The sequence below is a fragment of the Stenotrophomonas sp. TWI377 genome (assembly GCF_039674525.1).
Lineage (GTDB): Bacteria > Pseudomonadota > Gammaproteobacteria > Xanthomonadales > Xanthomonadaceae > Stenotrophomonas.
This window is the reverse complement of record NZ_JBDJNT010000007.1, coordinates 56,320-113,990: the sequence shown is the minus strand read 5'-3', so window position 1 is coordinate 113,990 and position 57,671 is coordinate 56,320. Positions and strand designations below refer to the sequence as shown.

Annotated in this window: 42 protein-coding genes and 2 pseudogenes (2 of these 44 only partly in view); 16 read left to right on the top strand and 28 right to left on the bottom strand. The window is 67.5% G+C overall.

Annotated elements, in window-relative coordinates:
• Positions 1-1,040 carry the 3' portion of an AsmA family protein gene (locus ABE546_RS08540; RefSeq protein ID WP_346463279.1) on the top strand. 943 nt of this gene lie to the left of the window's left edge, so the window shows 1,040 of its 1,983 coding nt (coding positions 944-1,983); the start codon falls outside the window, past its left edge; it ends in the stop codon at positions 1,038-1,040.
• 63 nt (positions 1,041-1,103) lie between these two features.
• Here the strand turns inward: ABE546_RS08540 and ABE546_RS08535 are convergent, their stop codons facing one another.
• Genes ABE546_RS08535 through mtgA form a run of 3 tightly spaced genes read right to left on the bottom strand, consistent with a single transcriptional unit; the run spans position 1,104 to position 3,303 of the window.
• Positions 1,104-1,535 (bottom strand): CBS domain-containing protein, encoded by a 432-nt coding sequence (locus ABE546_RS08535; RefSeq protein WP_313212927.1) that lies wholly within the window; start codon positions 1,533-1,535, stop codon positions 1,104-1,106.
• Positions 1,495-2,514 carry a glycosyltransferase family 2 protein gene (locus ABE546_RS08530; protein WP_313219749.1) on the bottom strand — a complete coding sequence of 340 codons (1,020 nt, stop codon included), beginning with the start codon at positions 2,512-2,514 and terminating at the stop codon, positions 1,495-1,497. Before ABE546_RS08530 ends, ABE546_RS08535 begins: the two co-directional genes overlap by 41 nt.
• Positions 2,515-2,553: 39 nt before the next feature.
• Positions 2,554-3,303, bottom strand: coding sequence for a monofunctional biosynthetic peptidoglycan transglycosylase (gene mtgA / locus ABE546_RS08525; RefSeq protein WP_313212924.1), 750 nt, complete (start codon positions 3,301-3,303; stop codon positions 2,554-2,556).
• Between the two features lie 79 nt (positions 3,304-3,382).
• On the opposite strand from mtgA, the gene ABE546_RS08520 reads away from it, so the two are divergent.
• The 3 genes from ABE546_RS08520 to ABE546_RS08510 all read left to right on the top strand — a co-directional run bounded on the left by ABE546_RS08520 (position 3,383) and on the right by ABE546_RS08510 (position 8,613).
• The gene (locus ABE546_RS08520; RefSeq protein WP_313219748.1) at positions 3,383-4,279 is read left to right on the top strand and encodes an Hsp33 family molecular chaperone HslO; all 897 of its coding nucleotides are present in this window, start codon (positions 3,383-3,385) and stop codon (positions 4,277-4,279) included.
• A 152-nt stretch (positions 4,280-4,431) separates the two neighbouring features.
• Complete coding sequence (locus ABE546_RS08515; RefSeq protein ID WP_183073752.1) at positions 4,432-5,256, top strand: hypothetical protein; 825 nt, start codon at positions 4,432-4,434, stop codon at positions 5,254-5,256.
• A 351-nt stretch (positions 5,257-5,607) separates the two neighbouring features.
• Positions 5,608-8,613: a TonB-dependent receptor gene (locus tag ABE546_RS08510; protein WP_313212920.1), complete on the top strand. Its 3,006-nt coding sequence runs from the start codon at positions 5,608-5,610 to the stop codon at positions 8,611-8,613.
• A gap of 141 nt (positions 8,614-8,754) precedes the next feature.
• Here ABE546_RS08510 and ABE546_RS08505 read toward each other — a convergent pair whose 3' ends face one another.
• Positions 8,755-9,357 carry a TetR/AcrR family transcriptional regulator gene (locus ABE546_RS08505; RefSeq protein WP_019185113.1) on the bottom strand — a complete coding sequence of 201 codons (603 nt, stop codon included), beginning with the start codon at positions 9,355-9,357 and terminating at the stop codon, positions 8,755-8,757.
• A gap of 139 nt (positions 9,358-9,496) precedes the next feature.
• On the opposite strand from ABE546_RS08505, the gene ABE546_RS08500 reads away from it, so the two are divergent.
• From ABE546_RS08500 to ABE546_RS08490, 3 genes are all read left to right on the top strand, one after another.
• Entirely contained in the window at positions 9,497-10,417 is a 921-nt protein-coding gene (locus ABE546_RS08500) for an alpha/beta hydrolase (protein ID WP_346463277.1), read from the top strand.
• Positions 10,414-12,891 carry an acyl-CoA dehydrogenase gene (locus tag ABE546_RS08495; protein ID WP_346463275.1) on the top strand — a complete coding sequence of 826 codons (2,478 nt, stop codon included), beginning with the start codon at positions 10,414-10,416 and terminating at the stop codon, positions 12,889-12,891. Before ABE546_RS08500 ends, ABE546_RS08495 begins: the two co-directional genes overlap by 4 nt.
• Before the next feature lie 64 nt (positions 12,892-12,955).
• Positions 12,956-13,426 carry a hotdog fold domain-containing protein gene (locus ABE546_RS08490; protein ID WP_346463274.1) on the top strand — a complete coding sequence of 157 codons (471 nt, stop codon included), beginning with the start codon at positions 12,956-12,958 and terminating at the stop codon, positions 13,424-13,426.
• Positions 13,427-13,513: 87 nt separating this feature from the next.
• Here ABE546_RS08490 and ABE546_RS08485 read toward each other — a convergent pair whose 3' ends face one another.
• On the bottom strand, positions 13,514-13,870 hold the full coding sequence (locus ABE546_RS08485) for a DUF1304 domain-containing protein (RefSeq protein WP_346463273.1): 357 nt from the start codon (positions 13,868-13,870) through the stop codon (positions 13,514-13,516).
• Between the two features lie 31 nt (positions 13,871-13,901).
• On the bottom strand, positions 13,902-15,236 hold the full coding sequence (locus tag ABE546_RS08480) for an MFS transporter (RefSeq protein ID WP_313219744.1): 1,335 nt from the start codon (positions 15,234-15,236) through the stop codon (positions 13,902-13,904).
• A 169-nt stretch (positions 15,237-15,405) separates the two neighbouring features.
• Here ABE546_RS08480 and ABE546_RS08475 point away from each other — a divergent pair.
• From ABE546_RS08475 to ABE546_RS08465, 3 genes and pseudogenes are all read left to right on the top strand, one after another.
• A pseudogene (locus ABE546_RS08475) lies at positions 15,406-17,029 on the top strand (choline dehydrogenase).
• 165 nt (positions 17,030-17,194) lie between these two features.
• Complete coding sequence (locus tag ABE546_RS08470; RefSeq protein WP_313210510.1) at positions 17,195-18,589, top strand: serine hydrolase domain-containing protein; 1,395 nt, start codon at positions 17,195-17,197, stop codon at positions 18,587-18,589.
• Positions 18,590-18,849: 260 nt separating this feature from the next.
• Positions 18,850-19,329 (top strand): annotated as a pseudogene (locus ABE546_RS08465) (hypothetical protein); the annotation flags it as partial.
• 924 nt (positions 19,330-20,253) lie between these two features.
• On the opposite strand, the gene gcvH reads toward ABE546_RS08465, so the two are convergent.
• From gcvH to nudE, 8 genes are all read right to left on the bottom strand, one after another.
• A complete protein-coding gene (gcvH, locus tag ABE546_RS08460; protein ID WP_123730439.1) occupies positions 20,254-20,649 on the bottom strand; it encodes a glycine cleavage system protein GcvH in 396 nt (131 codons plus the stop codon).
• Between the two features lie 98 nt (positions 20,650-20,747).
• Positions 20,748-21,860, bottom strand: coding sequence for a glycine cleavage system aminomethyltransferase GcvT (gene gcvT / locus ABE546_RS08455; RefSeq protein WP_313219742.1), 1,113 nt, complete (start codon positions 21,858-21,860; stop codon positions 20,748-20,750).
• Positions 21,861-21,945: 85 nt separating this feature from the next.
• A complete protein-coding gene (locus ABE546_RS08450; protein ID WP_313210505.1) occupies positions 21,946-22,377 on the bottom strand; it encodes an NfeD family protein in 432 nt (143 codons plus the stop codon).
• Between the two features lies 1 nt (position 22,378).
• Positions 22,379-23,341, bottom strand: a complete 963-nt coding sequence (locus ABE546_RS08445) for an SPFH domain-containing protein (RefSeq protein ID WP_346463272.1) — start codon at positions 23,339-23,341, stop codon at positions 22,379-22,381.
• A gap of 96 nt (positions 23,342-23,437) precedes the next feature.
• The gene (locus tag ABE546_RS08440; RefSeq protein WP_313210501.1) at positions 23,438-23,761 is read right to left on the bottom strand and encodes a YnfA family protein; all 324 of its coding nucleotides are present in this window, start codon (positions 23,759-23,761) and stop codon (positions 23,438-23,440) included.
• Positions 23,758-24,570: a nucleoside triphosphate pyrophosphohydrolase gene (mazG, locus tag ABE546_RS08435; RefSeq protein ID WP_313210499.1), complete on the bottom strand. Its 813-nt coding sequence runs from the start codon at positions 24,568-24,570 to the stop codon at positions 23,758-23,760. The genes ABE546_RS08440 and mazG overlap by 4 nt, the downstream gene beginning before the upstream one ends.
• A 16-nt stretch (positions 24,571-24,586) precedes the next feature.
• Positions 24,587-25,390: a 3'(2'),5'-bisphosphate nucleotidase CysQ gene (gene cysQ, locus ABE546_RS08430; protein ID WP_346463270.1), complete on the bottom strand. Its 804-nt coding sequence runs from the start codon at positions 25,388-25,390 to the stop codon at positions 24,587-24,589.
• The gene (gene nudE, locus ABE546_RS08425; protein ID WP_121039027.1) at positions 25,387-25,935 is read right to left on the bottom strand and encodes an ADP compounds hydrolase NudE; all 549 of its coding nucleotides are present in this window, start codon (positions 25,933-25,935) and stop codon (positions 25,387-25,389) included. Before nudE ends, cysQ begins: the two co-directional genes overlap by 4 nt.
• Before the next feature lie 50 nt (positions 25,936-25,985).
• On the opposite strand from nudE, the gene bioA reads away from it, so the two are divergent.
• Together bioA and ABE546_RS08415 are read left to right on the top strand one after the other, a co-directional pair.
• Positions 25,986-27,377 (top strand): adenosylmethionine--8-amino-7-oxononanoate transaminase, encoded by a 1,392-nt coding sequence (gene bioA / locus ABE546_RS08420; RefSeq protein ID WP_313219740.1) that lies wholly within the window; start codon positions 25,986-25,988, stop codon positions 27,375-27,377.
• Positions 27,368-28,102 (top strand): 16S rRNA (uracil(1498)-N(3))-methyltransferase, encoded by a 735-nt coding sequence (locus ABE546_RS08415; RefSeq protein ID WP_346463268.1) that lies wholly within the window; start codon positions 27,368-27,370, stop codon positions 28,100-28,102. Before bioA ends, ABE546_RS08415 begins: the two co-directional genes overlap by 10 nt.
• Before the next feature lie 159 nt (positions 28,103-28,261).
• Here ABE546_RS08415 and ABE546_RS08410 read toward each other — a convergent pair whose 3' ends face one another.
• From ABE546_RS08410 to pilG, 7 genes are all read right to left on the bottom strand, one after another.
• Positions 28,262-28,735 (bottom strand): chemotaxis protein CheW, encoded by a 474-nt coding sequence (locus ABE546_RS08410; RefSeq protein ID WP_121039036.1) that lies wholly within the window; start codon positions 28,733-28,735, stop codon positions 28,262-28,264.
• 31 nt (positions 28,736-28,766) lie between these two features.
• A complete protein-coding gene (locus ABE546_RS08405) occupies positions 28,767-30,110 on the bottom strand; it encodes a chemotaxis protein CheB (RefSeq protein WP_346463266.1) in 1,344 nt (447 codons plus the stop codon).
• On the bottom strand, positions 30,076-36,822 hold the full coding sequence (locus ABE546_RS08400; RefSeq protein WP_346463264.1) for an Hpt domain-containing protein: 6,747 nt from the start codon (positions 36,820-36,822) through the stop codon (positions 30,076-30,078). Before ABE546_RS08400 ends, ABE546_RS08405 begins: the two co-directional genes overlap by 35 nt.
• Before the next feature lie 94 nt (positions 36,823-36,916).
• The gene (locus ABE546_RS08395) at positions 36,917-38,953 is read right to left on the bottom strand and encodes a methyl-accepting chemotaxis protein (RefSeq protein WP_313210486.1); all 2,037 of its coding nucleotides are present in this window, start codon (positions 38,951-38,953) and stop codon (positions 36,917-36,919) included.
• A 43-nt stretch (positions 38,954-38,996) separates the two neighbouring features.
• Positions 38,997-39,527, bottom strand: a complete 531-nt coding sequence (locus tag ABE546_RS08390; protein ID WP_088432919.1) for a chemotaxis protein CheW — start codon at positions 39,525-39,527, stop codon at positions 38,997-38,999.
• Positions 39,527-39,889, bottom strand: coding sequence for a response regulator (locus ABE546_RS08385; RefSeq protein ID WP_123730426.1), 363 nt, complete (start codon positions 39,887-39,889; stop codon positions 39,527-39,529). Before ABE546_RS08385 ends, ABE546_RS08390 begins: the two co-directional genes overlap by 1 nt.
• Positions 39,890-39,907: 18 nt before the next feature.
• The gene (gene pilG, locus ABE546_RS08380; RefSeq protein ID WP_121039045.1) at positions 39,908-40,309 is read right to left on the bottom strand and encodes a twitching motility response regulator PilG; all 402 of its coding nucleotides are present in this window, start codon (positions 40,307-40,309) and stop codon (positions 39,908-39,910) included.
• 257 nt (positions 40,310-40,566) lie between these two features.
• On the opposite strand from pilG, the gene gshB reads away from it, so the two are divergent.
• Complete coding sequence (gene gshB / locus ABE546_RS08375) at positions 40,567-41,517, top strand: glutathione synthase (RefSeq protein WP_121039048.1); 951 nt, start codon at positions 40,567-40,569, stop codon at positions 41,515-41,517.
• Entirely contained in the window at positions 41,514-42,401 is an 888-nt protein-coding gene (locus ABE546_RS08370; protein WP_313219737.1) for an energy transducer TonB, read from the top strand. Before gshB ends, ABE546_RS08370 begins: the two co-directional genes overlap by 4 nt.
• A gap of 28 nt (positions 42,402-42,429) precedes the next feature.
• On the opposite strand, the gene tsaB is transcribed toward ABE546_RS08370, so the two are convergent.
• The 4 genes from tsaB to mrcB all read right to left on the bottom strand — a co-directional run bounded on the left by tsaB (position 42,430) and on the right by mrcB (position 48,252).
• Positions 42,430-43,137: a tRNA (adenosine(37)-N6)-threonylcarbamoyltransferase complex dimerization subunit type 1 TsaB gene (gene tsaB / locus ABE546_RS08365; protein WP_346463263.1), complete on the bottom strand. Its 708-nt coding sequence runs from the start codon at positions 43,135-43,137 to the stop codon at positions 42,430-42,432.
• Positions 43,138-43,142: 5 nt separating this feature from the next.
• Positions 43,143-45,200, bottom strand: coding sequence for an ATP-dependent DNA helicase (locus tag ABE546_RS08360; protein ID WP_346463262.1), 2,058 nt, complete (start codon positions 45,198-45,200; stop codon positions 43,143-43,145).
• Positions 45,201-45,270: 70 nt separating this feature from the next.
• Positions 45,271-45,798: a hypothetical protein gene (locus ABE546_RS08355; protein ID WP_123730421.1), complete on the bottom strand. Its 528-nt coding sequence runs from the start codon at positions 45,796-45,798 to the stop codon at positions 45,271-45,273.
• A gap of 15 nt (positions 45,799-45,813) precedes the next feature.
• A complete protein-coding gene (mrcB, locus tag ABE546_RS08350; protein ID WP_313219735.1) occupies positions 45,814-48,252 on the bottom strand; it encodes a penicillin-binding protein 1B in 2,439 nt (812 codons plus the stop codon).
• A 96-nt stretch (positions 48,253-48,348) separates the two neighbouring features.
• Here mrcB and ABE546_RS08345 point away from each other — a divergent pair, with 96 nt between their 5' ends.
• Positions 48,349-50,448 (top strand): glycosyltransferase, encoded by a 2,100-nt coding sequence (locus ABE546_RS08345; RefSeq protein ID WP_346463260.1) that lies wholly within the window; start codon positions 48,349-48,351, stop codon positions 50,446-50,448.
• Here the strand turns inward: ABE546_RS08345 and ABE546_RS08340 are convergent.
• Both ABE546_RS08340 and ABE546_RS08335 read right to left on the bottom strand, forming a co-directional pair.
• A complete protein-coding gene (locus ABE546_RS08340; RefSeq protein WP_346463259.1) occupies positions 50,445-52,007 on the bottom strand; it encodes a hypothetical protein in 1,563 nt (520 codons plus the stop codon). The genes ABE546_RS08345 and ABE546_RS08340 overlap by 4 nt on opposite strands.
• Before the next feature lie 29 nt (positions 52,008-52,036).
• Positions 52,037-54,190, bottom strand: coding sequence for a bifunctional (p)ppGpp synthetase/guanosine-3',5'-bis(diphosphate) 3'-pyrophosphohydrolase (locus ABE546_RS08335; RefSeq protein WP_346463258.1), 2,154 nt, complete (start codon positions 54,188-54,190; stop codon positions 52,037-52,039).
• Positions 54,191-54,322: 132 nt separating this feature from the next.
• Between ABE546_RS08335 and ABE546_RS08330 the strand changes: the two genes are divergently transcribed.
• A complete protein-coding gene (locus ABE546_RS08330; protein WP_313210466.1) occupies positions 54,323-54,835 on the top strand; it encodes a hypothetical protein in 513 nt (170 codons plus the stop codon).
• A gap of 55 nt (positions 54,836-54,890) precedes the next feature.
• Here ABE546_RS08330 and hrpA read toward each other — a convergent pair whose 3' ends face one another.
• Positions 54,891-57,671 carry the 3' portion of an ATP-dependent RNA helicase HrpA gene (gene hrpA / locus ABE546_RS08325; protein WP_346463256.1) on the bottom strand. 1,323 nt of this gene lie beyond the right edge of the window, so 2,781 of the gene's 4,104 nt are visible here — the last part of the coding sequence; its start codon lies beyond the right edge, outside the window; the stop codon is at positions 54,891-54,893.

Here is a 57,671-nt window from a genome sequence, read left to right as displayed (position 1 = left end):
ATCTGGGCGGGACCGCGCAGATCGATGTGAGCGGTGACCGGCCATTCCTGAAGGCGGATCTGGTGTCCAAGCGATTGGACTTCGACGACCTGGCCGGCTTCATCGGGGCGCCGCCGAAGACCGGCGCGGGGGAATCGGCCAATGCCGAGCAGAAGGCGAAGGCCGCCGCGCTGGCGGCCCGTGCCAAGGTACTGCCGGATACACCCTACAACCTGTCCAAGCTGCGCGCGATGGATGCCGATGTGCGCTGGAAAGCGCAACGGATCAACTCGCCGGCCCTGCCGCTGGATGACATGGATGCGCACCTGAAGCTCAACGACGGGCTGCTGCGCCTGGAACCGCTCAACTTTGGTGTGGCCGGCGGCGATATCCGCAGCACGATCCGGATGGATGCCCGCAAGCAGGCCATTTCCACGCAGTTGCAGGCCACCATCCGCAAGGTGCAGCTGGGCAAGCTGTTCCCCGATGCGAAGCTGGCCGAGCAGGCCTCCGGCGGTATCAGTGGCGACGTCAACCTGACCGGCCAGGGCAACTCCGTCGCGGCCATGCTTGGCAGTTCCGATGGCACCGTGGCGGTCGGCATCGGCCGCGGCCATGTCGGCAATCTGATCATGGAACTGGCCGGGCTGGATGTCGCCGAATCGGTGAAGTTCCTGTTCACCGGTGACAAGCAGATTCCACTGCGTTGCGCGTGGGGCGACTTCGGGGTGACCAACGGCGTGATGCAGTCGCGTTCGCTCGCCTTCGATACCACTGACACCCTGATCCTTGGCGAGGGCAAGGTGGATCTGAAACAGGAACAGCTGGATCTGCTGCTGCGACCGCGCCCGAAGGACATGAGCATCCTGGCGCTGCGCTCGCCGCTGCGCATCGGCGGAACCTTCAAGGATCCCTCGTTCCGGCCGGACTTCAAGGCGCTGGGCATCCGCGGGGCGATCGCCCTGGCGCTGGGCAGCATTGCCCCGCCCGCCGCGCTGCTGGCGACGATCGAAACCGGGCCGGGCGAGGACAGCAACTGCGGTGGCCGCTACGCCAAGTGATTCCGGCCCATTCTGGCCGGATGCCGACTCATGGCCGGCATGCCGGCCAGCAAGGATCCACGCTCAACCGGCGACGATGTACTGTTGGAGCTGATCGAGTTTCTGTGCCTGTTCGTCGATCACCGACTTGACCAGGTCGCCGATCGAGATCACGCCGAGGACCCCGTTGCCATCGACCACCGGAAGGTGGCGGATGCGGTAATCGGTCACCAGTTGCAGGCAGTGCTCGACCTGCTCGCCTGGCGCGACGGTCACCACCTTGGGGGTCATGATCTCGCGGACTTCGGTTGTGCGTGAGGAGCGTTCGTGCAGCACGATCTTCCGCGCGTAATCGCGCTCGGACAGAATGCCGACCAGGTGCCGGCCTTCCATCACCAGAACCGCGCCGATGCCCTTTTCAGCCATCAACCGGATGGCGTCGATCACCGCCGACGTCGGGGCGACTGCGAATACCTCAGGGGACTTGCCTTCCAACAGCTGTCGTACCGTGGTCATCTCGCTGCTCTCCACCGATGGGATGCAGGGCCGAGTCTGCCACGAACGGGGCCTGCCAGGTGTCAATCAGGTACAGCGGGCGCTGTTTGGATTCTTCGTACAGCCGGCCCAGGTATTCACCGATCAGGCCCAGCGCGATCAGCTGTATCCCGCCAAGGAACAGGATCACCGCCATCATCGTTGGCCACCCAGCGACACGGTCGCCGTACAGCGCGGCCTTCAGCACCACGACCAGCGCGAACAGGAACGCGAAACTCGCCGCTGCCAGGCCCAGATAGGTGGTCACCCGCAGCGGCGCGGTCGAAAAGCCGGTGATCCCTTCCAACGCGAAGTTCCACAGCCGCCAGAACCCGAACTTGCTCTCCCCGACCAGCCGCGCATGGCGGTGGTAAGGCAGGGCCTTGCGCCGGAAGCCCACCCAGCCGAACAGCCCCTTCATGAAGCGGTGGCGCTCACGCAGCTGACCCAGCGCCTGCAGCGCGCGCGGCGACAACAGGCGGAAGTCGCCGGTATCGGCCGGAATCGGTGTCTTGGACAGCCGCCCGATCACCCGGTAGAACGCCTTGGCTGTAGACCGTTTGAGCCAGCTTTCGCCATCGCGCACCAGGCGCGTGCCGTACACGTTGTCATAGCCCTGTTGCCACAGCGCGACGAACTCGGGAATCAGTTCCGGCGGATCCTGGCCATCGGCATCGAGGATCATCACCGCACCGTCGTCGACGAAATCCAGCCCGGCGGTGAGCGCCGCTTCCTTGCCGAAATTCCGCGAGAGCCGCAGCACGCCGACGCAGCCGTCGGCAGCGGCCAATCCCTGCATGACGTCCCATGTCGTATCGGTACTGCCGTCGTCCACATACAGCACGCGGCCGTCGATACCTTCCAGTCCATCGAGCACCGCACGCAGCCGTGGGTGCAGCATCGGCAAGGCAAGCGCTTCATTGTGGGCGGCGACGACGACGGTCAGGCGTGGGCTGTTCATGCGGCGATTGTAGCGTCAGCCAATCACGTTCATGAACGCTCAATCCTCGCTGAGGTAACCACTCCCGCCCAACTGCCGCGCCTGCCGCTGGATCCATGTCGCGCGGCGCTGGACGTAGGGTCCGGGCTGGGCCGCGTTGTAACGTCGCGGTGATGGCAGCACCGCTGCCAGCCGTGCGCTTTCGGCCGGGCTCAGCCGCGACGCGTCCTTGTTCCAGTACTGCCGGGACGCGGCCTGCGCGCCATAGATGCCGTCGCCGAACTCGGCGATGTTGGCGTACATCTCCAGGATCCGCGACTTCGGCCACAGCGCTTCGATCAACACGGTGTACCAGACCTCCAGGCCCTTGCGGATCCAGCTGCGGCCCTGCCAAAGGAACAGGTTCTTGGCGACCTGCTGGCTGATCGTGCTGGCCCCGCGCAGGCGGCCGCCGCGTGCGTTGTGGTCGCGCGCCTTCTCGATGGCCTGCAGGTCGAAGCCGTTGTGCTCCGGGAAGCGCTGGTCCTCGGCGGCCACCAGCGAAATCGGCAGGCTCGGCGCCATCTGGTCCAGGTCGCGCCACTGGTAGTGCAGCCGGTAGCTCCAGTCGCCCTCCCCCAACGCTTCGCCGTAGCGCCACAGCATCACGCTGGACACCGGCGGGTCGATGAAACGCAGGGCCAGCACCTGCAGCACACTGAAGCCGACAAACAGTACCGGCAGCCACAGCAGGCGCTTCCAGTGCCAGCGGCGCGGACGTGACGGTTCCAGGTCCGGCTCGACCTTGAGGTTGCTGCGCTCTGCCCCCATTACTGGTGCATCCTTTACTTGCACGGTTGTCGGCGCATTATCCGGCAACCGGCACTCCTTTCGCGCAGCCACCGAACCGATGACCGCCCAATCCGACTCCCTTGTCCGTTTCCTGCTCCCCGATGCCGGCGTCCGCGGCGTGCACGTGCACCTCGATGACACCTGGCGGGAGATCCTGTCCCACGCGGTCTATCCGCCGGGCGCCGCTGAACTGCTCGGCGAGGCCAGCGTGGCCTCGGCGCTGTTCACCGGCCACACCAAGGTCGATGGCCGCCTGTCGATCCAGCTGCGCAGCAACACCGCGATGCGTACCCTGTTCGCCGAGTGCACCGCGGCCGGCACGCTGCGCGGCATCGTCCAGCTGGCCGACGGCGGCGGCGACGCCCCGCGCGACCTGACCGCGCTGGGCGAGGACGCGCTGCTGGCGATCACCATCGAAAACCCCGGCCTGGACCCGCGCGAACCGCAGCGCTACCAGAGCCTGGTCGGCCTGACCGCAGCCGGTCTGGACGAAGCCTTCGAGGATTATTTCCGCCAGTCCGAACAGCTGCCCACCCGGCTGCTGCTGGCCGCCGACGGCACCCGCGCCGCAGGCCTGCTGCTGCAGAAGCTGCCGGGCGATGAAGGCGACCAGGACGGCTGGTCGCGTGCCAGCGCGCTGTTCGAGACCCTGGGCAAGCAGGAACTGCTGGAGGTACCGGGCCACGATCTGCTGCACCGTCTGTTCCATGAAGAGACGCCGGAACTGCTCGGCGACAAGGCCCTGCGCTTCGCCTGTTCGTGCTCGCGCGAGCGGGTGGCAGGCATGTTGCAGTCGATTGGCGAGGAAGAGGCCCGGGCTGCCGCCGAGCCAACCGGCGCGGTGGAAGTGCGGTGCGAATTCTGCGGGCAGGAGTATCACTTTCCGTTGACGGAATTCGACATACTGTTCCGCGAGATGGATGTATCCTCGCCGGCACCTGAACGGCTTCAGTAAACTTGGCAAGCGTTTTGTTCTGGGGAGAACCAAGACTTGTTAAGAAATCATAAACGCCCTAGGATCAATGTCCCGCTTCGGCGGGAACTTGTGTTCACCGCGCTTGTCTGAGAGTTCCCATGCATTCCCTTCTGCGTCTACCGCTGGCCCTGATGATCGCCCTAGGCGCGATCTCGGGCGCGCATGCGCAGGCCAAGGGCAAGCAGGACGGCACCGTGTTGCCGGTCTGGAACAAGGGCAGCGGCAAGGTGGAGGCGTTGCTGTATCTGGAACCCACCGGCGAGCAGGCGGTCGGTGCGCGCTGGCATTTCGGCCGCAGCTCCCTGGACGCGGCCTTCGGCCTGTCCTCGGGTGACTCGCTGGGTCTGCTGTGCAACAGCAGTCGCGGGACGAGCATCAGCGGATTGGCCAGCCATTGCATGCTGGCGACACTGGGCGATGAGGAAGACAACACGCTCAGCCGCCGCGTCAGTGGCACCGCCGCGTTCAACCGGCCTGGCGGCCGCGTGGGCATCACCGCCGGCAGCGGCCGCGACACCCTGCCCGCGTGGCTGGCTGGCCCGAACAAATCGCCTTCACTGCGCGCCGAACAGAACGACCTGACCGTCTTCGGGCAGAAGAACATCGGCCGCGAGGGCTTCGTCTCGATCGGCGGCACCTATGCCAAGGCGCGTCTGGTCCCCATCGCGGACGCCTCGCCGGCGATCGTGGACCGCTGGGACAGCAAGAGCCTCACCATCGGTGCCGGCTATGGCAACTTCAGCGGCAACATCATCGGCCGCGTGGTCGATGTTCCGGGCCAGCCCGGCAAGTGGGAAGGCCTGGGGGTCGGCCTGACCTGGCGCACGCCGTGGAGCGGGCAGCTCACCGTGGGCGCCGAGAACGTGGTCACCCGCGGCAAGAACCCGTTCGCCCCCCGCAACGAGAGCACGGACGAGGGCACCGTCCCCTACGTGCGGTACGAGCAGGATCTCTGACCTGTCTTTGCGACGACCCGTCAATACACGTCATCCAAAGGGCGCCTCCACGAGGCGCCCTTTTTCGTTTGGGCTGCCTGTCAAGGGCGCACACGGCCCATTCAGGGTGAAATTTTTTTAACAAAAATCTTAACAAATGAGACGTTTTGGGCGGCAGATATCGCTTAGAGCCTTATGCTGCAAAGGCTTTGCCGAATTTCACCTAAATCACATGGAACATTAACGGCTCTTTAATTTTTAGTTGCACGTGGTTACTATCGAGTCAGCTTCACGGATTGGGAACGCCTTTCGTCCCCGCGCTGAAGCCCATCCCAACACGTTGCACCCAAGTCAACTTGGAGAGAGAGCCCAATGAATCGCAACAGCAACAAACTGCGTGACGCCGTCGTCCTCGCGCTGATCGCCAGCGCTGCCGGCACCGGCAGCGCCGTCGCCCAGGAAGCCACTGGCACCACCAATCTGGACCGCATCTCGGTCACCGGTTCGCGCATCCGCCAGGTTGACGTCGAGACCGCGCAGCCGGTGCTGACCATCTCGCGTGCAGATATCCAGAACCAGGGCTTCAGCTCGGTCGGCGACATCCTGCAGAACATTTCGGCCGCCGGTAGCCCGAACTTCAGCCGCGCCTCGCCGCTGACCTCCAACCAGGAAGCCGGTGGTCAGTACATCGACCTGCGCAACCTGGGCGCACAGCGCACGCTGGTGCTGGTCAATGGCAAGCGCCTGGGCATCAGCCCGGACGGCTACCAGGACATCTCCATCATCCCGACCTCGATGGTCGAGCGCATCGACGTGCTGAAGGACGGCGCCTCGTCGATCTACGGTTCGGACGCGATGGCCGGTGTGATCAACATCATCACCCGCAAGAACTTCGACGGCCTGGAAGCGAACGTCTACAAGGGCCAGTACAGCCAGGGTGATGGCGAGAAGGAAACCTACGACTTCGTCATGGGCTTCTCCGGTGACCGCGGCTCGCTGACCGTCGGCGCCGAGTACCACAAGGAAGAAGGCGTGTGGGCCAAGGATCGTCCGTTCACGGCCGACACCTACCCGGATTGGGATCCGGCCTCCTCGCTGACCCCGGTCGGCCAGTACGGCAACTACAACCGCTTTGCCAACCAGTTCAACCGCAATGCTGCGGGCGCGCTGGTGCTCAATGCCCAGGGCATCCCGGTACGCCGCAGCGCCGGCTGGTCAGTCGCCAATCAGGGCAGCGATGCCATCGGTGCCAACGACTTCCACCCGCAGACCGCTGCGGATCAGAGCCGTTCGTCCGACCAGATGCACCTGCTGACCCCGCTGGAGCGTCGTTCGCTGTTCGTCAGCGGCAACTACGACATCACCGACAACGTCCGCTTCACCACGGACCTGTCCTACACCAAGCGCCAGTCGCAGCGTCAGATCGCCGGTTACCCGCTGCAGTCGTCCGCCTTCGGCGTGCCGATGGCCGGCGCGGTCTATCAGACCAACCCGGATGGCAGCCGCACCCTGGTCAGCAACGGCAGCTACTTCAACCCGAACGGCAATCGTGACTTCTACCAGGCCGACGTCGCCACCTACCTCGATGACGATGGCAACCCGCTGTACCAGCAGACCAACGACGTCGACTTCCGTCGCCGTGGCTGGGAAGTCCCGCGTACCACCGATTCGACCCTGACCACCTGGCGTTTCGCCGCGGCACTGGAAGGTTCGTTCGAAATCGGTGACCGCTTCTTCAACTGGGATGTCGGCGCGCTGTACAACGAAAACGACAGCCTGCTGATCAACAACGGCAACTTCTACATCCCGGCCGTCGCCGCGGCTGTGGGTCCGTCGTTCCTCAACTCCGCCGGCCAGGTCGTCTGCGGCACCCCGGGCAACGAGATCGCCGGCTGCGTGCCGTGGAACCCGTATGCCGGCTACGGCGCAGGCAGCGACCAGTACTCGCTGGGCGATCCGAACGTGCAGAACTACCTGTTCCGCGAAGAACACGCCACCGGCAAGACCACCACCCACAACTACTTCGCCAACCTGTCCGGCACCATCGTGCCGCTGCCGGCGGGCGACCTGGGCTTCGCGGTCGGCTATGAATACCGCAAGGAAAGCGGTGCGTTCAACCCGGATGCGATCGCCCAGTCGGGTGACTCGACCAACCTGGCGTCCGGTCCGACCAAGGGTTCCTACGCCCTGGATGAGTTCTACCTGGAATTGAACATCCCGATCCTGGCGGATCTGGCGTTCGCCAAGGAACTGACCCTGGACCTGGCCACCCGTTACTCGGATTTCACCAGCTTCGGTGACACCACCAACAACAAGTTCGGCCTGAAGTGGCGTCCGATCGACGACCTGCTGGTCCGTGCCACCTATGCCGAGGGCTTCCGCGCCCCGACCATCGGTGATCTGTACGGCGGCAGCTCGCAGACCTTCCCGACCAACTTCGTCGATCCGTGCGACAGCGTCTACGGCGACGTCCGCGGCAGCGCGCGCTGCGTCCAGGATGTGGGCCAGGGCTACCGCCAGCTGTCGCAGGGCTTCGTCCCGACGACCGGCCGTGCCGCACAGAGCCCGGTGCCGTTCAACTCCGGCTCGAACCCGAACCTGACCCCGGAAACCTCCGAGTCCAAGACGGTCGGCTTCGTGTACAGCCCGAGCTATGTCACCGGCCTGAGCGTGGGTGTGGATTGGTGGAGCATCCGCATCGACAACACGATCGTCAGCGACAGCCCGAACCTGATCATGGAAGACTGCTATGTCCGCCTGATCGAATCGCGCTGCTCGATGTTCAGCCGTGACCCGAACAACGGCAACATCGTGGGCACCCTGAACTACGGCAACCGCAACGCCGGTTACACCGAAACCGAAGGCTTCGACTTCGACATCAGCTACAGCCGTGACACCGATTTCGGCCGCTTCTCGGCCAAGTCGTCGACCACGTACGTGGGCAAGTACGAAGAGAAGTCCACGGACGATGTGGACGCCGTGCCGTCGCAGAACAATGGCTTCGGTGCATTCTTCCGCGTGCGCTCGAACCTGGGCCTGGGCTGGAGCATGAACGACCTGTCGGTCAACTGGAACGTGCGTTACTTCTCCGGCACCAAGGAAAGCTGCCGCTTCGCCACGCGTTGCACCCTGCCCACCTACAGCGCACCGGACACCCTGGGCGTGATCTCGCCGCAGACCGAGCTGGGCGCAGTGACCTTCCACGACGTGCAGGTGTCCTATGCCACCCCGTGGAATGCCACCGTCGCCGTGGGCGCCAACAACGTGTTCAACAAGGTCGGCCCGATGATGACCTCGCAGCCGAGCTCGAACTTCTCGTACTACGGCGGCTACGACATCGGTCGCTTCCTGTACATGAAGTACTCGCAGAAGTTCTGATCGATCCACTGATCAACAACGTCTGATGCAACGGCCCCGAAAGGGGCCGTTGTTTTTTGTGGCGACACGCGGCCCCGTCCAACGGCCGCATACAAAAAAGGCCGCGTTTCCGCGGCCTTCTGCTTGCCTGCAGCGATCAGATCACCCCAGCGGGATCAGCGTCTCGATCACGTGCTCCACATAGGCCTCGAAATCTTCGCGGGCCTGCTTGGGCTGCTGCAGCTGCAGCGACAGCTGCAGGAAGCCGACATAGGCCGCATAGGCCAGTCGCGCGCGGTGTTGCGCATCCGTCCGGCTCAGCCCCGCCTGGCGGAACGAGGCGACCAGGTACTCCAGGCGGCGATGCGAGACACGGTCGATGACCGGGCGCACCATCGGGTGATCCAGCGCCTTGAGCAGTTCGCTGTAGATGATGTGCGGCTGCACTTCATGCGCCACCACCTGGAACAGCTGGCGCAGGCGTACGCGCGGGTCGGTCACATCGGCCAGGCTGCCGAACACCTGCTCCTGCTCGAACAGCTCCCAGCGCTCCAACGCGGCCTGCAGCAACGCATCGCGCGAGGGGAAGTGCCAATAGAAGCTGCCTTTGGTGACACCCAGGCGCCGCGCCAGCGGTTCGACCGCAACCGCGCCCACGCCTTGTTCGGCAATCAGATCCAGTGCGGCCTGGGCCCAGTCTTCGGCACTGAGGCGGCTGTTGCGGCCGGCACGTGGCTCGCCGGCGGAAGCTTCGGGTTCATTCATAGGTGGATTTAACCATACGCCGGGGTTGGTTGCAGTACGTCAATGCACACAGGGGCGCCTGGAGCCTCGCCGCACAAGGGATGTCCCCACCATACTCCCAAGTATTGACATCGCACAGGGCAGGTCCATACTAGCGAGTATGGTCACTCCTTCTTCTACTCTGCCCCGTTTTGACTATGAGCGACTGACCGGCGCGCACGACGCCGTGCTGGCCGCCACCCGGTCGGGCCCGGGGCGTCGCGGCACCGTGCTGTTCGCCCACGGCTTCGGCCAGACCCGGCATGCCTGGAATGCCACCGCGGCCGCGCTGGTCGACGCCGGTTACCAGACCCTGTCCTACGACGCACGCGGCCATGGCGATTCAGACTGGAATCCGGCCGAACGCCCTTACCACGGCGAACAGTTCGCCGATGATCTGATCGTGCTGGCCGGCGAGCAGGCGCAGCCGCCGATCCTGATCGCCGCCTCGATGGGCGGCCTGTTCGGTTTGCTCGCCGAGTCGCGCTGGCCGGGCCTGTTCTCGGCGATGGTGCTGGTGGACATCACCCCGCGCTGGGACACCGCCGGGGTCGAAAAGATCCTGATGTTCATGACCGCACACCCCGACGGCTTTGCCTCGCTGTCGCAGGCGGCCGATGTGATCTCCGCCTACCTGCCGCACCGCCCGCGCAAGTCGGACGATTCCCTGCGCGCGTTGCTGCGCGAGGACGGTCACGGCCGCTGGCGCTGGCATTGGGACCCGCGCCTGGTCGCCGAACTGGCGCGTGACAGTGAACACCACCAGGACGCGCTCGCCGACGCGGCGCGCCAGGTGAAATGCCCATTGCTGCTGGTCAGCGGTGGCCGCAGCACCCTGGTCACCCCGCAGACGGTGGCCGAGTTCCTCGCGTTGGTGCCACATGCACGCCACGTGCAGCTGCCGGAGGCCACGCATATGGTCGCCGGTGATGACAACAACGCCTTTACCGCTACTGTGTTGGACTATCTGGACGTGTTGCCCTCGGCCTCCGCCGTCGCATCGTCCGCCATTACCGAGCACGTCACCGGAGCACGCTCATGAGCATTGTCGTTCCCTTCCTCGTCGTCCTGTTGGCAGGTGCGTTCGTCGCCTACCACCGGATGCGCCTGATCACCTGGACGATCATCAGCCTCGTGCTGCTGGCCGCCTGCTGGTTCATCCCGTACGTCAACCAGACCGCCACGATCGTGGCCGCGGCCATCGTCGCCGTGATCGCCGTGCCGCTGCTGCTGCCCTTCATCCGCAAGCCGCTGCTGACCGCGCCGATGATGAAGGTGTTCCGCAAGGTGCTGCCGCCGCTGTCGCAGACCGAGCGCATCGCGCTGGAAACCGGCTCGGTCGGTTTCGAAGGCGAGCTGTTCACCGGTGACCCGGACTGGAACATCCTGCTCAACTACCCCAAGCCGCAGCTCACCGCTGAGGAACAGGCGTTCCTGGACGGCCCGGTCGAAGAGCTGTGCAAGATGGTCAACGACTGGGAAATCACCCACGTCTACGCCGACCTGCCGCCGGAGCTGTGGAGCTTCATCAAGAAGAACAAGTTCTTCGGCATGATCATTCCGAAGGAATACGGCGGCCTGGGCTTCAGCGCGCTGGCCCACCACAAGGTGATCCAGAAGCTGGCCTCGGTGTCGAGCGTGGTCAGCTCCACCGTCGGCGTGCCCAACTCGCTGGGCCCGGGTGAACTGCTCAACCATTACGGCACCCAGGAACAGAAGGACCAGTACCTGCCGCGCCTGGCCGATGGCCGTGAAGTGCCCTGCTTCGGCCTGACCGGTCCGTTCGCCGGCTCGGACGCCACCTCGATTCCCGATTACGGCATCGTCTGCAAGGGCGAGTGGAACGGCGAGCAGGTGCTCGGCGTCAAGCTCACCTTCGACAAGCGCTACATCACCCTGGCCCCGGTGGCCACGCTGATCGGCCTGGCCTTCCGCATGTACGACCCGGATGGCCTGATCGGCAGCACCCGCGACATCGGCATCACCCTGGCGCTGCTGCCGCGTGATACCGCCGGCGTGGAAATCGGCCGTCGCCACTTCCCGCTCAACTCGACCTTCCAGAACGGCCCGATCCGCGGCAAGGATGTCTTCATCCCGCTGACCCAGCTGATCGGCGGCGCCGAGAAGGCCGGCAAGGGCTGGAACATGCTCAACGAGTGCCTGGCCGTCGGCCGCTCCATCACCCTGCCCTCCACCGCCAGTGGCGGTGCCAAGGCCGGTGCGGTGGTGACCGGTGCCTATGCCCGCATCCGCAAGCAGTTCGGCCTGTCGGTCGGCCGCTTCGAGGGCGTGGAAGAAGCGCTCGCCCGCATCGGTGGCAAGGCTTACGCGATCAGCGCGCTGTGCCAGGCCACGGCGGCGGCGGTGGACCGCGGCGACGTGCCGTCGGTGCCGTCGGCCATCGCCAAGTACCACTGCACCACCATGAGCCGTGAAGTGATCTCGGACGTGATGGATGTGATCGGCGGCAAGGGCATCATCCTGGGGCCGCGCAACTTCGCCGGCCGCAGCTGGCAGGCCGCGCCGATCGCGATCACGGTGGAAGGCGCCAACATCATGACCCGCAGCCTGCTGATCTTCGGCCAGGGTGCGATCCTGTGCCACCCGTGGGTGCTCAAGGAAATGAAGGCCGCGCAGGATCCGGACACCCGCGCCGGCCTGCAGGAATTCGATCGCAGCCTGTTCGGCCACATCCGCTACGGCATCTCCAACGCCGTGCGTTCGTTCTGGTTCGGCCTGACCGGTGCCCGTTTCGGTGCCGCCCCGGGCGATGCCTACACCCGCCGCTACTTCCGCAAGCTGGACCGTTACTCGGCCAACCTGGCGCTGATGGCCGACATCTCGATGATGACGCTGGGCGGCAAGCTGAAGTTCAAGGAATCGCTGTCCGGCCGCCTGGGCGATGTGCTGAGCCACATCTACATGACCAGCGCCATGCTCAAGCGTTACCACGACGAAGGCGCCCCGGCCGCCGACCAGCCGCTGCTGGCCTGGGCCTTCCATGACAGCGTGCACAAGATCGAAGAATCGCTGTCGGCCGCCCTGCGCAACTTCCCGGTGCGCCCGATCGGCTGGCTGATGTGGGCGCTGATCTTCCCGTTCGGCCGCCGTGCCGAAGCCCCGGGCGACCGCCTCGGCCACCGCGTGGCCGCGCTGCTGATGGCGCCCAACGAGGCCCGCGACCGTCTGGCCAGTGGCGTGTTCCTGACCCCGTGCGAGAACAACCCGGGTGGCCGCATCAACAGCTACCTGTCCAAGGCGATCATGGCCGAGCCGGTGGAGCGCAAGTTCATCAAGGCGCTCAAGACCAAGGGCATCGAGGCGCTGGACTTCGTTACCCAGCTGGACGAAGCCGTGGCCGAAGGTGTGATCACCCAGGACGAACGCACCCTGCTCGAAGAGCTGCGCACGCTCACCCTGGAAACGATCACCGTGGACGACTTCGATCCGGAAGAACTGCGCTCGGCGGGCTACTACAAGCGCCAGCAGAAGGACGCGCAGTCGCAGGCCGCGTGATCCCGGCCACCAGGTAAACCACAACGGCGGACTTCGGTCCGCCGTTTCTTTAGGGAGACCCCCGATGTCCGCTCCACTGCTCACGCTTTACCGCCGCATGCAGCGTTGGCCTGTCGGCAACTGGCTGTTCTCGCGCGCGGTGTGCGTCAAGGCGCCCTACTTCGCCAGCATCGCCCCGCGCATCACGCTGCTCGAACCGGGCCGCTGCGAAGGCCGCATCGCGCACCGGCGCAAGGTCACCAACCACATCGGCACGGTGCACGCGATCGCGCTGTGCAACCTGGCTGAGCTCACCGCCGGGCTGATGGTGGATGCCTCGCTGCCCAAGGGCATGCGCTGGATCCCGAAGGGCATGGAGGTGCAGTACCTGGCCAAGGCGACGGGCACCCAGTATGCCGTGGCCACGCCGGAGCAGCCGCTCGTGGCGGCCGAGGCGGGTTACGCGCTGCCGGTGAAGGTGCAGGTGCGCGATGACGCCGGCACGGCCGTGTTCGAGGCACGGATCGCCATGTGGGTGTCGCCGGTCAAGCGTTGATCGGTGACGCGCAGCCACCCATGGGGTGGCTCTGCATCCGATCCGTCTGTCGCAGGGTAGCGCCACGCCATGCGTGGCTGGCACCTGTCAGGCCGGCACCATCCACCACGCGGCCACGGCCAGCATTGCCGGCACAGCCTGGATGAAGAAGATCCGCTTGTTGACGCTGTACGCGCCATAGCAGCCGGCCACGATCACGCAGCCCAGCATGAAGTTGACCAGCATCGGCAGGTGATCGAACAGGCCCCAGAACAGGCCCGCGGCAAGGAAGCCGTTGTACAGCCCTTGATTGGCCGCCAGCACCCGCGTGGCCTGCGCCTTTTCCGGCGTATTGCGGAAGGTCTTCAGGCCCAGCGGCCTGGTCCACAGGAACATTTCCAGGACCAGGAAATACACGTGCAGCAGGGCGACCAACAGGGTCAACGACAGCGCGATCCAATACATGGGCTCAGGTTCCTGGAAGACTGCAGAGAGCTTACTCCGGACGCTCGCCCGGCAGCTTCTTTTCCTCGCGCAGTAGGCCCAATGCTGCGACGGTCATCGCCCCGGCCACGACCAGCCCACCGACGAACACAATGTGCGAACCGAACAGGGACAGTCCCTTGTGCACCCAGGCGAAGGTCAGATCGCCACCGCGGTAGACCACGGTGTCGATCGCCGCGCCGGCCTTGTAGCGCCACTGGCGGTCCACACGGGTGTAGATCGTCTCGCGCGCCGGCTTGGCCAGTGAGAATTCGCTGGCGCGGGTCATGACCTGCACCATCGCCACCATCAGCGGCAACGGCGAGGCCGCCAGGATCGAGAACCCGATGATGATCGCCACGCCGGGAATCAACAGCGCCGGGGCGATCCCATACCGCGACAGCAACCAGCGCGTGAAGCCAAGCTGGATGATCAGGGTCAGCGTGTTCACCGCCAGGTCCACGCGTGAAAAGAACGCCGTGCTTGCCGCTGCATCGGGGTACAGGCGGCGCACGATCGAGGCCTGCTCGTTGTAGAGCATCGTGCCTACGCCCACGCCGAACAGCACCAGCACGGCCAGCCAGCGCAGCAGCGGCTCACGCACGATCAGCTTCAGGCCGTCGAGCACGCTGCCGCCCATCGGGGTTTCACCCGACACCAACTGCTGCTCCTGCTCCCGGGCCACCGCCCACAACCGCAGCCGCCAGATGCAGACCAGGCAGGCACTCAGAAAGCCGGCCGAGACCAGCATCAGGTTGGCAATCCCCACCCGCTCCACCAGCGCCGCAGTGATGATCGGCCCCAGGAACGCACCGAGAGTGCCCGCCGCGCCGATGTAGCCGTATACCTCGCGTGCCTGAGCGTTGGAGAACACGTCGGCCATGAAGCTCCAGAACACCGCCACTGCAAAGAGGTTGAACACGGCGGCCCAGAAGAAGAACGCCATGCCACGCCCTGGCACGCCGCTGTCGAACAGCAGGTAGAAGCCCAGCAGGGAGACGATGAAGAAGACATACACCGCGGGCAGGAATACCCTCCGCGCATAGCGGCTGACCACCGCGCCGTACAGCGGCTGCAGCACCAGCATGATGAAGAACACCCCGGTGAACAGGAACTGCAGCACGAAGTCCTGCACCGCAATGCCATGCGCGCTGAACCAGTCGATCAGTACCGGCGGGAACACCGCCCTAGCGTCGGCCGAGGCAGCCATTGCCTCGCGCACCGGACGCAGCACGTAATAGCCGCTCAAGAGGCAGAAAAAGTACAGGCACGCCCAGATCAGGGGCGGCGACTGCCGCAGCGCCCCGCGCAGGCCCGATTGCACCGGTGCTGCTGCGGCAGCACTCATCGCACCCACTCCCGGCTTGGGCGGCGTGACAACGGCGGCATCGTGGAAACTCCGGGCAGGAAAGCGCGCAAGGTAAACGATGCACCGCAACATCGCCAGCCTCCGGCACGCCCATCGGCGCAACGCTGCGTGGCGCACCCCGCAGCCCCTGCCTGCCCCAACCTGTCTTATGCTCGGTGCGCACCCCGGCAAGGAGCGGCATGTACGACTACATCGTGATTGGAGCCGGTTCTGCCGGCTGCGTGCTGGCCCACCGGCTCAGCGAAGACCCGGCCTGCCGGGTACTGCTGCTGGAAGCGGGCCCGCGCGATACCAACCCCTTCATCCATATGCCGGCCGGGTTGGCGCGGCTGGTCAACAACCGCCGCATCAACTGGAACCTGGAGACCGAGCCGGAGCCTGCACTGGAGGGCCGTCGCCTGTGGTGGCCGCGCGGCAAGGTGCTGGGGGGCTCGAGTTCGATCAATGCGATGTGCTACGTGCGCGGCGTACCGGCCGACTACGACGACTGGGAAGCGGGTGGCGCCATCGGCTGGGGCTGGGACCAGGTGCTGCCCTGGTTCCTGCACAGCGAGCGCAACAGCCGCGGTGCCAGCGCGCTGCACGGCGCCGCAGGACCGCTGTCGGTGTCCGACCTGCGCCACCACAATCCCCTGTCGGCCGCTTTCATCGCCGCCGCACAGCAGGCCGGCCATCCCCACAATGCGGACTTCAACGGTGACCAGCAGCTCGGCGTCGGGCTGTACCAGGTCACCCAGCGCGACGGTGCACGGTGTTCGAGCGCGGACGCCTATCTGCGCCCGGCACGCCACCGGCGCAACCTGACGGTGCTCACCGGGGCGCAGGCGACCGCGCTGAGTTTCCAGGGCACGACGGCGACCGGCGTGCACTATCGGCGTGGCGCGCACCACCTCCACGCACGCGCGGGCGCGGAGGTGATCCTCAGCGCCGGCGCCATCCACTCCCCGCACCTGCTGATGCTCTCCGGCATCGGCGAGGCGGACACGCTGCGCTGCCACGGCATCACCCCGCGCGTGGATCTGCCCGGTGTCGGCCGCAACCTGCAGGACCACCTGGACATCTGCACCGTCGTGCACACCGGCCCGGGTGTCAGCTACGACCGCAGCAGCGAACTGCGCATCGCCGTGGACTACTTCCTGCGCGGCCACCGCGGTGCCGGCACCAGCAACCTGGCCGAGGCCGGCGGCTTCGCCCGCTCGTCGCTGGCTACGGAGGCCCGCGCCGACATCCAGTTCCATTTCGTCCCGGCGATGCTGGACAACCACGGCCGCCACCGGCTGCCGGGCGATGGTTATACGCTGCATGCCTGCCCGCTGCACCCGCACAGCCGCGGGCAGCTGCGCCTGCGTGATGCCGATGCGCGCTCACCGCCGCGCATCCACGCCAACTACCTGGGTGACGCCGCCGGCCACGATCTGAAGATGATGCTTGAATGCGCCTGGCTGTCGCGCAGGATCCTGCAGCAGCCTGCGTTTGACCGCTGGCGCGGCGCGCCGGTGTTCCCCGCGCACAACGCGCTGGACGACGCAGCATTGGAAGCCTTCATCCGGGCCAAGGCCGAGACCATCTACCACCCGGTCGGGACCTGCGCGATGGGGCAGCATGCCGAGGCGGTGGTCGATCCGGGCACCCTGCGCGTGCACGGCACCGAACGGCTGCGGGTGGTGGACGCCTCGGTGATGCCGCGCCTGATCAGCGGCAATACCAATGCACCGACCATGATGATCGCCGAGCGGGCCGCACACTGGATCCGGACCGCCGCCACTGCCTGAACAGGGGTGCGCTGGACCGCCCTCCCCCCGGCGCGCCGGATCCGCTCGGGATTGGCAAAACCCACGCGTTTTCAACGCGATACGCATTCATCTTCGATTCGTTTGTGCAATCACGAAAAGCGGCGCTAGAATCGGTCACAGCAGTCGCGCACGGGCACCCATACGATGAACCAGAACAACAGGCGCCGACCGATCCGTTCGGCGGCAACCGGGTTGTTGGGCATGTTGATGCCCATCGCCATGTCTTCCACTGCACAGACACCCGCCGCTGCGCCCGCCGGGTTCCCGGTCAACATCGAGGAATCGGCGCCGACCGCCGCCCCGCATACCCAGCCTGCCGCGTATCGCACCACGCCGGCCGGCCTGAAAGTGCAGCCGCCCGCGCAGGGTTTCAACGTGGCCTCGATCGAATCGATGGCGCAGCAGCTCACCTACGGCGAGCGCGTGCCGGGCATGGCGGTTGCCATCGTGCAGGGCGGCCGCGTGCTCAGCGCGCGCGGCTACGGTGTCACCGACGTCAACAATCCACAGCAGGTCGATGCCCACACCGTGTTCCGCCTGGCCTCGTTGTCCAAGGCTTTCGCCGGCACCATGGCCGGCCTGCTGGTCAACGATGGCACCCTGCGCTGGGACAGCAAGGTCACCGACTACGTGCCCGGCTTCCAGTTGAGCACGCCCGAAGCAACCGAGCGCCTGACCGTGGCCGATCTGCTCAGCCACCGCGTCGGCCTGCCCTACAACGCCTATGACCGCGACGTCGAAGCCAACGCCGAGTACTACACGCTCACCCACAAGCTGGCGGCCACCTCGCTCAAGTGCCTGCCCGGCGATTGCTACGCCTACCAGAACGTGGCCTTCAGCCTGATCGGTGATGTGGTCTACGCCGCCTCCGGCAGCTTCTACGAACAGTCCGTCGAGCGTCGCCTGTTCAAGCCGCTGGGCATGGATGATGCCAGCCTTGGCCTGGCCGGCATCCAGGCCAGCTCGCGCTGGGCGCGCCCGCATGTGCGCAGCCGCAATGGCTGGGTCGCGCTCACGCCCAAGCCGACCTACTACCGCCTCGCCCCGGCCGCCGGCGTCAACGCCAGTGCCAGCGACATGGCGCAGTGGCTGCTGGCACACACCGGCCATCGCCCCGACGTACTGCCCGCTCCGTTGCTGGCCACGCTGCATGCCAGCCTGATCAGCACCCCCGGTGAGATGCGCTCGGGCTGGCGCCGCGAGCGCCTCAACTCGGCCGGCTACGCGCTTGGCTGGCGCACCTTCGATTACGCCGGCCATGAAGTGATCTTCCACGCCGGTGCCGTCCAGGGCTATCGCGGCCTGGTCGCCCTGGTGCCCGAGCGCGACCTCGGCATTGCCATCATGTGGAACGGCGAAAGCAGCCTGCCCAGCGGCCTGCTGCCCACCGTACTGGACCAGGCCATGGGCCTGCCGACCCAGCGCTGGCTGGACGTGGACACCGACTTCGGCAGCGACAACCTGATGGCCGAAGACGCCGCCCCGCAAGGCAAGCGCAAGGGTGTCTCGTCGAACCGCGCGGTCGCTTCACCGCGCTGATCCCGCCCGCAGGTGGCATCGAAAAAGGCGGCCGGATGGCCGCCTTTTTTGTGGTTTTTTGGTATCGCCCATAAAAAAACTCCTTCCCCGCTGGGCTGCCAGGGAAGGAGTCTCAGGTACGGCTATCGGGAAAAACTCAGATCAGCGGTGCCGGGGTTGCCGGCAGCGCGACCGGCGCGGCCTTCTTCTTGCGAACGGCCGGCTTGCGCTTTGCGACCTTCTTCACTGCCTTCTTCGCGGATGCCTTCTTGGCCGGAGCCTTGCGGGCAGTCGCCTTCTTGGCGGTGGCCTTCTTGGCTACCTTGCGGGTGGCCTTCTTGGCGGTCTTCTTGGCAGCCTTCTTCGGAGCGGCCTTCTTGGCTACCTTGCGGGTCGCCTTCTTGGCCGTCTTCTTTACCGCCTTTTTCGCGGTCTTCTTGGCAGCTGCCTTCTTTGCAGTCTTCTTGACGGCTTTCTTCGCCGTCTTCTTGACGGCCTTCTTCGCCGTCTTCTTCACTGCCTTCTTTGCGGTCTTCTTGGTCGCAGCCTTCTTTGCCGTCTTCTTCACGGCCTTCTTGGCCGTCTTCTTTACGGCTGCCTTGCGAGCGGTCGCCTTCTTGGCCGCCTTCTTCACCGTCTTCTTGGCAGCGGCTTTCTTGGCTACCTTCTTCACGGCCTTCTTGGCAGTCGCCTTTTTAGCGACCTTCTTGGCTGCCTTTTTGGCGGCCGGCTTTTTCTTCGCAGCTTTCTTGGTTGCCATGGGATGGCTCCTCGTCAGTGATCTATGGAGTGGAAACGCCCAGGTAAAGCAAACCCGCCGTTGCTGCGTCGCGGGGACCGCCGTCGCGTCATGCGCGTCGTGACGGATACGGAGACACCTGCCACATGCGGCCAGGCAGATATCGGATCAGGAAGGGTCTTGCGGTTCGCTGAAGGAAGCGAAGCCATCTCCACCGTCATCGGACGCGAGGTGGATGTCCAGGTTGTGCTTCGCGACTTGATGTCGATTCTGCTCACTCTGTTCGCAGGCAAGGTCTGCTGAGGCGAAACCTAATCACGCTTTTTTTCACTGTCAACAACCCCGGCGAAAAATTTTCACACCGGCACCCTGCCGCGGCCCCCTCTGCGTACCCGTCATCGAGCCGACGAGAGCGCCATGCCAACGCCACCGCGAACACCCCACGCAACCGAACACAGGCAACACAGAAAAGAAAAGCACTTAAAAGAAGCACTTTCGTGTAGCGACATCGCAACAACGCCGTGCGCCGTCCTGCAACGCCACGCGCGCATCGCATGCCACCACCCCTGCCACAGGACTCCCCGTGCGCACCTTAAACAGACCGCAAAACTTTTCACATCTGCCCGCGCTTTTTTCCACCCGATTTGCGTAACTGCGCAAACTTTTGACCGTTCGGGACCGACACGTTCGCGCCTGGCGTTCGCCGTTGAACATCGCCGCACGTCCGCCGGGATACCTGTTCGGCATGCCATTGGCGCGTCGGCGCAGACCAGATCGCCGGCGCGCATCGGCACCGAACCGATCGTCATGAGCCAGCCGTCGCGATCAACGCCCATCGCGCGCGCACTGCAATCCTCACGCACTACTAACGCGATCGGCGCGCGCCCGACGCGCGGGCAAAAAAAAACGGCCGCACCGGGCGGCCGTTCTTCAGCGGAAACGACGATCAGTGATCTTCGTTTTCCAGCAGCTCGGCGTAGTCGTCCGGACCCAGCAGGTCGTTGACTTCGTCCAGGCCGGCCACTTCGACGACATAGATCCAGCCGTCGCCGTAGGCGTCTTCGTTGATGGTTTCCGGCTTGTCGCTCAGGGCCGAATTGACCTCGACCACCGTGCCGGTGATCGGGCTGTACACGTCCGAAGCGGCCTTCACCGACTCGACCACGGCAGCCTGTTCGCCGGCCTTGACCTCCTGGCCAACCTCCGGCAGTTCAACATAGACCAGGTCGCCAAGCAGGCCCTGGGCGTGGTCGGAAATACCGACGGTGACGCGGCCGCTGCCTTCAACGCGTGCCCACTCGTGGGACTTGAGGAATTTGAGGTCGCCGGGGATCTCGCTCATGGGACTGCTCCGAGGAATATCAGGGGGGGTCAAGAAACGGGGGTAGTGTAACCAACCGGCGCGGACACGAACGCGTCCGCACCGGATACATCACGGCATCAGCCGTCGATCAACACGCCGGGCTGGGCCTGGCCTTCGCGCACGAACGGGAACTTCACCACGCGGACCGGAATCTGCTTGCCACGGATATCCACGCGGACCTCGCCCAGTTCGCCGCCCGGCACGCGGGCGAACGCGATGCCCTTGCCCAGGGTCGGCGAGAAGGTGCCCGACAGGATCTCGCCCTCACCGCTGGCGGTGAGCACCGCCTGGCCGTGACGCAGCACGCCCTTCTCATCCATGACCAGGCCGATCAGCTGGCGGGCGTTGCCCGCCGCCTTCTGCGCCTCGAGCACGTCGCGCCCGATGAAGTCGCGGCCTTCGTCCAGTGCCACGGTCCAGGCCAGGCCGGCCTCATAAGGTGTGATCTCCTCGTCCATGTCCTGGCCATAGAGATTCATGCCGGCTTCCAGGCGCAGCGTATCGCGCGCACCCAGGCCGGCCGGACGCACGCCGGCGGCGCTCAGCGCATTCCAGAAGGCGACCACGGCGGTCTGCGGCAGCAGGATCTCGAAACCGTCTTCACCGGTGTAGCCGGTACGCGCCACGAACAGCGCGGTGCCGTCGGCGGTGGCGGTCTCCAGGGCAGCGAAGCGGCCCAGCTTTTCCAGCGCGGCGCGGTCGCCCTCGCCCAGCAGGCCGATCACGCGCTCGCGTGCGGTCGGGCCCTGCACGGCGATGATGGCCAGCTCTTCGCGCTCGATGACCTCCACGTTGAAGGCTGCCGCCTGCTCGCGGATCCAGGCCAGGTCCTTTTCGCGGGTGGAGGCGTTGACCACCATGCGGAAGAAATCGTCAGCCATGTAATAGACGATCAGGTCGTCGATCACGCCGCCGCGGGCATTGAGCATGCACGAGTAGAGGGCCTTGCCGGTGGCCTTGAGCTTGTCCACCGAGTTGGCCAGCAGCGTGCGCAGGAACGGCTTGACCTGCTCACCGCGCAGATCCACCACGGTCATGTGGCTGACGTCGAACATGCCGGCATCGCTGCGCACCAGGTGGTGCTCGTCCAGCTGCGAACCGTAATGAATGGGCATGTCCCAGCCACCGAAGTCGACCATCTTGGCGCCGAGTGCGCGGTGGGTATCGTTGAGAAGCGTCTTCTGGGTCATGACCGGTTCCGGGGGAATGAAGGCAAGCCATCATTATCCCAGAACCGTCTTCACAACGCCTGCGGCGGTGCGGGAAAACCGAGGATCAGGCCTGCTGTACCTTCAGCGTCATCCCTTCCACCGCCACCACGCGCACCGGGCTGCCGGCCGGCAGATCCGGCCCGGCGACCACCCAGAATGCATCGTCGATCTTGGCCCGGCCCTTGCCGGCCACGATGCCCTGGTCGAGCACGACCACCCGCCCGATCAACTGCTCGGCGCGCCGGTTCAACAGCGGCTGGTCGCTCTGGCGATCGTGTGATCGCCCCCAGCGCCGGTAGCACTGGATCGAGACCACGCTGAGCACCACGAAGGCGACCACCTGCCACAGCAGCGGGATCTCGGCGAACACCGCGACCAGCACGAACACGGCCGCCGCACCGATCCCGATCCACAACATGAAGGCGCCGGGCGCGAGCGCCTCGGCGGCGAACAGCACCAGTGCCAGCGCGCCCCAGGCCACCACTTCCCAGCGCATGTCAGCCTCCGATCCGCGGCGGGACGCCGCGCGTGGCTTTCTTCTCTTCCTGCTTGGCGAACGCCTCGCGCGCCAGTTCGGCCACGCCGGCGATCGAGCCGATCACGCCGCTGGCCTCCATCGGCATCAGCACCAGCTTCTGGTTCGGCGAGGTCGCCAGTTCCTTGAATGCTTCCACATACTTCTGCGCGATGAAGTAGTTGATCGCCTGCACGTCTCCCTGGGCGATCGCCTCGGAGACCATCGTGGTCGCCTTGGCCTCCGCCTCGGCCAGGCGCTCGCGCGCTTCGGCATCGCGGAAGGCCGCCTCCTTGCGGCCCTCGGCCTCCAGCACGGTGGCCTGCTTCTCGCCTTCGGCGCGCAGGATCTCGGACTGACGCGAGCCTTCGGCTTCCAGGATCTGCGCGCGCTTTTCGCGCTCGGCTTTCATCTGCCGCGCCATCGCATCGAGCAGATCGCGCGGCGGCTGGATATCGCGGATCTCGATGCGGTTCACCTTCACGCCCCACGGGTTGGTGGCATGGTCGACCACGCTCAGCAGCTGGGCGTTGATCACCTCCCGCTGGCTGAGCGATTCATCCAGATCCATCGAGCCGATCACGGTGCGGATGTTGGTCTGCACCAGCGCGATCATCGCCACCTCCAGGTTCGCGACCTCGTAGGCCGCCTTGGCCGCATCGAGCACCTGGAAGAACACCACGCCATCCACGCGCACGGCGGCGTTGTCCTTGGTGATCACTTCCTGGCTCGGCACGTCCAGCACCTGCTCCATCATGTTCACCTTGCGGCCGACCCCGTAGACGATCGGGATCAGGAAGTGCAGGCCGGGCGACATGGTGTGGGTGTAACGGCCGAAGCGCTCCACGGTCCATTCGTAGCCCTGCGGCACCATCCGCACGGCCTTGAAGAGGATGACGATGGCCACGAAGGCCAGCACCAGCGAGAACAGCATGGTCGGAAACATCAGGTCACTCCCTTTCCCCGGATTCGTAACGCCGAGTATAGCCACGGCACCTTCACACCGGCATCGGGAAGTGCCCTGGCGGGCCGTCAACCAGGTTCAGGCGGTGCGCGGGGCGAACATGATGACCATCATGCCGGCCAGGCACAGGCCGACGCCGAGCAGGTCCCAGCGGCTGGGGCGGATGCCATCCACCAGCCACAGCCACATCAGCGCGGTGCCGATATAGACCCCGCCGTAGGCGGCGTAGACGCGCCCGCTGGCGGTCGGGTGCAGGGTCAGCAGCCAGGCGAACAGCGCCAGGCTGACGGCCGCCGGCAGCAGCAACCACGCACTGCCGTCCTTGCGCAGCCACAGCCACGGCAGGTAACAGCCGACAATTTCGGCCACGGCGGTCAGCACGAACAGCAGCAGCGTCTTCACGCGGCGGGCTCGTCCGCCTTGGCCTGCTGCCAGAGCGCCTCCTGCGCCTCCAGATCCAGCGCGGCCATGGACTGCCCCGCTGCATCGGCCTGGGCCTCCATCGCGCGGAAGCGTCGTTCGAATTTGTGGTTGGCCAGACGCAGCGCAGCGCCCACATCGACCTTGGCGTGGCGGGCCAGGTTGGCGCAGACGAACAGCAGATCGCCCAGCTCCTCCTGCAGGCGCGCGTGATTTTCCTCGACCGGGCCACGCGCGAATTCCGCGGCGACTTCGTCCAGTTCTTCGCGCACCTTGTCCATCACCGGCGCCGGGCCCGGCCAGTCGAACCCGACCCGTGCCGCGCGTGCCTGCAGCTTCACCGCCCGCTGCCACTCCGGCAGGCCACGCGAGATGCCGGCCAGCGCCGAGGTATCGGTGTGGCCCTTGGCAACGCGCTCGGCGCGTTTGATCGCCTCCCAGTTGCTGTTGACGTCCTCGGCCCCGTCCACCTGGACCTGGGCGAACACGTGCGGATGGCGACGCTCCATCTTGTCGCTGATCGCGCGGGCGACGTCGGCAAACCCGAACGCCCCCTGCTCCTGCGCCATCTGCGCGTGGAAGACCACCTGCAGCAGCAGATCGCCGAGCTCATCCTTGAGGTCATCCAGATCGCCACGGTCGATCGCATCGGCGACCTCGTAGGCTTCTTCGATGGTGTACGGCGCGATGCTCGCGAAGTCCTGCTGCAGGTCCCAGGGGCAGCCCTGCAGCGGGTCGCGCAGGCGCGCCATGATGCCCAGCAGTCGGTCCAGTTCGGGGGTGGCAGGCATCGTTGCTCCAGTCAGGTCAGGCGGGCAGCCACGCGCGCCACGGCAGGCGGGTATCGCCCAGCGCGATGAAGTCGCCGTTCAAGAGGCTCTCGCGGCGGTTGTAGCGGAACGGCTTGCCGGTCTCGGCCGAGAGCACCGCGCCCCCGGCGGCGTGCAGCACGCACTGCCCGGCGGCGGTGTCCCACTCGGAGGTCGGGCCCAGCCGCGGGTACACGTCCAGCGTGCCTTCGGCCAGGCGGCAGAACTTGAGCGAGGACCCCTGTGCGAGCACCTCGATATCGCCCATGCGATCCAGCAGCGCCTGCGTCTGCTCGCTGCGGTGCGAGCGGCTGGCGGCCACCCGCAGCGGGGCCGAAGCGGGCGTGCGGGTGCGCAGCACCGAATCGCGCATGCCGTCGCGGCGGTAGGCGAGTTCGCCGCGCATCGCATGCCATATCTGGCCGCTGGCCGGGGCGAGCACCACGCCAAACGCCGGCGCGCCCTGGTAGATCAGCGCGATGTTGACGCTGAACTCGTCGTTGCGTTTGACGAATTCGCGGGTGCCATCCAGCGGATCGACCAGCCAGTAGGCGCCCCAGTGCTGGCGGATCTCCCACGGCACCTGCGCCGATTCTTCGGAGAGGATCGGCAGCTCCGGGGTGAGCTGGGCCAGCCCACGCTCGATCACCTGGTTGGCGCCGAGATCGGCTGCCGTGACCGGGCTGTGGTCGGATTTGATTTCCACATCGAACGGCGTGGCATACACCGCCATGATGGCGGCGGCCGCGTCCTGGGCGATGGCGATGACGGTTTCGCGCAGATCCGTCGTGAGTTTGATCATTCCTTCCGCCCCAGCCACTCGCGTGCGATGAACAGCGCCGCCAGCGATCGGCCTTCGGAGAAATCCTCGCGCAGCATCAACTGGTCCAGATCGGCCAGCTTCCACGGCACGACCTCCAGCTCCTCCGGTTCATCACCGACCAGGCGCTCGGGGTACAGATCCCGCGCCACCACCAGCCAGGACTGGTGGCTCATATAGGTGGGGGCCAGGGTCATCGCGCGCAGCACGTCGACCCGGCGGGCGCCGTAACCGGCCTCTTCCTTCAACTCACGGTCGGCGGCCTGCTCGGGGGTTTCGCCGGCATCGATGCGGCCTTTCACCAGTCCCAGCTCATACCGGTGCATGCCGGCGGCGTATTCACGCACCAGCAGCACGGTCTCGTCATCGAGCATCGGCACCACCACCACCGCGCCGTGACCGCGGGTCACCAGCCGCTCGAAGCGGCGGCGTTCGCCATTGGAAAACTCCAGATCCAGATGCTGGCGCTGGAACGGCCCGCTTTCCTCGTCCGTGATCTGGTGGATGATGGGCAGGCGACGGCTCATGCGAGCATCTCTAGAATGGGTACTGGTGAAAACGTGTTCATGAGCCCGAAATGCTAGCAGACCCAGCCCCCCTCACGCTGGCCGATCAGTGGCGGCAACGCGATCTGGCCGTGCTGTGGCACCCGTGCACCCAGATGCGTGAGCATCCCGACACCCTGCCCCTGCTGCCGATCGCCCGCGGCGAAGGCCCGTGGCTGATCGACCATGACGGCCATCGCTATCTGGATGCGGTGAGCAGTTGGTGGACCAATCTGTTCGGCCATGCGCAACCGCGCATCGGTGCGGCCATTGCCCAGCAGGCCACCCAGCTGGAACAGGTGATGCTGGCCGGCTTCAGTCATGAGCCGGCGGTACGGCTGGCCGAGCGCCTGCTGGCGATCGCCCCCCGCCAGGCCGGGCGCGACCCGCTGGCCAAGGTGTTCTATGCCGACAACGGCTCGGCCGGGGTGGAAGTGGCGCTGAAGATGGCGTTCCACTATTTCCGCAACCGTGGCGAGAACCACCGCACCCGGTTCGTCGCGCTGGAGAACGGCTATCACGGCGAAACCCTGGGGGCGCTGTCCGTCGGCGATATCCCGCTGTATCGGCGCGTGTATGCGCCGCTGCTGACCGAGGCGCTGTTCGCCCCGTCGCCCGACGCCTACCTGGCCGAACCGGGCCAGAGTGCCGCCCAGCGCGCGCACCAGGCGGCCGATGCACTGGCCACGCTGTTCGACCAGCACCCGGGCGAAATCTGCGCGGTGATCCTGGAACCGCGCCTGCAGTGCGCCGGGGGCATGCGCATGTACGACCCGGTCTATCTGCAGCGTGCGCGCGCGCTGTGCGATGCCAATGGTGCCTTCCTGATCGCCGATGAGATCGCCACCGGCTTCGGCCGCACCGGCACGATGTTCGCCTGTGAGCAGGCCGGGGTGATGCCGGACCTGCTGTGCCTGTCCAAGGGCCTGACCGGCGGTTTCCTGCCGCTGTCGGCGGTGCTGGCGACCCAGGCGCTTTACGACGCCTTCCTGGATGATTCACGCGAGCGCGCCTTCCTGCATTCGCACAGCTACACCGGCAATCCGCTGGCCTGCGCCGCCGCGCTGGCGACCCTGGATATTTTCGCCGACGAAGACGTGATTGCACGCAACCGCAGCACTGCCGAGGTGATGCGCACCCTGGCCGCACCGTTCGCCGACCACGCGCATGTCGCCGATGTACGCCAGGCCGGGATGGTGGTGGCCTTCGAGCTGACCCGCAACGGCGACAAACGCACGCCATTCCCGGCCGAGGCCCGGATCGGGCTGCATGCTTATAAAGCGGCGCTCAAACGCGGTGTGGTGCTGCGCCCACTGGGCAATGTGCTGTATTGGATGCCGCCGTACTGCGTTGAGGATGAACACTTGGACCTGCTTGCCCTGACCACCCTCGCCGCCATCGACGAGGCCATCGCATGCGCGTGACCCGCAGCCATATCGACCATCCGCTGGCGGTCGGACAAACACTGGCACTGCCCGAAGACGCCGCCAACCATCTGGTGCGCGTGATGCGCCTGCGCGAAGGCGATGGCTGCGTGTTGTTCAACGGCGATGGCCAGGACTACAGCGCCACCCTGGTGACCGTCGGCAAGCGCGATGCGCAGGTACGGATCGAGGCGGCCACAGCGCTGGACAACGAATCGCCCTTGCACATCACCCTGCTGCAGGGCATTGCCCGCGGGGAAAAGATGGACCTGATCCTGCAGAAGGCGACCGAACTCGGGGTGCAGGCCTTCGTGCCGGTCAACGCCGAACGCACCGAAGTGAAGCTGGATGCAGCGCGTGCCGAGAAGCGACTGGCGCACTGGCGCAGTGTGGTGGTCTCGGCCTGTGGCCAATCCGGCCGCGCCCGCGTGCCGACCGTGGCCGCGCCGCGCTCGCTGCAGGACGCCGCCAACGCGGTCCCGGCCGAGGCATTGAAATTGACCCTGGATCCACAGGGCGAGCATCGCTTGTCGACGCTCTCGGCCGCACCGGGCGGGGTGGTGATCGCGATCGGCCCGGAAGGCGGCTGGTCGCCGCGCGACCGCCAGGCGCTGGCCGCGGCGGGCTTCCAGGGCTTGCAGCTGGGCCCGCGCGTGCTGCGCACCGAGACCGCAGGCTTGGCGGCGATCGCTGCCGTGCAGGCACGGTTGGGCGATCTGGGCTGAAAAACAACGTTGTTCCTTCTGCCCCCTTGATTCATCTGGAGCCATGGCCCCCTTGAGTCAAGGGGGCGCGCCGGCAGGCGCGTGGATCTGGGAGATTGTGACGCGGGGGGCCCGCGGTTTGCGCAGCAAATCGCGGGGAGGTTTCGCGAATGCGCAACCTCACCCCGCCACGGGGAAGGATTCGTCCAGCGCCGCTTCCAGCGCGTCCAGGTCCGGCAGCAGCGCGCTCTGTTCGCCCAGCAGCACGCGCATGTGCACGCCCTGCGGCAGGGTTTCCTCGGAGGCGTCGGCCAACAGCCCGTCGCGCGGCACTGCGATCAGCTGCGGGAAGGTCTGGGTCAGCAGCGCGAAGTAGGGCCGGCGCGGATTGCCGCCCAGCGCCTTGAGCACGACAACCTTGTTGTTGGCCACCACCGGCTCGTCACCCTGCCCGGACAACCGGGCGAAGGACAGCAACGGCACGTCCCAGCCGTGCCAGGCGATCTGTCCGACCAGCCAGGCCGGCGCATCGGGAACGGTTTCGACCGGCACCTTGGACATCATTTCGGCCACGGTGGCGTTGGGCAGCAGCACGCGTTCGTGCCCGGCCTGGATCAGGACACCGCGGATTTCGTCGTTGCTGGCGTAGCTCATGGGTCTTCCTTCAAAGGTGCGTCGGCGCCACTCAGGCGTCCACGCCCCAGCGTGCGGCGATGGTGGCGGCCAACTGCGGCGGTTCCCCGGCGTCCTGCCCGGCAGCAACCACCGCACTGGCTGCGGTCGGGTCATAGCAGCCTTCGCCGATCTGACCGGCCACCCAGGCACCGGCGGCGGCCAGGGCGAGCACGGCGTCCACCTGGGCGGCGTCCGCCCCGCTGAGCAGGACCACGCCGCTGTGCGCGGCCGGCAATGCCTCGATCTGGATGCCGGCGGTGTCGGCGATGAACTGCAGGCTGCCCTGCCGCACGGCGATGCCGATGTCGTCGGGCAGGATGTAGGCATGGCCGGCTTCAACGGGCTGGGCGTCCTCGGCCAGCAGCACCGGCAGTGCGGACACCCGTGCCATCTGCTTGACCAGATTGCCGTAGCGGCCGCCGTCCAGGCGCATATGCACCAGGACGGCGGTGTTCAGCGATTCGGGCAGCGCGGCCAGCAGGCGGCGCAGCGCATCCGGCCCGCCGATGCCGGCCAGGACCAGCACCGCGCCCGCGCAGCCACCGGCGGAACCGGCCTCGGGTTCGAGCTCGACCAGTGACAGACGTTCGATGTCGAAGCGCTCCGGTGCCGGCGCCGTGTCGCTGATCGACGGGGGCGCCGCGACAGCACCGTCATCGTCCACCAGCGACCACCGGCGGTGATCGCCGATCGATACGGCAGCGGCCGCGGCGGGTGGTGCCGAGGCCGGAATCGTTGGAATCGCCGGTGCGATCGGCTCGGGCGCCACCGGCTGCAGCGCCGCCAGCGCCTCTTCCAGCGACACCGGCTCGTGCAACTCCGCCGGCGCCTGGTACAGGCCATCGGCCGGCACCTCGGCGGCCGCATCCTCGGCTTCGCGCAGATGGAACGCCAGCGGTGCGTCGGCATGCAGCTGCGCCGGGGTGACCGGCAGACCCGGTTCGGGCTGCAGCTGCTGGTCCTGTTCCGAACCCGGCGGCAGCACGTCCTGATGGCCGTGCAGCTTGGCCACCAGATGCCGTGCCCAGCGCTGCGCTTCCCAGCCGTCGCGGCGTGCAGCCAGCTCGGCTTCGTCGAAGATCAGGGTCAATGACGGCGAACCCAGCACCGGATCCAACCGCTCCAGGGCGTCTTCGATTGCCGGTTCCAGCGCGATCAGGACCGCACCGGGATCGGCATCACGCAGGACCTGCAGGTCGAGCGTGTTGGGGTCGTCCTCCAGCACCACGCGGGCGCCGGCATGGTCGAGCGCTTCGCGCAGGCGGTCGCGTGCCGGGCCGGAACGGGCCAGCAGGGCCACCGTCAACAGGGGATGGGCATCACTCGCGTGCACGGGCGATCCCCAGCAGGTCATACACGTTGCGCATCAGATCCAGTTCCTGGTACGGCTTGCCCAGGTAGCGCTGGACACCGAGTTCAAAGGCGCGTTGACGGTGTTTGTCGCCGCTGCGCGAGGTGATCATCACGATCGGCACACCCTGGTAGCGCGGGTCGGCGCGCATGACGCTGGCCAGCTCGTAACCGTCCATGCGCGGCATTTCGATATCCAGCAGCATCAGGTCGGGCACGCGCTCATCCAGGCGCTCCAGTGCTTCGATACCGTCACGGGCGACCGTGACCTCGAAGTTGTGGCGCTCCAGGATGCGGCCGGTGACCTTGCGCATGGTCAGCGAATCGTCGACCACCATCACCAGGGGTACATCGCGATCACTGACCTTGGCTGCGGCGGTGATCGGCTTGTGCGGGTTGGCCAGGTAGCGGCGCACCAGCGGGGCCACGTCCAGGATCACCACCACGCGGCCATCGCCGGTGATCGTCGCACCGTAGATGCCCGGCACCGAAGCGATCTGCAGGCCGACCGGCTTGACCACGATTTCGCGGTTGCCCAGCACCTGGTCGATCGCCACGGCCACGCGCAGGTCGCCAGCGCGGACCAGCAGCAGCGGCACCTGGGCCTGGCCTTCGGCGCGGGCCTGGGCCTGGCCGATCAGCGTCCCCAGATCATGCAACGCGAATTCTTCGCCACCGTAGTGGTAGCCGCCGTTGGCGGTTTCAAAGCGCTCGCGCGAGATCCGGCCGATACCACTGACCGAGGCCACCGGCACGGCAAAGGTGGTCTCGCCGATCTGCACGAACACCGCCTGGGTGACCGCCAACGTCTGCGGCAGGCGCAGGGTGAAGGTAACGCCCTGGCCGCTGACCGAGTGGATGTCCACCGAACCACCCAGCTGGCGCACTTCGTTGTGGACCACGTCCATGCCCACGCCACGGCCGGCCAGCTGGCTGACCTGGTCGGCGGTGCTGAAGCCGGGCGAGAAGATCATCGCATCCAGTTCGGCATCGCCGAGCACGGCATCGGCGGCGATCAGGCCACGCTGTTCGGCGCGGCGACGGATCGCCTCGCGGTCCAGCCCGGCGCCATCGTCGGCCACTTCCAGCACGATTTCCGAGCCTTCGCGACGCAGGCGGATGGCGATTTCGCCCTCCTCCGGCTTGCCCGCGGCCCGGCGCTGTTCCGGGGTTTCCAGGCCATGCGCCACCGAGTTGCGCAGCATGTGTTCCAACGGCGCGACCATGCGGTCGAGCACGTTGCGATCCAGTTCGCCGTGGGTCCCTTCGAGGGTGACGTGAACCTGCTTGCCGGTGTCCTGGCCGGCCTGGCGCACGACCCGGCGCAGGCGTGGCACGAGACCATCGAACGGCACCATGCGCGCGCGCATCAGGCCGTCCTGCAGCTCCGAACTGACGCGCGACTGCTGTTGCAGCAGCACGTCGTACTGGCGCGACAGATCGTCCAGCACGCCCTGCAGACCGCCCAAGTCAGCCGCGGACTCGTTCAGCGCGCGGCTGAGCTGCTGCAGCGTGGAGAAGCGGTCCAGTTCCAGCGGGTCGAATTTGTGATCGGCCTGGTCCTGCTCACGCTGATAGCGCGCCACGATCTGCGCTTCGGTTTCCAGATCAAGGCGGCGCAGCTGATCGCGCAGACGGGCATTGGTACGGTCCAGTTCGCCCATGGCGCCCCGGAAGGCACCGAGCTGCTGCTCCAGACGCGAACGGTAGATCGCTACTTCACCGGCGTGGTTGACCAGGCGGTCGAGCAGATCGGCGCGCACGCGCACCTGTTCCTGCTGCGGCCGCGGCAGACCATCTTCCTCGCTGACGGTTTCCAGCGGGACCGGTGCCGACAGCGGCGCCGCCACGAGCGCGGCGATGGCGGCCTCGACCTTGGCATCGCCGGACGCAAGCGGCGGCTCGGTGGTCTCGATCTGTTCCGGCTCGACACGGCCCTGGGTACGCTGCTCGAACGCGGCGATCAGGTCGTCGGGCATCGCCACGGTGCGGTGCTGCCCGGTCCGGGTCAGCAGCTGGTGCAGGCGATCAAACCCGCGCTCCAGCAGATGCACGTCGCTGCGGTCGATATCGGTGCGGTTGGCCGCGACGGCTTCCAGCAGCGATTCAATGCCGTGGCCAAGATCGCCGATCGGATTGATCCCGGCCATGCGCGCGCCCCCCTTGAGGGTATGCAGGTCGCGCTGCAGGCCGGCGATCACGTCGCGGTCCTGGGGCGCGGCACGCAGTTCGCTGATCAGGCCATCGCAGTGGTCGAGCAGGTCCTTGCCCTCTTCCACGAAGATATCGACCAGCTCCTGGTCGAGCAGGGTGAAATCGAGCGCATCGCCCGGCGCGAGGTCGGCGCTGTCGGTGGCGTCCACGGGGCGGACATCATCGGCTTCCGGGGCGGTCGTGAAGGTTGCAGCGGGTGCGTCCTCCAGTTCGAAGAAGCGCGCCGGGGTGGCCGCGTCGGCGGAGACATCGGGCGCCGTGGCCTCGATCGCCTCGGCGAACGCATCGGCTTCGCCGGTGTTCTCATCCGTGGCGTCCAGACCGAGCACGCCGGTATCGGAGGCATCCGGCGCATCGACGACGGTCAAACCGTCATCCACCGCCTGCTGGGCGTCCACCACCTCACCAAACGCCGGCGGCGGCGGCAGGACCTCATCCAGCGCGTGCGCGTCTTCCTCGCTGTCCGGATCGGTGTCGCTCCCGCTGTCGTTGGCCGCGTCATCGACGGCGACCGCGTAGTCGCTGCCCTGCTCAACGGCATGGGCATGGGCATCGACATCAGCGGCCGGACCGTCGGCGACGTCCACGGTCGCCGCTTCCACGCCGGACCGGGTGTCGGTCGCGGTGTCTGCGACGCCTTCGGCTTCGGCCCTGGCGTCCGTGTCCGTGTCCGTGTCCGTATCCGTGTTGGAGGCGGAGGCGGTTTCAGCGCCGACGTCGACCGGACGTTCCGGCGTGACCGGCTCGGCGAAATGATCGAAGTAACGTGAGAGATCCTCGGCCGAGGTCAGCTCGACTGCTTCCGGGCCTGCATGCACAGACGCCAGATCCGCGTCGGCCGGGACGTCCGGCGACGCCAGCGCATCTGCTTCGCGCGCGGTGTCCGGCAGCTCGGCATCAAAATAGGCGGACAGGTCGTCCGTGCCCGTCAGTTCCATGGCGATGAGGGCATCGTCGTCGGCCACAGCGACCGCGCGACCGGGCTCGATCACGCTCAGGCCATCGGCATCGATCCCGGCCTGCTGCTCGTCGGTAACCGTAGCGTCGTGCGCATCTGCTGCTTCGACGACGTCGTATGCCTCAACGGCCTCGACTGCTTCAACTGCTTCAACTGCTTCAACTGCTTCAACTGCTTCAACTGCTTCAACTGCTTCAACTGCTTCAACTGCTTCAACCGCTTCAACCGTATCCGCGTCTGCTGCCCTGCCCTCGACTGTATCCACGTCGATGGCAGCCGCTTCCACGGCATCTGCAGCCGTCGCTTCGTTGAATGCTCCCGCATCTGCCGCTTCAGTCGCCTCGGCGTACGGTTCGTCATCCACAAGGTCCAGATCGTCCTCGACCAGTGCCGGCCAGCGCGCTTCCGGCAACGTATCGGCCAGGGCAACCAGGCGGGCCGCCAACGCGTTCTGCACGGGCACCCGCGGCGCCTCGTCCTGCAGTGCCGCCATGGTGGTGGTGATCGCGATGCAGGTCTCGGCCAGCGCGTCCATACCTGCCGCGCTGGGCAGTACATCGGCGGCCAGGGAACGCTTGATGTAGCTTTCCGCCGCACCGGTGACCGCCGTGATCTCCGGCACGTCGGTCATGGCGAAGGCGCCGTTCATGGTGTGCACGGCGCGCAGCAGCCCGTCGGTCACTGGCTGCGGTGCAGCGGTGGCAGCATCCAGCCACGCCTGCAGCGTGGCCTGATGGACCTCGACCTCGGCTTCCAGGATCTCGCGCAGCACACTGTCGATATTGGCCGGTGTGCTCTCGATCATCGGCGCAGCGTCAGTCGTCCCACTGTCCACGGCCATCGCCACGGGCGCTGCAGCCGCACGCTGCAGCGGCACATGGAAGGTCTCCTCACCCGCGGCCACACGATCGGCGATGGCCTGCATGGCCTGCAGATCGGCGGTGACACGGCTGCCATCGCGCAGCGCGGCGTTGAGCTGCGGCAGCACCTCGTAGGCCTGGCCGACCAGGGCGACCACGGCCGGCGAGGCCGGACGGCTGCCGTCGAGCACGCGGTTGAGCATGCCCTCGATCTTCCAGCTGAACTCGCCCAAGGTACGCGCACCGACCAGCCGGCCACTGCCCTTGAGGGTATGGAACACGCGGCGGATCGGGCGCAGGCGGTCCAGGTTGTCCGGCGCGATGCGCCAGGCCGGGAGCAGGTTGCCCAGGTTCACCAGTTCTTCGTCGAACTCTTCGATGAAGACCTCGCGGATGTCCTGGTCGATGTTCTCGCCATCGTCCTCGAAGCCGGCCTCGATGCTGGTGTCGTCGGCGGCCACTGCCACTGCCGGGCTTGCCGGTGCAGACGCGGCCGGCACGGTACCGGTGTCGGCGCCTTCCGGGCGGAACTGCGCGGCGGCGGCGTCCAGTTCGGCCAGGAAGCGGGTGGATGCGTCGTCCAGTTCGATACGGCGGATGACCGCATCCTGCACGGCGGGCGGCGGCAGCGCGGCATCTGCCGCGGCCTGCGGCACCGTGTCGGTGCCATCGATGAACGCCTCGATCGGCTCGGCGACACCGTCGTCCGCCGAGGCCACCGGAATCTCCTGCAGGAACGTCGGCAGGGCCTCCACATCCACCGCGCGCTGCGCGAACGGGCTGGACGCGGCCGTCTGCGCGGCAACGCTATCGGTGTCGGTGTCGGTGTCGCTGTCATCGATCTGAAGCGACACCACGTCGTCGGCGTTGCGCAGGTCCTCATCGAAGGTGAAGTCGATCGGCTCGTCGCTCAGCTCCAGCATCTCGTGCTCGGCGGCCACCGGATCGAACCCGGCGCCCGTGGCCACGAAGGCCGGCATCTCCAGCGACACGTCGGAAACCTCGGGCGCACGCTCCGGCGTCGCCACATCCACCTCATCGTGCGCAGCATCGGCGTGCACGGAGGGCAGCGGCGCGACGTCCCACCCGGCGCCGGCCGGCACGTCGGCAATGACCGGATCGAAATGGGCAAACGTAGGCAGTTCGTCCACATCGTCATGGCTGGCCAGCGTCCACTGCGGCGCATCGGCGGCGACCGGGGCGGTGGAGGCGTCGAACACCAGCGCCACGGGTGCCATGGGCAGGGGGGCGGTGATCGTCGGCGGCGGATCGAAGGTGAAGTCCGGCAGCGGCGGCGGCAGGTTGGCCGGGCGCGGGATGTCAGCGGTGACGCCGAGCTGGATCGGCTCGGGTGCAGGCGTGTCCCACGGGGTGAGCTCGATGGGTTCGGCCGCGACCGGCAACGACTCCGGTCCGGTATCGGGGGTCGGCTGGTTGGCAGCCGGCAGCGGCCAGTAACGCAGGGTTTCCAGGCTGCTGCGGGTGATGTCCAGAATGTCATCGCGGCCCGGACGACGTTCGCGCAGGGCCTCGAGGTAATACTCCAGGCTGGCCATGGCGTCGGCCAGGGTGTCCAGCTGGCGCCCGCTGGGCACGCGCTGCTTGCCGAGCAGTTCAACGGCGATGTACTGGCGCACGCCCTGCAGGTAATCGGCCGGAACCGACAGATCCAGCATGCGCAGGGCACCGGCGACCTCGCCGAGCAGGCGCGGTACTTCCTGCAGCTGCTGGTGGTTCCAGTTGGTTTCGATGAAGGCGACGAAATGCTCGCGCGCCGCAGCGAAGTTGGCGATGGCTTCATGCGCCAGCACCTCCACCGTGCGCCGGTTCTCCACCGCGCTCGGATCGTCCTCGCCGCTGCCGCCGGCGCCCAGATGGGCGACCTGGTCATCCAGCGAGGCATCCACGTAAAGCAGCGCGCCGGCGATATCCAGCAGCAGCGTTTCATCGATCTGCTGCACGCCCTCGACCACTTCGCGCAGCGCATCGCGCTGCTGTACGACCACGCCGCGGGCCACGCCCAGGCCCATCATGCCCAGCGTATCGGCCACCGCGCCCAGCTCGTTGACCTGGGTCTGCAGCTGCACTGGCTCGCCACCGGTACGCAGGTGCAGGTCCAGCGCATCCTTGATGCGCAGCAGTTCTTCCTTGACCGCGTTGCCGACCGTATCGAGCAGTTCGCGGTTGCGCCCGCTCAGGCTGCCGCGCGCGTGATCCAGCTCGGCTTCGGTGGCGCTCGCGCTGTCCGGCGCGAAGGCGAACAGCACGCTCTCGTTGATGCCCGGGGCGGCGCGGGCCGACCGGATGTCATTGAGCAGCGGCAGCAGCACGATCGGAATATCGCGGTGACCGTTCTGCAGGCGCTCCAGGTAATCGGGCAACAGTACGCTGCCACGCATCAACGTGGCGCAGGCTTCATCACGGTCGGGCACCTCACCGGCACCGATCGCATTGGCCAACTGCTCCAGCTCCTCGGCCACCATCGCCGGGGCATACAGCTCGACCATCCGCAGGGTGCCCTGCACCTGGTGCAGGTAGCCGGCGCAGAAGCGCATCCGGCTGCCATCGGCAGGGTCTTCCACGTAGTACTCGACCTCGTTGCGCACCTGGCGCAGGGTCTCGTCCAGCTCCGGCTTGACCCAGCCCAGCGCAGCGTGGCTCATGGCATCGCGCAGCGTGCTCATGCCAGGTCTCCCGGCAGCTCGGCGCACATGGCGTGCGGTGATTTCTCGCGATGCATCATCTGCTTGTTCCTTCCCTCTCCGCCCTGCCCGCGGCTCACGCCGGCAGCTTGAAGTCGGCGACCGAGCGGCGCAGGTCGGCCGCCAGCTGTGCCAGGTGGCCGATCGACTCGGCGGTCTGTCCCGCGCCCTGCGAGGTCTGGCCGGTAATCTGACGGATCACGCCCATGGTGCGGGTGATGTCCGATGCCGCGGCCGACTGCTGCTGGGCAGCGATCGAGATGTTCTTGATGAGGTTGTTCAACGCGTTGGAGACGCGCTCGATTTCGGTCAGCGCGGTACCGGCGTCTTCGGCCAGGCGTGCACCGGAGACCACTTCGGCGGTGGTCTGCTCCATCGAGCTGACCGCCTCGTTGGTATCGGCCTGAATGGCCTGCACCAGGTTTTCGATCCGTCGGGTCGCACCGGAGGTGCGCTCTGCCAGCCGCTGCACTTCGTCGGCCACCACCGCGAAACCGCGACCGGCCTCACCGGCCGAAGCCGCCTGCACCGCGGCGTTCAACGCCAGGATGTTGGTCTGCTCGGAAATGTCGTTGATCAGTTCCACGATCGAGCCGATTTCCTGCGAGGACTCGCCCAGGCGCTTGATGCGCTTGGAGGTTTCCTGGATCTGGTCGCGGATCTGGTCCATGCCCTGGATCGTTTCACGCACCACGCCGGCACCTTCGGCGGCGATGATCACCGAGCGCTGCGCCACGTCGGCCGACTCGGCCGAGTTGCGCGACACCTGCTCGATGCTCGAGGCGATTTCGCCGATGCGGTCGGAGGCCGAGGTGATCTGGTTGGCCTGGTGGCCGGCCGCTTCGGCCAGCTGCATCGCGGTAGCCTGGGTTTCCTGGGTCGACACGGCGACCTTGGCCGAGGTGTCGTTGATCGTGGTCACCAGGTGGCGCAGCTCATCCACGGCGTAGTTGATGGCGTCGGCGATGGCGCCGGTCATGTCCTCGGTCACCGAGGCCTTCACCGTCAGGTCGCCTTCACCCAGCGAGCTGATTTCGTCCAGCAGCCGCATGATGGCCTGCTGGTTGCGGCTGTTGTATTCCACCTGGGTCTGGTACCGCAGTTCCTGTTCGCGCGAGCGGCTGCGCACCGTGCTGCCGACGAAGCCGATGATGGCGATCAGCGACAACGCACCCGACGCCACGCCCAGCCAGAAGTTGGGGAACAGGCGGGTATCGCGCAGCGAGCCGAACGAAGAGAAGGCTTCGAACAGCTTCTTGCTGTCGCGCAGCATGTCTGCCGAACCGCCGGTGAGGGCTGCGGCCGAGGACTGCGCGGCGAACAGCTGGCGCGAGCTGGCCAGGATGGCGTCGGCATCCTGCTTCATGGTGTCCCACTGCTTCTGCGACTGCTCCAGCGCGGCCAGCGCCGGACCGTTGCGGACCGCGGCAATGCCCAGTTCCTCGTTGCCGTTGCGCAGCGCATCGAGCACCTGGGTGAAGACCACCGAGTCGCGCGCGAGCGCGTCGCCCGCGGCAGCCGCATTGGCACCACCGGCGCGCATTTCTGTCACACGGCGGGCCATCGAGCCGACCACCACGACCTGCTGCAGGGCGTTGTAGACCTGCGAGGACGGCGCGCCACTGGCCGACATCGCGCGGACCACTTCGTTCAGCTGTGCCTGCAGGGCGGGCACGCCGTTGACGAAGTTGTTCGCGTTGCCGGCCAGGGCCAGCACGGCCGGTTCGCTGGCGACCAGCTGGCCGGCGCTCTTGCCGAGCGGCTCCCAGGTCTGGATCAGCGTGTTCAGCGGCCCGGCGACATTGGTCTCGGTGCCGTAGCGGCCCTGCAGCCCACTGACGGTACTTTCGATGTCGCTCTTGGTCAGCTTGAACGCGGTGAACGCCTGCGCGTTGCCCGAGACCGCCTCACGGCCCTGGTTGGCCAGCTGCTGCGAGAGCACCTGCAGGTTCGCCGCATCGGTGCTCGCACTGGCCAGGCGACTGCCCTGCCAGGTCGCCACGCCGGTGTTGACGCCGAACACGATCATCGACACGGCCAGCAGGCCGAGCCAGAAATTGGTGCCCACCGAGCCGAGCTTGCCGGCCTTGGCGGATTCCGAAGCAGTACTCATCGTTCAACCTCGATCTTCAATGCGGAGAGACAGGCGCCTGCGGTCAGGCCGCGGCCTGCCTGAATTCGGGGGTACGCGACAGCAGCGACAGCGAGAACACGCCCCAGTCATGGCCATCGCCGTGGAACGCACGGTCGATGAAGTGCGCATAGCGGCCGGTGGCCAGATCGCCGGCGACGATGTCCTGGTCCAGCTCGAAGCTGCGCTGGCCGAACAGTTCATCGATGGTCAATGCCACGTCGCCGCCGGCCTGGCGCATGATCAGCACGCGCTGACCCTCCTGCTGCACGGTGCGCTCGCCTTCCAGGAAGAACTTCAGGTCCACCACCGGGAACAGGTTGCCGCGCAGGTTGCCCACGCCCAGCAGCCACGGCTGTGCGCCGGGCACCGGGGTGATCGGCGGCATCGGGACGATTTCCACCACTTCGCGGAAATCCGAGACCAGCCGGCGCTTGCCCACGCGATAGCCGACGCCTCGCCACAGGTCCTGCGAGAACTGCCGCTCGGGCAGCTGCACCGCATGGGCCAGGCTGCGTCGCTCGTAGGCCTGGAGGATGTCGAAAGGAGAACGCATCAGACCACCAACTGGTTGATCCGCGCGATCAGTTCCTCCTCGCGCGGCGGCTTGACGATGTAGTCGGCCGCCCCCTGGCGCAGCCCCCATGCCTTGTCGGTTTCCATCGCCTTGGTGCTCACGATGACCACCGGAATGTGCTTGATGGCCGCGTCGCGCGCCATCGCACGGGTCGCCTGGAAGCCACTCATGCCCGGCAGGACCACGTCCATCAGCACCAGCTGCGGCGACTGCTCGCGCACGAGCTTGAGCCCGTCCTCGGCGTTGTCCGCTTCCAGGACTTCATGACCGGCCTTGGTCAACCACTGCGTGAACACCGCACGGTCGGTCGGTGAATCCTCGATCAGTACGATTCGAGCCATTGTGCCTTTCCCCCCTGGTCAGGCGTTGACGTATGTGCGGATGGCACCCAGCAGTTCTTCACGCGTGAATGGCTTGGTCAGGTACTGCTCCGAGCCGACGATGCGGCCGCGCGCCTTGTCGAACAGGCCGTCCTTGGAGGACAGCATGATCACCGGCGTGGACTTGAACAGCTGGTTGCCCTTGATCAGCGCACAGGTCTGATACCCGTCCAGCCGCGGCATCATGATGTCCACGAAGATGATCTGCGGCTGTTGATCGGCGATCTTGGCCAATGCCTCGAACCCATCGGTCGCGGTCACCACTTCGCAGCCTTCCCGCTTCAGCAGGGTTTCCGCGGTTCTGCGGATGGTCTTCGAATCATCGATGACCATCACGCGCAGCCCTGCGAGTTCCCCACCCGCAGCCATGTATTCAGTCATTACCTTTCCCCAAGCGCGCGACGCTTGCCTGATCCCCGGCGTCGCTGCGAAAGCGTATCTATATCCCAATACCGGCGCGCGCTTCAAGCACACCCACCGCGGCCCCGGTGCCAGCGGCCCGGCGAGCGCCCGGCCCGGGCCGTTTGCGCAAACCCGGGGCGGCGCCCGCCCGGCCGGACACTGCGTTCCGCGCCCCCGGGCAGGCATTGAGGACCCATTGTCGCTACCATCATCGGCCTGCCCGCCAGGTTGCGACCATGCCGTTGAATGTCATCGTGGTGATGGACCCCATCGCCCATATCAAGATTGCCAAGGACACCACCTTCGCGATGCTGCTGGAAGCCCAGCGCCGCGGCCATGCCCTGCACTACGTCAGCCCCGGCGGGCTGGCCCTGCGCGACGGCCAGGCCATCGCCCGCACCGCCCCGCTGCAGGTGCGCGAGGACAAGAACGACTGGTTCACCCTGGGCGAGTTCAGCCAGACCGTGTTCGGCCCCGGCCAGGTGGTGCTGATGCGCAAGGACCCGCCGGTGGATGCCGAATTCATCTACGACACCCACGTACTCAGCGTCGCCCAGCAGGCCGGTGCGATGGTGGTCAACGACCCCCAGGGCCTGCGCGACTACAACGAGAAGCTGGCCGCCCTGCTGTTCCCGCAGTGCTGCCCGCCGACCCTGGTCAGTCGCCGCAATGCGGACCTGAAGGCCTTCGTGCTCGAACATGGCCAGGCGGTGCTCAAGCCGCTGGACGGCATGGGCGGGCGCTCGATCTTCCGCAGCGGCACCGGTGATCCCAACCTCAACGTGATCCTGGAAACCCTGACCGATGGCGAGCGCACGCTGGCCCTGGCGCAGAAGTTCATCCCGGACATCACCGCTGGCGACAAGCGCATCCTGCTGGTCGATGGCGAGCCGGTGGACTACTGCCTGGCGCGGATTCCGCAGGGCGATGAGTTCCGCGGCAACCTGGCCGCCGGTGGCCGTGGCGAAGGCCGCCCGCTGAGCGAACGCGACCGCTGGATCGCCGCCCAGGTCGGACCGGAGATGAAGCGGCGCGGCATGCGCTTCGTCGGCCTGGATGTGATCGGCGATTACCTCACCGAAGTGAACGTCACCAGCCCGACCTGCGTGCGCGAGCTCGACGCCCAGTTCGGACTGAACATCGCCGGCACTCTGTTCGATGCGATCGAGGCCAGCCTGCCGCGATGAGCGCCAGCGTCGTCCCGGCCCCGACGTGGCAGGCGCGCGAATCCCAGCGGCTGGGCGCGACCCTGACGCTGTCCGTGCTCGTGCACGCGTTGCTGCTGCTGGGGGTCGGCTTCGCGGTCAGTGACAGCGCGCCGCTGGTGCCCACGCTGGATGTGATCTTCAGCCAGACCCAGACCCCACTGACACCCAAGCAGGCCGATTTCCTGGCCCAGGCCAATCAGCAGGGCGGTGGCGACCACGACAAGGCCCAGCGCCCGCGCGACAACCAGGCCGGAATCGTGCCCCAGGCGCAGGCCGGGCTGTCACCGGTCCCGCAGCAGCGCCAGGAGGCGGCCAGCGTGCCGCCCCCGCAGACCCGCGTGGTCAACAGCCGCAATGGCGCCGACACCATCGCCGAGGCGCAGCCACAGCCGCTGCCCGAGCACCCCCGCCCGGATGCACCGATGACGGCCCGCGAGCAGCGCGATGTGGAGATGGCGCGGTTGGCCGCCGAAGTGCACCTGCGCTCGGCCCAGTACGCCAAACGCCCGAACCGCAAGTTCGTCTCGGCCAGTACCCGCGAATACGCCTATGCCAATTATCTGCGCGCGTGGGTCGATCGCGCCGAGCGCGTCGGCAACCTGAACTACCCCGATGAGGCGCGCGCCCGCCGGCTCGGTGGCCAGGTGGTGATCACCGTCGGTGTGCGCCGCGATGGCACCGTCGAAAGTGCCCGCATCCTGCAGTCCAGCGGCACGCCGTTGCTGGATGAAACCGCGCTGCGCGTGATCACGCTTGCCCAGCCGTTCCCGCCGCTGCCCAAGACCGAGGATGCGATCGACATCCTGCAGGTGACCCGCACCTGGGTGTTCCTGCCCGGCGGCGAGCTGCGCGACGACCGCTGAGGGGGCGATAGCCGACCAACGGTCGGCTCTACCGGGCGGCCTTGGCCGCCCGCGCCGCCTGCTGTTCCACCAGGGTCAGCGCCACGTTGTTGCGCAGATAGGCCGGCTCCACCAGCTCCGGTGCCATGCCCTCGCCGCGCTCGAACGCCGGTACCGCCAGCGCCAGCACATCCGCCGCGCGCGGCAATGCCAGCGCATCCACGCCGGTCAGTTGATCGGCCAACCGCGTCGCCAGCACGCCGTCGGCCGCGCCGAAGCCAGTCCCCACGCCGAACCAGCGCGTGCCCTCAGGCAACACCACCTGCCCCGGCGCGCACACGCTCTCCTCGCCCTGCAGCTGCCACTGCCCGTCCACGCGGATGTGGCGTGCGGCATAGACCTCGCCCATGCGTGCGTCGATGCTGGCCAGTACATGATCGGCTTCGGCCGGCGCGCGCAGCGCCAGCGCCTGCAGGGTGGAGACCGCGATCAACGGGCGGTCCAGCGCCAGGGCGATCCCCTGGGCGATGGCGATCGCCAGCCGCACGCCGGTGAACGCGCCCGGCCCCCGCCCCAATGCGATCGCATCCAGCTGCGAACGGGCCACCCCCGCCTCGGCCAGCAGCGCCTCGGCCCAGGGCAGGCTGAGTTCAGCGTGGCGGCGTGGGGCGATCTCGAAGCGCTCAGTGACCTGCCCATCCACGTACAGGGCAACGGAACAGGCTTCGGTGGCGGTTTCAAAGGCGAGCAGCTTCATGGCGGTCAGAACAGGGAAGTGGGGAAGTCATCGGTGGGCGGCAGACGTTGCACGGGCTGCGGTGAAGCAGGCGCGGCGACGGGTGCGGGGTCAGCGAGGGACCATTGTGGCGCAAAGAAGGCCTGTACATCGGTCAGCGAACGGGTACGTCGGAACGGCGGCAGTGAATCCAGGAAAATCCGGCCATAGCTGCGGCTGAGCAGGCGCGGATCGCACAGCACCAGTACACCGCGATCGGTCTCGCTGCGGATCAGGCGGCCCACGCCCTGTTTGAGCGCGATCACGGCCTGCGGCAGCTGCTCATCGCGGAACGGGTTGCCGCCGTCGCGGCGGATCGCATCCAGCCGCGCTTCGAACACCGGGTCATCCGGGGCGGCGAACGGCAGCTTGTCGATCACCACCACGCTCAGTGCATCGCCGACCACGTCCACGCCCTCGCGGAAACTGGCCGAGCCCAGCAGGACGCCGTTGCCCGATTCACGGAAGCGCTGCAGCAGGGTCGCGCGCGGCGCCTCGCCCTGCACGAACAGCGGCCACGGTGCATCGCGCAGGGCCTCGGCCGCTTCGCGCAGTGCGCGGTGCGAAGCGAACAACAGGAACGCACGGCCGTGCGAGGCCTCCAGCACCGGCGTCAGCGCGCGGATCAACGCGGTGCCGAAGCCGCGCGCGGCCGGATCGGGCAGATCGGTCGGCAGATAGCACAGCGCCTGCTGGGCCCAGTCGAAGGGGCTGGGCTGCAGCAGGCTGACCGGATCATCCAGGCCCAGCCGCTGGGAAATATGCTCGAAACCCCCGTCCACGGTCAGCGTCGCCGACGTAAACACCCAGGCCGCCATCGAGCGCTGCCGATGCTCGCGCAGCGGACCGGACACATCCATCGGCGTGCGCTGGCAGCGGAAACCGCGCGGCGTCAGTTCATACCAGAGCACCTCCGCTGGCGGCGGCGCCTCATCCGGGTCGGTATCGAAATCCAGCATCTGCGCATCGTCGCCCAGCCAGCGCGACAACCGCGAGACCGCTTCCATGGCGCGCGCATGGCAGGCGTCCAGGCCGGGCGACGCCTCGCGCACCCCGGCCAGCGCATCACGCAGCTGCACCAGCGTACTCATCGCCGCATCGAAGCCATCGCGCACCTGCGGCACGGTCAGCGCGCGCCACTGGGTGCCGCGCGGCGGCAGGCCATCCATCGCCGCGCGCAGATCGCGCAGGGTCTGCTCCAGCGCGGCCGCGGGCTCCTGCAGGGCCGCCTGTGCACCTGCCACGCTGCGGCTTTCGGCCAGGCAGTCGCGTGCGAGCTCCTGCCACGGGCGCATGCCGAAGCCTTCGCCGAAGAAGTTGGCCGCCAGTTCCGGCAACTGGTGCGCCTCGTCGATCACGAACGCCTGCGCGCCCGGCAGGATCTCGCCGAAGCCTTCCTGCTTGAGCGCCAGATCGGCCAGCAGCAGGTGGTGGTTGACCACCACCACGTCGGCCGCCTGCGCCCGCTGCCGTGCCTGCACGACGAAGCAGTCATCCCAGAAGGGGCATTCGGTGCCCAGGCAGTTATCGATGGTGGAGGTCACCATCGGGTACAGCGGCGAATCCTCCGGCAAGGCCTCCAGCTCGGCCATGTCGCCGTACTTCGTGCGTCCGGCCCAGGCCAGGATGCGCTGGAACTGCGCGACCTGCTCAGGGGAACTGAAACGGGGTTCGCCCCGGGCCTGCTGCAGCCGATAGCGGCACAGATAATTGGCGCGCCCCTTCAGCAGCGCACTGCTGTGGCCCACACCGAGCGCGGCCCGCACGCGCGGCAGATCGCGGTGATACAGCTGATCCTGCAGCGCGCGGGTACCGGTGGAGATGATGGTCTTCAGCCCGGACAGCAGCGCGGGCACCAGGTACGCATAGGTCTTGCCGGTGCCGGTGCCGGCCTCGGCCAGCAGCACGTCGCGCTGGTCGAACGCTTCGGCGATCGCCGCGGTCAGGCGCAGCTGGGCCGGGCGCGGAACGAAGGCATCGAGCTGGCTGGCGAGCGCACCGCCCTCACTGAGGGCATCGCGGCTGGCGTGGGCAAGTTGGGACATGACGCCATGATAAAGGGTGCCGACCGATGCCCGGCGCTACGCCGTCACGCATCCGACTGCATCGCCCACATCAGTAACGCATGATCCCCGGCACCGTGCAGCCGTCCAGCTGTGCATGCGCCGAGGCCGCGTTTTCTTTTTCACCGCGGGCCAGACGCGCCTGCTCGATCGTCGCCCAATGGCGACGGCACAGCGGGCCGGTCTTGGAACCGAGTTCAACCGACTTGCGGGCGAAGGTTTCCGCTGCTGCCCAGTCGCCCTGCAACAGGGCGATCTCGGCCCGGTCCTGCAGCACCGACGGGTCCGAGGCCATGATCGCCAGCGCCTGATCCAGCGCCGCCGCAGCGCCGGTCAGGTCGTTGGCCTGGCGACGGGCATGCGCGGCCTGGCGCAGGTCTTCCACCTCGCTGTCGCGCAGCGGCTGCACGGCCAGCTCTTTGTCGTCATTGCCCGCAGCGGCATCCACGGCGGCCAGGCGCTGGGCCGGCGTGGTGGTGTCGACCGGCGCCTTCACCACCGGCGGCGGAGTGACGCAGGCCGCCAGCGCGAGGCACAGCGTGGCAAGCGACGCGGAACGGATCAGGAAACGGGTGGTCATGCAGGCAGGCCTCGATCAGGGTTGACGCGCGGGGGTGGCGGCCGGTGCATTCTGCGCCGGTTCGGGGGCGGGCTCCGGCTTTTTCTCCAGGCCGAACCAGCTGCGCCAGCCACCGCCTTCACTCTGTTCGCCGCCCTCGCCTTCCGGCAAGGCGCTCGGCGCGGTGCACGGTACATAGGCCGGGGTGTAGCCGACCACGAACGGGAAGCGACGCGCGCCCGGGCAGGCTTCATCGGTGGTGGCCGTGCCGCTGGCCTCCACGTACTGCCAGTCCAGGCCCTTGTTGCTGACCTTCAGCGGCGAACTGGGCAGGCGCTGGAAAATGCCCGACCAGACCCGCATCGACCCGGTCGCGCCATACAGCCCGGCCTGTTCGTTCTGGTCATTGCCCATCCAGATCACGGCCAGATGGTCACCGGTGTAGCCGGCGTACCAGCTGTCGCGGCCGTCGTTGGTGGTGCCGGTCTTGCCCGCCGGCTGCAGGCGGCCCAGGCCATCGGCGTTGAGGCGCTGCGCGGTACCGCTGGCCACGACCTGCTGCAGACCGATGCTGATCAGGTTGGCGGCAATCGAGTCACCTTCCTGCGCCGGCGCCGGGGTCTTGTCGTAGCGCTTCATCAACTTGCCCTGCGGATCGAGCACGCCACGCACCGCGTGCAGCGGCTGGATCTCGCCCCCGGAGGCCAGGAACTGATACAGCTGGGCCATCGCATACGGGCTTTGATCCGTGGAGCCCAGGATCACCGCCGGATTGGGCTCGGCCTTGATGCCGGCCAGGACGTGGATCAACTGCGTGACCCGCTCCGGGCCGACCTGCATGCCTACCCGGACCGTGGCCTGGTTGTAGGAATGGGCCAGCGCATCGATCAGGCGGACCGTGCCGTGGCTGCGGTTGTCCGCGTTGCCGGGCGACCACTGCTTGCCTCGGCTGAGCTGCACCGTCACCGGCGAATCATCGACCCAGCTGGACAGCGAGTAGCGGTCCGGCTGCGCCAGCGCCAGCAGATACACGAACGGCTTGAGCAGCGAGCCGACCGGGCGCTGCGCCTCGATGGCCCGGTTGAAGCCCGGTTCGGACACGTCACGGCTGCCGACCACGGCCAGCACATCACCGTTGTGCACGTCGGTCAGCACCAGGCCAGCCTGCAACGCGGGACGGCGCTTGCTTTCCAGTGATTTGATCGTCTTGGTGACCGCACCTTCGGCATAGGCCTGCGCCGAGGGCGCCATGCCGGTCATCACGCTCAGGCCGGCGCCCTGCAGCACCGACTCGGGGTAATCGTGGCCGAGCTGGCGACGGACCAGATCGACATAGGCCGGGAAACGGTTGGCCGCGATCAGGCCCGGGGTCTTGGGTACGCCCAGCGGCGCATCGACCGCACGCTTGTACTCGGCATCGTCGATCAGGTTGGCGTCGCGCAGCTTGCCCAGCACGAAGTTGCGGCGATCCAGCGCGCGCTCGGGATTGCGGCGCGGATCGTAATAGGACGGGCCCTTGACCAGGCCGATCAGCAGCGCGACGTGCTCGGTGTTGAGCGAGGCCAGATCACGCCCGAACCAGAACTCCGCGCCCGAGGACATGCCGTGGATCGCCTGGCTGCCGCGCTGGCCCAGATAGACCTGGTTGAGGTAGGCCTCCAGGATGGTGCGCTTGTCGTAGCGCGCTTCCATGATCAGCGCGTACAGCACCTCATTGAACTTGCGGGTGACGGTCTGCTCTTTGCCGATCCCGAGCAGGCCGCTTCGGGCCAGCTGCTGGGTCAGTGTCGAGGCGCCCTGGCGGCTCTGGCCACCAGAACGCACGGTCACCCAGATCGCACGGGCGATGCCGCTCAGGTCGATGCCGTGGTGCCGGTTGAAGTCCTTGTCCTCCACCGCCTGCAGGCCGGTGACCAGCAGCTCGGGGGTCTCTTCGATCCGTACCAGCCGGCGCTCTTCCTGCTTCTGGCCATACAGCGTGGCGATACGGGCCGGATCCAGACGCGCGGCCTTCAGCGCCTTGCGGGTGTCGGGGTCACGCAGCGAAGCGATCGACCCACCGGACAGGCTCAGCTCGACGCGGCGCGGGGCGACCCGGCCATCGACGTCGTTGTAGCCACGGCTGGAGATGACGAAACGCCCCCCCTCCTGCGTGTACGTGGCCGGTGATTTGCCGATCCCGTCATCGCGGTAGGCCGAGGCCGCCAGCTCGGTCTTGAGCGTGGCCGCATCCATCGCCACGCCGGGCGCCAGTGGCAACGGCCGCGCATAGACGCGCGTGGGAATCTGCCAGCGCAGCTCACCGAAGCGCTGGGTGACCTGTTGGTTCAGGTACACCGTATAGGGGATCAGGAAGCCCAGCCCCAGCGCGACAGCCGCCATGCTCCAGGTGATCAACCGGCGCCGCCACAGCGGGGCGCGGCTTTCGGTGTCGTCGAACTCGTCGATGTCGTCGGAATCGTAGCGTCGGGGCACGGGGATGCGAGAATATGGATTCCGGCGAGTCTAACGCAGCCACTGCGAGCGGCGCGTTCTCCCGGGTTCCCCCGCTTAAGCTGGAGTTGCAACGGGATGTCGATGTCCTTGGCCGATGCTCGCTATTTCCTGAACCGCATGCTTGGCCTGTTCCGTCGCAGTCTGGCCAGTCTGCGCACCCGGGGCTGGCGCGCTACCTGGCATCGCATCCGGGTCCACACCCAGGCCGTGCCGGCGCCCCGCGGGGCGCCCCTGTACCTGCCGGAGGCCACAGCATTCGCGCCGTTCACCGTCCCCGCCAGCGAGCGCCCGGTGGTCAGCATCATCATTCCGGTCTACAACCACGCTGCGCACACCTTGGCCTGCCTGCGGGCACTGGCCGCGCATCCGCCGCAGGTCGCCTGCGAGATCCTGGTGGTGGACGACGGCAGCAGCGACGAGACGATCACCTGGATGCCGCAGATCCGCGGCCTGCGCCATGAAGTGCGCGCGAGCAACGGCGGCTTCATCGAGGCCTGCAACGATGGCGTCGCGCGTTCGCGTGGCCAGTACGTGGTGCTGCTCAACAATGACACGGTGCCGCAGCCGGGCTGGCTGGATGCCCTGCTCGCCACCTTCGCCCGGGTGCCACGCGCCGGCCTGGTCGGTTCACAGCTGCTCTACCCCGACGGCCGCCTGCAGGAGTCGGGCGGGGTGATCTTCCAGGATGGCAGCGGCTGGAGCTACGGCCGTTTCGAATCGCCCGAAGATCCGCGCTACAGCGCGCTGCGCGATGCCGACTACTGCTCCGGCGCCGCGCTGATGATCCCGCGCGCCCTGTGGGAAGAGATCGGGGGTTTCGACCTGCGCTACAAGCCGGCGTATTACGAAGACACCGACCTGGCCTTCGCCGTGCGCGCCAGCGGCCACCGCGTACTGGTGCAACCGGCCAGCCGCGTGGTGCATGACGAGGGCACCAGCAACGGCACCGATACCGGCAGCGGGATCAAGGCCTACCAGGTCCGCAACCGCGGCGTCTTCGCGGCGAAGTGGGCTGGCGCACTGCCGGCGCAGCCCGCCGTCGGCAGCGTTCCCTCGCCAGCCCTGCTGCACCGTGCCCAGCGCCAGGTCCTGATCCTGGATGAAGAAGTGCCGCAGCCGGACCGCGACTCGGCCTCGCTACGCCAGTACAACCTGATCCGCATGCTGCTCGAAGCCGGGGTCCACGTGGTGTTCGTGCCGACCCGGCGCGAGCACGGCGGCACCGCCACCGAGGCGCTGCAGGCGCTTGGCGTGGAGGTCTGGTACGCCCCCTACCTGGACGGTGTGGCGCCGTGGCTGCGCGCCAACGGCGCCCGCTTCGATGTGGTGATGATGGTCCGCTACCACGTCGCCCACGAGTGCCTGCCGCTGCTGCGCAGCTGTGCGCCCCAGGCCCGCACCGTCTTCGATACCGTCGACCTGCACTACCTGCGCGAACGCCGGGGTGCGGAGATCGCCGGGGATGCCGGGCTGCTGCGCAATGCCGAGCGCACCCGCGCACGCGAGCTGGCGGTGATGGAAGAGGTTGATGTGACCGTGCTGGTCAGCGCTGCCGAGCGCGAGCAGCTGCGCGTCGATGCCCCGGGCGCGACCGTGGAACTGATCTCCAATCTGCACGAGGTTGCTGGCGCCGGCCCTGACTGGGCCGAGCGGCGCGATCTGGTGTTCGTCGGCGGCTTCCGTCATCCGCCGAACCTGGATGCCATGCAGTGGTTCATCGGTGACGTCTTCGCGCGCATCCGTGCACAGCTCCCCGACATCCGTTTCCACTGCATCGGCGCGGCCGTGCCCGACACCCTGCGCGCGCTGGCCGTGACCCAGCCGGGCGTGGAGATCCACGGGTTCGTGCCGGACGTGGTGCCCTACATGGATGGCATCCGCATCGCCGTCGCGCCGCTGCGCTTCGGTGCCGGCGTGAAGGGCAAGGTGAATCTCAGCATGGCGCATGGGCAGCCGGTGGTCGCCACGACCTGTGGCGTGGAAGGCATGCATCTGCGCGATGGCGAAGATGTGCTGGTGGCCGATGATGCCGAGGCATTCGCGCAGGCCGTGGTGCGGCTGTACCAGGACGAGGCCCTGTGGCGCCGGCTCTCGACTGCCGGGCTGCAGAACATCGTGGATCATTTCTCGCTGGATGCGGCCCGCGCCACCGTGCAGCGGGTGTTCCTGGATTAAGTGCCCGAGCCACCGCCGGCGCTGCGCAGGCGCTCGGCGAAGGCCGGTAATTCCGGCAGGTCCGGTTGCCAGCGCCGCGCCTGCTCGAGCGCCTGCTGCGCGTAAGCGATGTCGCCCGAGCCCAGGCGCTCGCTGCCGATGGCCAGCCAGCGCTGCGCCAGCCGCCGTCGCGCGGCGGCCTGGGCGGCATCATTGGTCGACAACGTCTGCCAGGCGTCCAGACACGCCCCCGCCGCCAACACGCGGTTCTCGCGCAGGCGATCTTCGAAGCACTGCCGGCTTGCGGGCAGCAGGCGCTGCGCGGCGGCTCGCACCCGCGGGTCCTGCGGCGCGACGCCCTGGGCCTCGCGCAGGGCGTCGTAAGCACTGCGTCCGGGCGGGTCCAGGAAGTTGCCACGGCCCTCTGCCTCCTCCAGGCGCGTGAGCAGACGGCGCAGTGTGCGTTCGCGCTGCGCCCTCGGCACCGCCGGGGTCTTCAATGCCGCCTGGGAGCGTTGCGCCTGCTCGATCACATGGCGGGCCGCCTCCAGCGAACGCGTGGACGCGCCCAGCGATTGGGCCACCTGAAGCGCCCGGGCTGCGTCGTCGAAGCGGAAGTTGCCGGCCAGCCGCGTCGCACGCGTGAGCTGCGCATCGGCGACCTGCAGCTGGCCACGGCGCGCGGCAGGATCGTCGGGCAGCGCTGAAAGCACCGCTGCGAATGCATCGGCCGCAACCTCCAGCTTCTGCCGGCGCAGCGCGATCTCGCCCTCGCGCTGGCGTCGCTCCAGCGCGTTGTTCAGCGCCTCCTGGGTGGCCGGCAGATCGACATGCCCGGCATCGAAACCACGCGCGCTGCGCACCAGCGCCGCCGCCCTGGCTACGTCGCCGCGTCCGGCCGCCGTGCGCGCCTGCTGGAGGAGATCGGACAGCGCATCCTCGCGCCCCTCCAGTGCGCGCACCTGGTTGGGGGACAGCGCCAGCACCTGCTGGAACAGCGGCAGCGCGCTATCGGGGCTGCCCTCGAGCCGCTGCGCCTGCAGGGCCGCTTCGGCGCGCCCAAGCAACGCCCCGATGCCCGCGCGTGCCTGGTCGTGTGCGTGCAGCTGCTGCGCCACCGCATCGGCATCGCGCTGCGGCACCTGCAGTTCGCGGGCCAGCGCAAGCGCGGCGGTCGCCGCTGGTGCATCGCCCCGGTCCAGCGCATCCCGCGCCTGCTGCAGGGCAGCCTGGCCGGTGCGTGCCAGACCGCTGCGCGCCTGCAAGCGGTCGGTGTCCAGCGCCAGCGCGGCCTGGAAGGATTCACGTGCGCCACTGCCATCTGCCGCACTCAACCGGCCCGCGGCCAGCGCGCGATCGCCCTGGTCGAGCAGCTGCTCGATCTGCGGCTCGTTCCAGAACCAGTTGGCCAGCGGCCGGCGCAACAGGGCCAGGCTGACGAACAGCAGCACGGCCACCAGCAGCGCCCAGCGCCAGATGCGCCGGGCATGGCGCGCCTGCAACCACCACCAGCGGCCTTCGCGGCGCACCCGTCGCAGTGCTTCGTGGGCGGCGTCATGCCTGTCATCGTCCCGGCTCATGGCGCGAGCCTAGCGTGGGGCACGTGAGCTCAGCCTAGACGCCGGGCTTCGCTGACGCCGGGCAGTGCATCCAGCTTGCCCAGCAGGGTCGAAAGCTGGCCGTAGTCACTGACCTTCAGGCGCAGGCGCAGATGCGCACGGCCACTGTTGCGGACGTTGTCGCTGTGGATGTCCAGCACATAGGCATCCTCCTGCGCGATCAGGTTGGTGATGTCCTTGAGCAGCCAGCGCCGGTCGACCGCGTCGACCACCACGTCCACTTCATAGCCACCGCCGGCCTGGCCCCACTCCACCGGAAGAATCCGCTGCGGGCTGGCCGCGGCCAGCCGTGCCAGCGCGGCACAGTCGGTGCGGTGCACGGTGACGCCGCGCGCACGCGTCAGATACCCGACGATCGGCTCGCCGGCCACCGGCTGGCAGCAACGCGCCAGCTGCACCAGCAGGTTGCCCACGCCCTGTACGGTGAAATCGGCACTGCGCACACTCTCGCGCCGCGCGGTCGGGCGCGGCAGTACCGGCGCCGCCGGCTGGCTGGCGGCACGTTCGGCTTCCAGCAGCGTGCGGCTGACCTGGTTCGGCCCGGTATCGCCCAGCGCCACCTGGATGTAGAGATCGTCGACGCTGTCGGCGTGGAACTTCTTCACCGCGATGGCCAGATCGGCGTGCTGCAGGCCGAGGCGCTTGAGTTCGCGCTCGAGCAGCTCGCGGCCGGCCTGCACGTTGCGCGCGCGGTCCAGCTTGTGGAACCACCCGCGCACCTTTTCACGCGAACGGTTGCTGGCCAGGAACCCGCTGGAGGCCAGCAGCCAGTCGCGCCGGGGATCGGCCTCCTTGCCGGTCAGGATCTCGACGCGGTCGCCGCTGCGCAGGCGGTAGGTCAGCGGCACGATGCGGCCGTTGACCTTCGCTCCCCGGCAGCGGTGCCCGACCATGGTGTGCACGTGGTAAGCAAAATCCAACGGCGTGGCACCCTGGGGCAGGTCCATCACCTCGTCCTTGGGACTGAGCGCGTAGACCCGGTCTTCGGTCAGCTCGGCATCCAGCGCACCGGCCAGTTCGCCTGCATGCCCGTCCTGGGATTGCTCCAGCAGCTGCCGCATCCAGGTGATCTTGCGGTCGAACGCCTTTTCCGCGCCCTTGCTGCCTTCCTTGTAGCGCCAATGCGCGGCCACGCCGAGCTCGGCCTGGGCGTGCATGTCGTGGGTGCGGATCTGCACTTCGATGGTGCGCCCTTCCGGGCCGACCACGGCGGTATGCAGCGAACGGTAATCGTTGGCTTTCGGGCGCGCGATGTAATCGTCGAATTCGCTCGGCACCGGCGCCCACAGTGCATGCACCACGCCCAGCGCGGCGTAGCAGGCGGCCACGTCGTCCACCATCACGCGCACGGCGCGGATGTCGTACAGCTGCTCGAAGGCCAGCCGCTTCTTCTGCATCTTCCGCCAGATGCTGTAGATGTGCTTCGGGCGGCCGCTGACCTCGGCGCGGATGCCCTGCGCCAGCAGCTCGCGCGACAACGCCTTTTTGACGCCCTCGACATAGCGCTCGCGCGCCAAGCGCGTTTCATCCACCTCGCGCGCGATGCGGCGGTAGGTCTCCGGTTCCAGATGGCGGAACGCCAGATCCTCCAGCTCCCACTTCAACTGCCAGATGCCGAGCCGGTTGGCCAGCGGCGCATGGATGTCGCGAGTGAGCTGGGCCAGCGCGCGGCGCTCTTCTTCGGGCAAGCGATCGGCACCGCGCATGCGGGCCAGCTGGCGGGCGAGCAGGATCGGCACCACGCGCAGATCGCGGATGATCGAAAGCAGCAGGCGACGCAGGCCTTCGCTGTTGCGCCCGGCCTCGCGCCCGGCGTGCAGCGCCCAGACCTGGTCGGCGGCGTCCAGGCCGTCCAGCAGGCCGACGACCACCGGCTTGAGCGCACCGATCGGCAGCGTGTCCAGACCGGCACGCAACCACGGCAGATCGAACAGCAACGTGGCCAGCAAGGCAGACTCGTCGGCCGAGAGCAATGACAGCGCATCCAGCGTGTCAGCCAGCACCGGCCAGCCCGCGCGCCGTTCCAGATCGGCCTCGGGTTGCTGCCAGCGCTGCAGCAATGCCTCGCGCAGCTCAGCCGGCAGCGAAGCCACCGAGGGTCGGTTCAACAAGCCATCCAGGCCAGGGGAGGAAGCGCGGTTCACAGCATCGTACAGACAAGACAGAGGCCACCTACACTAGCGCCGCAGCGCCCCCCCGACAATCGCCATCACCAGCATGTGCACATGCCGGGGCGCTGGCACTACACTGCGGCCATTCCTAGGAGAGACCCTGCCATGCGCTTTTCCCGTCTGCGGTTGTTGGCCTGCGCGGCCGTCATGATGAGCCTCTCGCTCCCGGCGCTGGCCCAGCGCGTGGTCGAAGGCGATCTGCAGCAGCAGATGTCGCCGGCCGAGTTCAAGGCGGCCGGGCTGGAGAAGCTCACGCCGCAGGAACTGGCCGAGCTCAACAACTGGCTGCAGGGCAAGGTGGCCGCGCTGGCGGCCGATGCCCGCGAGCAGGCCCGCGAAGAGGGTCGTCAGGAAGTCATCGTGAAAAACCACGGCTTCTTCGACTTCGGCACCAAGGAGCCGATCAAAAGCGTCTTGACCGGAGAATTCCGCGGCTTTGGCAAGGGCCAGCGTTACGCGCTCGCCAACGCCCAGGAATGGGAGCAGGTCGACGATGTCCAAGTCGGAGGTGTCCGCCGCCAGTCGCCTGAGGTCAGCATCGCTCCCGGCGTCGGCGGGGTGTGGTACATGCAGATCCAGGGCGTCAACACCCGCGCCAAGGTCCGCCGCGTCAAATAATCCGCTTCAGGCAACCCCAGTGACCCGTGCCGACCTGGCACGGGTCACTGCCGGATCAAGGCTTCTGCAGCGCGGCCACGCGCTGGGCCAGCTTCTTGGCTGAAATCCCGGTCTTCGCGCCCAGCTCCTGGGCAAACAGCGAGACCCGCAACTCTTCCAGATCCCAGCGCAGGTCCTGCCACTGCGGCCGCTCCCGCAACCCGCGGGCCTCGGCCTGTGCCAACGCATCCACGAATGGCCGCAGCTCCAGCATCCGCGCCTGGTCGCGCGGCGGATCGCGCTTGGCACGCTCAGTGCGAAGGATCATTGCGCGCAGGTAGCGCGGCAGTTGCGCCAGGGCATCGGCCGGGGTCTCGCGCAGGAAGCCAGGATGGACCAACGCGGCCAGCTGCTGCTCCATGTCATCCAGATTGCCGCGTGCCCAGCCCATCAGCGGCGCTTCCAGCTGTGGTTTGAGCTCGGCCACATGGGCCAGGATGTTCTCGGCCAGCTTCAGGCGGGCCATCGCCTCTGCGAACAACGCCTTGCCCGCCTCCGCGCTGCGCTTGGCGAACGCGGCCGGGTCGCGGATATCACCCAGGCCATCGGCAAGCACCGCGTTCATCGCGGCATCGACCAGGTCGCCACGCAGGCGTTCCTGCGATTCGATCGCGGCATACAACAACCCGGTCTTGGGCGGCACCGGCAGCTGCTTGCGCGCCTGCTTGGCCTTGTCGGCCAGCGCAATCTCCAGCAATCGACGCACGCCGAGCGGATGCTGCTCCAGCGCCTCGTTGCGATCGGCGAAAATCTTCAACGCGGCGGTCTCGCCCTGGTCGACCAGCGCCGGATAGGCCGGCACGCCGGCTTCGCCAGGCACCTGCAGCGGGATCGGGCTGGCCGGGAAATCGCGCAACCCTTCGGCTGCCAGCGCACGCCCGGCGCGCGCGGCAAAGGCATCCCCCGCTTTGTCACCGAAGCGGGCGCGCAGTGCATCCAGATCGCGCGAGGTCGCCAGCACCTTGCCATCGGCATCGCGCAGCCGCAGGTTCATGCGCAGATGGGCGTCCAGCGCTGCGTCATCGAAATCGGTCGCGGCCAGCTTGGCACCGGTCGCACGCGACAGGAACCGTGCCAGCTCGCCACGGATGTCATCGGCGGTCGGCTCGGCAAACGCTTCGGCGAACGCGCGCCCGAAGTCCGGTGCTGGCACATAGTTGCGGCGCATCGCCTTGGGTAGGCTGCGGATCAGGGCCGCAGCCTTGTCGGCTACGAAGCCGGGCGCCAGCCACGACAACCGCGCCGGATCGAGCGCGTTGAGCAGGTGCAGCGGCACCTCCAACGTGACGCCATCTTCGTCGGCACCCGGCTCGAAGGTGTAATGCAGCGGCAGCCGTGCATCACCCAGCGGCAGATACGCGGGATACCGTTCGGCGTCGCTGCCCTCGCCCGGCAGCAGATCGGCCAGTGCCCACGACAGCGCGCGGCGTTTCTCCGGCGCCAGCGCCTTCCACCAGGTATCCAGGCCCATCGCCGAATGGATCTCGGCCGGAATCCGGTCCAGGTACCAGCGCGCCTGCCAGCCTTCATCGGCGACGATGCCGGCACGGCGCAGCTTGGCCTCCTCTTCGCGCGCCTGCTCCAGCACCTTGAGGTTGTCGGCGACGAAGCCGGCACGGGTGTTGATTTCGCCGGTCACCAGGGCCTGCCGCACGAAGATGTCGTGCGCTTCGCCCGGTGCGATGCGGCCGTAGTGCACCGGCTTCTTCGGGGCCAGCACCAGTCCGAACAGACTGATCTGCTCGGAGGCCAGCACCTGGCCCTGCGCGCGCGACCAATGCGGATCGAAGTGCTTGCGCAGCAGCAGGTGCGGCAGCTCGTTGATGACCCAGTCCGGCTCGATCGCCGCGTTGGTCAGGCCCCAGATTTTCTGGGTATCCAGCAAGGTCGCGGTGAGCAGCCACGGCGGCGGCCGCTTGGCCAGGGTCGAGCCCGGGAACGGCAGGAAGCGGCGCTGGCGCGGCGCCAGGAAATCGCCCTTGTCGCTGCGGTGGCCGATCTGCGTGGGCAGGCCGGCGATCAAGGCACGGTGCAGGGTCTGGTAGGCGGCTGCGCGCACTTTGTCGCTGAAGGCGTTGCGCGCCTCGGCATCGGCGCCCTTGACCGATGCCGGCGTGTTCTGGGCAGGCGCCGGCTCGGATTTCCCTTCGCGGGCCAGGCGTGCGGCACGGTGCTGCTGGCCGCGCGTCGCCTTGATCTTCGCCTCGTCGTCGCGCGCCGGTGCAGGCGCGGACGAACCGGCCAGCAACGGTGCCAGGGAGGTCTCGGCCGCTTCTTCCGTCCAGCCCAGCTCCTCGCACAGCACGCGCAGCTGGCGATGCAGTTCGCGCCACTCGCGCATGCGCAGGAAGCCGAGGAAATGCCGCCCGCACCAGTCGCGCAGCTTGGACTGGGTCAGGTCTTCGTGAGCCTGGCGGTAGCCGTCCCACAGGCGCAGCACGCCGACGAACTCCGAGCGGCCATCGGCGAACAGCGCATGCGCGTTGTCGGCCGCGGCGCGCGCTTCCGGCGGGCGCTCGCGCGGGTCCTGGATGCCCAGGAACGAGGCGATCACCAGCATCGGCCGCAGGCAGCCCTGGGCCTGCGCGGCGACCAGCATGCGGGCCAGTTTCACGTCCACCGGCAGGCGCGCCATCTGGCGCCCGATCGGGGTCAGGCGGCGCTCGGCATCGACCGCACCCAGCTCACCCAGCTGCTGCCAGCCATCGGCGATGGCGCGCTCATCCGGTGCCTCCAGGAACGGGAAATCCTCGATCTTGCCCAGGCCCAGCTGCAGCATCCGCAGGATCACCCCGGA

Excerpts from the sequence above, each read along its gene's own strand:
- ABE546_RS08535 (WP_313212927.1), bottom strand. The coding sequence starts at position 1,535 with ATGACCACGGTACGACAGCTGTTGGAAGGCAAGTCCCCTGAGGTATTC.
- ABE546_RS08530 (WP_313219749.1), bottom strand. The coding sequence starts at position 2,514 with ATGAACAGCCCACGCCTGACCGTCGTCGTCGCCGCCCACAATGAAGCG.
- mtgA (WP_313212924.1), bottom strand. The coding sequence starts at position 3,303 with ATGGGGGCAGAGCGCAGCAACCTCAAGGTCGAGCCGGACCTGGAACCG.
- ABE546_RS08520 (WP_313219748.1), top strand. The coding sequence starts at position 3,383 with ATGACCGCCCAATCCGACTCCCTTGTCCGTTTCCTGCTCCCCGATGCC.
- ABE546_RS08515 (WP_183073752.1), top strand. The coding sequence starts at position 4,432 with ATGATCGCCCTAGGCGCGATCTCGGGCGCGCATGCGCAGGCCAAGGGC.
- ABE546_RS08510 (WP_313212920.1), top strand. The coding sequence starts at position 5,608 with ATGAATCGCAACAGCAACAAACTGCGTGACGCCGTCGTCCTCGCGCTG.
- ABE546_RS08505 (WP_019185113.1), bottom strand. The coding sequence starts at position 9,357 with ATGAATGAACCCGAAGCTTCCGCCGGCGAGCCACGTGCCGGCCGCAAC.
- ABE546_RS08500 (WP_346463277.1), top strand. The coding sequence starts at position 9,497 with ATGGTCACTCCTTCTTCTACTCTGCCCCGTTTTGACTATGAGCGACTG.
- ABE546_RS08495 (WP_346463275.1), top strand. The coding sequence starts at position 10,414 with ATGAGCATTGTCGTTCCCTTCCTCGTCGTCCTGTTGGCAGGTGCGTTC.
- ABE546_RS08490 (WP_346463274.1), top strand. The coding sequence starts at position 12,956 with ATGTCCGCTCCACTGCTCACGCTTTACCGCCGCATGCAGCGTTGGCCT.
- ABE546_RS08485 (WP_346463273.1), bottom strand. The coding sequence starts at position 13,870 with ATGTATTGGATCGCGCTGTCGTTGACCCTGTTGGTCGCCCTGCTGCAC.
- ABE546_RS08480 (WP_313219744.1), bottom strand. The coding sequence starts at position 15,236 with ATGAGTGCTGCCGCAGCAGCACCGGTGCAATCGGGCCTGCGCGGGGCG.
- ABE546_RS08470 (WP_313210510.1), top strand. The coding sequence starts at position 17,195 with ATGAACCAGAACAACAGGCGCCGACCGATCCGTTCGGCGGCAACCGGG.
- gcvH (WP_123730439.1), bottom strand. The coding sequence starts at position 20,649 with ATGAGCGAGATCCCCGGCGACCTCAAATTCCTCAAGTCCCACGAGTGG.
- gcvT (WP_313219742.1), bottom strand. The coding sequence starts at position 21,860 with ATGACCCAGAAGACGCTTCTCAACGATACCCACCGCGCACTCGGCGCC.
- ABE546_RS08450 (WP_313210505.1), bottom strand. The coding sequence starts at position 22,377 with ATGCGCTGGGAAGTGGTGGCCTGGGGCGCGCTGGCACTGGTGCTGTTC.
- ABE546_RS08445 (WP_346463272.1), bottom strand. The coding sequence starts at position 23,341 with ATGTTTCCGACCATGCTGTTCTCGCTGGTGCTGGCCTTCGTGGCCATC.
- mazG (WP_313210499.1), bottom strand. The coding sequence starts at position 24,570 with ATGCCTGCCACCCCCGAACTGGACCGACTGCTGGGCATCATGGCGCGC.
- cysQ (WP_346463270.1), bottom strand. The coding sequence starts at position 25,390 with ATGATCAAACTCACGACGGATCTGCGCGAAACCGTCATCGCCATCGCC.
- nudE (WP_121039027.1), bottom strand. The coding sequence starts at position 25,935 with ATGAGCCGTCGCCTGCCCATCATCCACCAGATCACGGACGAGGAAAGC.
- bioA (WP_313219740.1), top strand. The coding sequence starts at position 25,986 with ATGCTAGCAGACCCAGCCCCCCTCACGCTGGCCGATCAGTGGCGGCAA.
- ABE546_RS08415 (WP_346463268.1), top strand. The coding sequence starts at position 27,368 with ATGCGCGTGACCCGCAGCCATATCGACCATCCGCTGGCGGTCGGACAA.
- ABE546_RS08410 (WP_121039036.1), bottom strand. The coding sequence starts at position 28,735 with ATGAGCTACGCCAGCAACGACGAAATCCGCGGTGTCCTGATCCAGGCC.
- ABE546_RS08405 (WP_346463266.1), bottom strand. The coding sequence starts at position 30,110 with ATGACCTGCTGGGGATCGCCCGTGCACGCGAGTGATGCCCATCCCCTG.
- ABE546_RS08400 (WP_346463264.1), bottom strand. The coding sequence starts at position 36,822 with ATGAGCACGCTGCGCGATGCCATGAGCCACGCTGCGCTGGGCTGGGTC.
- ABE546_RS08395 (WP_313210486.1), bottom strand. The coding sequence starts at position 38,953 with ATGAGTACTGCTTCGGAATCCGCCAAGGCCGGCAAGCTCGGCTCGGTG.
- ABE546_RS08390 (WP_088432919.1), bottom strand. The coding sequence starts at position 39,527 with ATGCGTTCTCCTTTCGACATCCTCCAGGCCTACGAGCGACGCAGCCTG.
- ABE546_RS08385 (WP_123730426.1), bottom strand. The coding sequence starts at position 39,889 with ATGGCTCGAATCGTACTGATCGAGGATTCACCGACCGACCGTGCGGTG.
- pilG (WP_121039045.1), bottom strand. The coding sequence starts at position 40,309 with ATGACTGAATACATGGCTGCGGGTGGGGAACTCGCAGGGCTGCGCGTG.
- gshB (WP_121039048.1), top strand. The coding sequence starts at position 40,567 with ATGCCGTTGAATGTCATCGTGGTGATGGACCCCATCGCCCATATCAAG.
- ABE546_RS08370 (WP_313219737.1), top strand. The coding sequence starts at position 41,514 with ATGAGCGCCAGCGTCGTCCCGGCCCCGACGTGGCAGGCGCGCGAATCC.
- tsaB (WP_346463263.1), bottom strand. The coding sequence starts at position 43,137 with ATGAAGCTGCTCGCCTTTGAAACCGCCACCGAAGCCTGTTCCGTTGCC.
- ABE546_RS08360 (WP_346463262.1), bottom strand. The coding sequence starts at position 45,200 with ATGTCCCAACTTGCCCACGCCAGCCGCGATGCCCTCAGTGAGGGCGGT.
- ABE546_RS08355 (WP_123730421.1), bottom strand. The coding sequence starts at position 45,798 with ATGACCACCCGTTTCCTGATCCGTTCCGCGTCGCTTGCCACGCTGTGC.
- ABE546_RS08345 (WP_346463260.1), top strand. The coding sequence starts at position 48,349 with ATGTCGATGTCCTTGGCCGATGCTCGCTATTTCCTGAACCGCATGCTT.
- ABE546_RS08340 (WP_346463259.1), bottom strand. The coding sequence starts at position 52,007 with ATGAGCCGGGACGATGACAGGCATGACGCCGCCCACGAAGCACTGCGA.
- ABE546_RS08330 (WP_313210466.1), top strand. The coding sequence starts at position 54,323 with ATGCGCTTTTCCCGTCTGCGGTTGTTGGCCTGCGCGGCCGTCATGATG.